The organism is Variovorax sp. Varisp85 (assembly GCF_047304045.1).
In the GTDB taxonomy this organism is placed as follows: Bacteria; Pseudomonadota; Gammaproteobacteria; order Burkholderiales; family Burkholderiaceae_C; genus Variovorax.
The window spans coordinates 1-57671 of the sequence record NZ_JBGLYN010000012.1 but is presented as its reverse complement, the minus strand read 5'-3'; the positions used below and the strand labels follow the sequence as shown (position 1 = coordinate 57671).

Below are 57671 nucleotides of genomic sequence, written 5' to 3'. Positions count from 1 at the left end.
AGCTGGCGTGCCCCGGCGTTCCAGCTCACGATGTTGCCGTCCGGGTCCAGCAGGATGATGGCGTGATCGGTGAGGCCGTCGACCATCTGGCGATAGTCGGCATCGGTCAGGGAGGCGACGGACAACCCGGGCTGTTCGCTGGTTTTCATCGGTTCAGCAGGCATGTCTGGCCCCGGCTCGTGGAGTCTTGCAAGTGTGGTCCATTGCACTTGAACAGCCCGTGGGAAGATTCCTACTCCGGAGCGGAAGCCGAGGCCTCCTCGGCCGCTTCGCGCGGCAGTTCGTACAGGAAGAATGGCGGCACGCCGGGCCGGCTGCGCTGCAGCAGGGGCTTGGCAACGTTGTAGACCGGCACGCCGTTGATGGTGCGCGCCTCGAGCGTGCCCCGGTGCGCGTGGCCGTGGAACACCGCGTCCATCGGGTAGCGCAGCAGCGGCTCCTCCAGCCGGCTGCTGCCCAGGAAGGGAAAGATCTCCACCGGCTCGCCCTGCACCGTGCCGGCGGTGGGCGCGTAGTGCAGCAGCGCGATGCGGCGCCGCGTGCGCAGCTTGGCCAGCGCCGACTCCAGCTTCATCGCCTCGTTCAGCGCCTCCTGCACGAACAGCTTGATCGCCGGCTCGCCCCAGGCGCCCAGCGAGCCGCGCCCGAAGCCACCGGCAAAGCCCTTCACGCCGGCGATGCCCACGCCCTCGATCTCGCAGGCCGAGCCATCGAGCACGCGGACGCCGGCATGCATCAGCGCACCGGTCACCGCCTCGGGCGTGCCGGACTCGTAGTCGTGGTTGCCCAGCACGGCGACGATGGGGATGTGGATCGCACCCAGCTCCTCGACCAGCACTCGGGCCTCCTCGGCCGTGCCGTAGTCGGTGAGATCGCCACACAGCAGCAGCGCATCGGCCTCGTCGGCGGCCTGGGCGAAGAGGCTGCGCAGCGTGCCGGCGGAGTCCTTCTGGACATGAATGTCGCCGACGGCGGCAAACCGGATGTGGGAGGACGATTTGGGATTGGGCATGGCGACGCGGCTCGATGAAGGCGAGCGCCAGAATGTGCCGCGCCGCGGTTCGCCGTCATCGGCCCCATCCCGCAGCGGCTGTAGGCGCATGCCGACGTTCGATGGGGCCCTTTGCTCCGGGCCGCCGCCTGTGGCCAGCCCTAGCTTGCATGCATGTCGCCCTTCACCGCGCTCGCGCCTTCGCTGGAAGAAGAAGTCGACCCCCACGTGGCCGATTTCTATCGGCAGACCTTGCGCGCCTTGAACGGTGCGGGCATTCCCTTCCTGGTGGGCGGAACCTTCTCGCACGCGTGCTACACGGGCATCCGCCGCTCGACCAAGGACCTCGACCTGTTCATCCACCGCGAGGACTACGAACGCATCGCGCAGCTCATGCAGCGGCACGGCTGGCGCACCGAGCTGACCCATCCGCACTGGCTGGCCAAGGTGTACGACGGCCCCGAGTTCATCGACCTGATCTTCAATTCGGGCAACGGCGTGACGCCGGTGGACAAGCGCTGGTTCCGCGGCAACTGCCGCGCCGAGATCCTGGGCGTGCCGGTGCTCATCGCCAACGCGGAGGACAGCCTGCTGTCCAAGGCCTTCATCATGGAGCGCGAGCGCTACGACGGCGGCGACATCGCCCACCTGCTGGAGGCCAATGCGCAGCGGCTTGACTGGGTCAGCCTGCTCGAGCGCTTCGGCCCGCACTGGCGGGTGCTGCTGGCCCACCTCACGCTGTTCGGCTACATCTACCCCGGTCAGCGCCATCACATTCCGGACTGGGTCATGTCCCGGCTGATGGAACGCCTGGCCGATGAAATGCGCGAGCCGCCGGCCACGCACGAGAACGTGTGCGCCGGCACCCTGCTGTCGCGCGAGCAATACATCCACGACGTGGAGCGGCTGGGCTACGTGGACGGACGCCTCACCGGCGCGAGCAGCATGACGGCCGAGGACGTGGCGTTGTGGACCGCAGACATCCACGCCAGGAAGCCGCATTGCACCGCGGGCGGGCCGTAGCCTGCGCAGTTGCGTCGGGGTTCATGCGGTGCGGGCAGCCACCAGCGCCGCCCACGGCATGCGGCGGAAAGCCACGTCGAGGCTCACGGTGCCGCCAGCGGCCGCCGCGGGCTCGCCGGTCAGCACGTTCTTCAGCACGCCCCCGTCGTGGCCTGCGGGAAGCCGCACCGCCGTGCCGCGCCACCTCGCCGCATCGGGCAGGGCCGGGGCATGGTCCATCGCTTCCCGATGCGGAAGCCCGACGAACAGCCGGCTCGCCACGATCACGAGCATGCGGTCGCCATGCAGCCGCCCGAAAGCCACGACGTGCCTCGACAACGGCCCCTCGACCTCCAGCGGTTCGTAGCTGCCCTCCTGGAACAGCAGCGGCTGCTGCCGCCGCAGCGACAGCAGCCGCCAGATGAACCAGAGCTTCGCGCGGCCGTCGTGCGGGGCCGCCGCCAGCGCACCGACCCGCTCGGCAAGAGCGTCGCCCTCGGCCACGGCATGCAGCTCGTCGAGGCGCTGCTGGCGCAGCGCGTAGTCGACCGGGCGCCGGTTGTCCGGATCGACAAGGCTCAGCTCGATGAGTTCGCTGCCCTGGTAGAGATCCGGCACGCCGGGGGAGCCGTACTTGAGCAAGGTCAGGGTCAGGCTGTTCCACGCGCCGAACCACGCCAGCCTGTCCGCCATGCGCTGGATGTCGGACAGGCAGGCGCCTTCGCTCGGGTCGCCCAGGATCTCGCGCACGAAGGTCTCCAGCACCGCCTCGTAGTCGGCATCGGGATGGGACCATCGCGTGCGCAGCTTCGATTCGCGCGCGGCCTTCTGCATGTAGTGCCAGATGCGGTTGCTGTAGCCCGCGACTGCATCTGCGGCCAGCCCGCCCACCGGCAGGGTGCCGAGCAGCGTCTGGTAGAGCAGGTATTCGTCCGCGCGCGAGGGAGCCTCGCCGCCGGGCAGCTTCCTGTGCGCGCCGCGGCACTGCGCGTGCCATCGCGCCAGCGCGTGCATCCATTCATCGGGCATCTCGGACAGCACGTCGATCCGGTTGCGCACGTCCTCCGAGCGCTTGTTGTCGTGCGTCGAGGTGGCCAGCATCGTGTGCGGCCAGCGCAGCGCGCGATCGGCGCTGAGCGCGTGGAATTCCTCGACCTCGATGCCGAAGCGGTCGGGCTCGCCGCCCACTTCGTTGAGCGAGCAGAGCGGAAAGTAGCGGTAGAACGCGGTGTCCTCCACGCCCTTGGCCGCCACCGGCGCGCTGAACTGCTGGAAGCGCCGCGCGAAGTGGCGCGCCCGTTCGCCCAGTGCCGGCGCGGCCTGGACGGCCTCTCCCCGCAGTGCGCTGCGCACGAAGAGGAAGATCGAGCGGTCGGCATCGCCGCTGCTGCGGGCGGCCGCGTCGACGGCTTCGTCGATGACCCGCTCGTCCTGTCCCGAGAGGCCATCGACGATGTAGGTGCGATACACCGGCATGCACGAAGCCACGCCCGCGAGGGCCCGGCGCAGCGCGTTGAGCGTGTAGTCGCGCGTGCTGCGGTCGGCGCGGGCGATGCGCAGCAGCTCGGTGGCCAGCACGTTGAGCTCCGACGCCAGCGCGTTGCGCATCACCTCCCGCCGGCCCGACCGCGCCACTGCGGCAAAGTCCTGCGTGTCGCCGGTGAAGCGCTGCCAGGCGTGGAGAACATCCGACTCGGCTGCCGTATCGACCAGCACGCCGTTGGCAACGTTGGCGAAGCGATAGCCCGTGGTCCCGTGCACGTGCCAGGTCTCGGGCACTTCCTCGTTCGCGCCCGCGATCTTCTCGGCCACCACGTACAGCGGCCGCGCGGGCCGCCCTTGCGCGTCGGCAGCCGGCAGCATGAGGCCGGCACGGCGCGCATAGCCCTCCTGCAGCTTGCGAAAGTAGCCGGCGGGGTCGTAGAGCCCGTCGGGGTGGTCGATGCGCAGGCCGTCCACCGCCCCGGACGCAGCCAGCTCGAGCACGAACGACTGCGTGGCCTCGAACACCTCGTCGCGCTCGATGCGGATGGCGGCCAGGTCGTTGATGTCGAAGAAGCGCCGGTAGTTGATCTCGTCGGCTGCCATCCGCCAGTGCGCGAGCCGGTAGGCCTGCGCCTCGATCAGCCGGTGCAGTGCGTCGCGCGCTTCCGGCAAGGCGAGGTTCAGCTCCGCCACCGACGCCTGGATCGCCTGCGCCACCGCGGGGCGCCGCCGCACGAGCAGCGCAAGCCGCGCCTTGAGCAGCTCCTTGTCGCGCACACGTTCCGCGCGTTCTTCCGGCGACGCCGCATTGCGTCCGGGCAGGTGGCCGAACGCGGTGGCAAGGCTTGCGAGATGCCCGGAGGCGGTCGCATCGCCGAGCCGCGCGAGCGCCCGGTGCAGCACCGCCGGATAGCTCTCCGGCGCGAGCGGAAAGCGGTGATCGAAGTAGCGGATCGCCAGGCTGCCGGCCGCATCCTCGAAGCGAAGGATCAGTTCACCGTTTTCCAGCACCTCGCCATAGTGCCCACCGAGCACGGGCAGCAGCACCCTGCCGGCAAGCTCCACGTTGAGCGGTTGCCAATCGATGTCGAAGTGCTGAGCGAACAGCGAGGCTGGGCCGTTTTCCAGCACGTCCATCCACCATGCGTTGTCGGCGCCGAACACGCCCATGTGGTTGGGCACCATGTCCAGCAGCTGGCCAAGGCCATTGGCCTTCAGTGCGGCAACGAAGCGCGCGAAGCCCTCGGCGCCGCCCAGCTCGGGGTTGATCTCCGCGTGCGCCACCACGTCGTAGCCATGCATGCTGCCGGCGCGCGCCCGCTGGATCGGCGAGCAGTACACGTGGCTCACGCCGAGCCTTGCGAGATACGGCAGCACGCGGATCGCCTCGTCGAAGCCGAAGTCCTTGTGGAGCTGCAGCCGGTAGGTGGCGCGCGGCACGCGGGTCTGCAGGCCCGGCGATGCCGCGTGTTCGACAACGCGCGGCCTCTGGGCACGCAGCAACCGGCCGAGGCCGCGCATGCGTTCGCCGCCGGCCAGCGCCGTGCTCGAGACGGGCAGCTTGCGCCGCCAGTTGGGATGCGTATCGACCGTGCCCGGCATGTTGGCCTGGGCGACCACCTCCGCCACGTCTTCGAGCTGGACCAGCATCAGCGCCGACGGCGAGGCCGCCAGGAATGCATGCGCCGCTTCCACGATGCGGCCGGTCGGCATCGCAAGGCCGGCGGCCTGCGCCATGTCTTCGCGCGACAGCAGGCCGGCCCGCAGCATCGCGTGCATCAGCTGCATGCGCTCGTGCGCCCGGTCCGTCAGCTGTTTGTCGAAGATCGCCGGATCGGGGAACAGGCCAAGCGCGAGGCGCTCCCGAAGGTCTTGCGCCGTCCACCAGCCCGCGAAGGTCGCAAGGTCGTGCGTGCTGACCGCGGCCAGCGCGGCCGGCGGATAGGCGGCGGGCGGCTTGAATCCGCCGCCCTGCGGCTCCTTCTCGAAATACAGCAGGCGATAGGACAACACGTCGGCACGCAAGAGCGCGTCGCGCAACGCGTCGTCGACCGTGCCCAGGTCTTCGCCCACCACCATGCAGCGGTGCCGGTGGCTCTCTATCGCCACCACGGCCAGCATCTCGTCCAGCGCGTAGTGGACGTAGGCGCCCTCCTTCGCATCGCGCCCGGGCGGAATCCAGAACAGGCGCATCAGGCCCATCACGTGGTCGATGCGCAATGCACCCGCGCCACGCATGCCGGCACGCAGCGTGTCGATGAAGTAGCGGTAGCCCTCCGCGCGCAGGCGGTCGGGGCGCAATGGCGGCAGGCCCCAGCCCTGTCCCGCAGGGTTGAACTCGTCAGGCGGCGCACCGATGCTGGCACCTCCGGCAAGGCCCTGCTGCAGGGCCCAGGCATCGGAACCGGCGCGGTCGACCGACACCGCCAAGTCCACGTACAGGCCAACACCCATGCCGAGCGCGCTGCAGCGCGCGGCGGCCGCAGCCAGCTGGCGGGCGGCCAGCCACTGGAGGTACTGGTGGAACTGCACGCGCTGCGCATACACCACCGCGAATGCACTCACCTCGGCGGAATCCGGGTCCTGGTAGGCACTCGGCCACGCGTGCCAGTCCCACGCGCCCCCTTCGTGCGCGAGGAAGTGGGCTTGCAGCGCTTCGAAAAGAGCGTGCCGGCGCAGCGCCTCGCCACGCTCCGCGACGAAGGCCATGAACTCCTGGCCCGTTTCGTCGGGCGGCCCTTCGGACGGCAGATGGCGCTCGCAGAAATGGCTGAACAGCAAGGCGAGCACTTCGAACTTCGCGGCAGCCACGCCGGGGTAGTCCACCAGGGGCGTTGCGCGCAAGGCGGCAAGGCGCGACTGGAAATCGGGCGAATGCACCCGCTCGCGGGCCGGCGCGCAATCGGCGAAATCCGGCACCGCCTCCACGTCGATGTAGAGCGCATTGAGCTGCAGGCGGGACGAAGGGCTGTAGGGACTCGCGTGCTGCGGGGTACTGGCGAACAGGGCGTGCAGCGGGTTGAGGCCGATGATGTCGGCGCCCTGCGCCGCCATCTGCACGGCCAGTTCTTCGAGATCGCTGAAGTCGCCGATGCCCCAGTTGCGCGGCGAGCGCAGGCTGTAGAGCTGTAGCGACACGCCCCACGCGCGGCCGCCGTCGCGCACCACGGGGGGCCGGTAGCAACGGCCCGGCGAGACCAGCACCAGCGTCTCGCCGCGCAGGCCTTCGCCTTCGATGCGCAGCCTGCAGTAGCCTGCTTCGAGGCTCGATGGGAGGTGCAGGACGCGCTCGCACACATGCCCGCCGCTTTCGATGCGGCCGGTTTCGGGCAGCGCCCCGGCATCCGCTTCGCCCTGCCGCGCACGGCCTTGTTCGTCGATGAGCTCCCATCGAAGCCGGCCCGTCGAAGCCGGCAGCCGCAGCGGCACCTGCCACCCGCGGCTCGACGCCTGCACGGCCACGGCCGGCGGCAGCACCTCGGCGCTGCGCGCGCGGTGTGCCGCCTCGAGGGCGTGGGCCGCGTCGGCCGCATCGCCGATGTGCATGCCGAACTCGGCGAGCAGCGCAATCAGGCTCGGCGCGGAAACCTCGCGACGAACGCCGAATGCGTCGACATAGCCGGTGTCAATGCCGAAGTGCTCGCACAGCCGCCCAAGTTCGCCTGTGACGCCGTGGTGGTGCGGTTCATGCGCCATGCAGCTCTTCCAGCGTCACATGCACCGCGCCGCGTGCGCAGCGCAGGCTGCCCTGGCAATCGGCCGTGCCGTCGCTATGGATCACGGCGCCCGGCGGCGGCTCGACGCCATCGGCCGGCTGCGAACCGAAATGAGCGAGCAGGTACAGCCGCGCCCCAGGCTGGCCATGTTGCAAGGGCCCCAGGCTCCACTGCACCCGGAGCAGGCCGTTCTCGCAGCGGTAGCTGCCCGCGCCTGCGGTACCGGCGAGCCACGGCACCACGAAGCGCTGGCGCAGGCGCAGCAGTTGCGTCACCTCGCTGAGCCTCGCGAAATGCGCGCGCGCGCCGCGCTCGCGCCAGTGCAGCTTCGACGCGAGAAAGGTCGATTCGGCGTTGGGGTCCGGAATGCGCGCGCGGGCTGCCTCATCGGCAAACGCCGCGAAACCGCCGAACTCCGAACGCCGCCCGTCGGACACCGCCGCCGCCAGCTCGGGGCCGAAGTCGCAGAAATACTGGAACGGCGTGGAGGCGGCGAACTCGTCGCCCATGAAGAGCATCGGCACATGCGGGCACAGCAGCAGGCAAGCCATCGCCGCGCGCAGCAGCACCGGATCGCCGAGCGCGTGGATGCGCTCTCCGAATGCGCGGTTGCCGACCTGGTCGTGGGTCTGAAGGAAGGAAACGAACGCCTGTGGCGGCAGCCGCGTGCTCGGCTCGCCGCGCCGATCGCCCTGGCGGAAGAGCGAGGGCTGCCCCTGATAGACGAAGCCCTCGGCCAGCGCCTGCGCGAAACGGCAGACCGGGTCGTCGGCATAGTCGGCGTAGTAGCCATCGCGCTCGCCGGTGGCCAGCACGTGCACCGCGTGGTGCAGGTCGTCGTTCCACTGCGCCGTTGCCGCGACCGGCAGGCCGTGGTCGTCGCGTACCAGCATCGAGGCCTGGTTGGCATCGTTCTCCACCACCAGGTGGATGTGGCGCTCGCGGGCGGGGCCGGCGTCCAGCGCCTCGCGGATCTCGCGCACGATGTGCGGCCGCGTTTCGTCGTGGATCGCGTGGACGGCGTCCATGCGCAGGCCGTCGAAGCGGAACTCCTCGATCCAGTAGAGCGCGTTGTGCAGGAAGAAGTCGCGCACGGTGCGCGAGCCCGGTCCGTCGAAATTGATCGCGGCGCCCCACGGCGTCCGGTGCCCGGGGTTGAAGAACTCGGGACAGTAGGCATGCAGGTGGTTGCCCTCCGGGCCGAAGTGGTTGTAGACCACGTCCAGCAGCACCATCAGGCCGAGCGAATGCGCGGCATCGACCAGCGCCTTGAGATCGTCCGGCGTGCCGTAGGCGGCGTCCGGGGCGAACGGCAGCACGCCGTCGTACCCCCAATTGCGCCGGCCCGGAAAGTCGGCCAGCGGCATGAGCTCGATGGCGGTGATGCCGAGTTCGGCCAGCTCGCCGAGCCGTTCCCGCGCCGCATCGAAGGAGCCCTCCTGCGTGAAGGCGCCGACGTGCAGTTCGTAGACCACCGCCTCCTCCCACGGGCGGCCGCGCCAGGCGTCGTCGGTCCACCCGAAGCGGTGTGGGTCCATCACGGCGCTCGGGCCGTGCACGTCGTCGGGATTGAATCGCGAGGCCGGATCCGGCACGCGCGAGCCGTTGGCCAGCAGGTAGCTGTATCGGTCGCCGTGCCCTGCCTGCGGCACCAGCAGCCGATGCCAGCCGCGGTGGTCGCGCTCCATCGGCCTGGAGACCGCGCCGCCCCCGGCGGCGCGGTGTTCGAGCACGACGGACGGCTCCGAAGGCGCCCAGAGGGCGAACTCCACCCCGCCACCCCCCGCCTGCACGGTGGCGCCGAACGGCATGTGGTGCGAACGGGTGCTCATGGGATGCCTCCGGGGTTCATGGCCTCATGCCGGGCCGGTTCAACACCGCGAGCGAGCGGCATTGCAGGGGGTAGGCCGGCTGCGTCCACGCCGGGGCCGGCGTGGCGGCGTCGACGGTGGCGAGCGGCGGCGCGCTGCCGGCGGTGTCGACCAGCAGCCGCCAGGCCCCATGCGGGGTCGCCGGCAGCGTGAAGGGAATCTCGTCGTGGTGGGCGTTGAACAGCACCAGGAAATCGTCGTCGTGCTGCGCCTCGCCGCGCGGCCCGCGGTCGACGATGCCGCCGCCGGGGATGTACATCGCGATGCAGCGCGCGTTCGCGTCGTTCCAGTTCTCGGGCTGCATCTCCGTGCCGTCGGGCTTGAGCCAGTGCACGTCGGTCACGCTCTCGCCTTCCGCCGGCCGGCCCGCGAAGAACGAACGGCGCCGGAACGATGGATGCGCTCGGCGCAGCGAGATCATGCGTTCGACGAAGCTCGTGAGCGCCGAACTCTCCGGCGAGGGCATCCAGTCGAGCCAGCCGATCTCGTTGTCCTGGCAATAGACATTGTTGTTGCCCTGCTGCGTGTGGCCGCGCTCGTCGCCCGCCAGCAGCATCGGCACACCCTGCGAGAGCAGCAGCGTGGCCAGCAGGTTGCGCTTCTGCCGCTCGCGCAGCGCGAGCACTTCGGGGTCGTCGGTGGGGCCCTCGGCGCCGCAGTTCCACGAGACGTTGTGGTTGTTGCCGTCGCGGTTGTCCTCGCCGTTGGGCTCGTTGTGCTTATCGTTGTACGAGACGAGGTCGTGCAGCGTGAAGCCGTCGTGCGCGGTCACGAAGTTGATGCTGGCGGTGGGCTTCTTGCCGGACCAGCCGTACAGGTCCTCGGAGCCGGTGACGCGCCTGGCCATCTCGCCGAGCAGGCCGCCATCGCCCTTCCAGAATCCGCGCATGCCGTCGCGGTACTGGTCGTTCCATTCGGCCCAGCCGAGCGGGAAGTTGCCCACCTGATAGCCGCCGTGGCCCAGGTCCCAGGGCTCGGCGATGAGCTTCACGCGGTTGAGCGTCGGGTCCTGGCGGATCGCGTCGAAGAAGCCGCCGAGGTTCTCGACCTTGCCCGACTCGCGCGCCAGCGCCGAGGCCAGGTCGAAGCGGAAGCCGTCGACGTGCATCTCCTCGGCCCAGTAGCGCAGCGAGTCCATCACCAGCTGCAGCGCGTGCGGGTGCTCCAGGTTCACGGTGTTGCCGCAGCCGGTGAAGTCGTCGTAGTAGCGGCGGTTGTCGGCGTTGGCGATGTAGTAGGAGGCGTTGTCCACGCCGCGCATCGACAGGGTGGGTCCGAGCTGGTTGCCCTCGCAGGTGTGGTTGTAGACCACGTCGAGGATCACCTCGATGCCTGCCGAATGCAGCGTCTTCACCATGGTCTTGAACTCCTTCACCTTGCCCGAGGCGCTGTAGCGCGTCTCGGGCGCGAAGAAGGCCAGCGTGTTGTAGCCCCAGTAGTTCTGCAGGCCGCGCTCGGCAAGGTGCCGGTCGTTGAGGAAACTGTGCACCGGCAGCAGCTCCACCGTGGTCACGCCCAGGCGCTTGAGGTAGTCGACCACCGGCGCGCAGCCCAGGCCGGCGTAGGTACCGCGCAGCGCGGGCGGCACGTCGGGGTGCGTCATGGTGAAGCCGCGCACATGCATCTCGTAGATCACCATGTCCTGCCACGGCACGAGGGGGCGGCGGTCGTCTCCCCAGGTGAAGGCGGTCTCGAGCACGCGGCCCTTGGGCATGAGCGGCGCACTGTCGCGGCGATCGAAGGAAAGGTCCTCGCGCTTGCTGCCCACGGTGTAGCCGTAGAGCGCGTCGCCCCAGCGCAGCTCGCCCGCCAGGTCCTTCGCATACGGGTCGACCAGCAGCTTGTTGGCGTTGAAGCGGTGCCCATCCTCCGGCTTGTAGGGGCCGTGCACGCGGTAGCCGTAGGCCTGGCCGGGGCGCGCCTCGGGCAGGTAGCAATGCCATACGCCGTCGGTGCGTTCGCGCATCGCGATGCGCTGCAGCTCGTGGCGTCCGCGCTCGTCGAACAGGCACAGCTCGACGCCGCTCGAATGCTGCGAGAACAGGGCGAAATTGACGCCCCCTCCGTCCCAGGTGGCGCCGCGCGGATACGGTCGGCCGGGCCAGACGGCCGTGATCGACGGATTGGGTTTTCGTGTCATTCAGTGCGGCAGGCGATCATTGCCGGGACGCGGGGTGGAACTGTCGACAGTGGTCACGTTCGGCGGCGGCGGCTTGCCGCCCCTGATCTGCCTCGGCCACCAGTGTTCGATCTGCGCCTTCGCCCAGTCCTTGCCTGCCAGTCCGAAGGCCAGGGCGAGCGCGAAGACCACGCCGGCGAGGATCACGAGGAAGCTCTCGCGCACGATGTCGCCGCCGACCTTGATCTGGTCGAGCGCGATCAGGATCACGAAAGCCATCACCGCGTACTGCGCCACCTTGCCGAAGAGGGCCGCGTCCTGCATCTGGATGCCGCGGAAGTAGCTCGACACCGCATCGCCCACGAAGCGCGCGAAATAGGAGCCGAAAGCCAGCACCAGCAGCGCCACGAACACGTTCGGCACGAACCAGACGATGCGCCCGAGCAGGTCGGCGATGTAGCTCAGCCCCATGCCGTTGAAGGCGATGAGCAGCGAGGCGAAGATCACCAGCCAGTACGCGAGGATGCCGAACAGGCTGCTGGTGTCCCCCGCGAGCCCGCCCTGGCGCAGGAAGTTGTCGAGCCCCGCGCGCTCGGTCAGCACGTTGAAGTTGACGGCGCGCAGCGCCCTGGTCACCGCGAAGCGCACCGCCTTGGCGACCAGCCAGCCGGCGATGACCACGACCACCGCGATCAGCAGGCGCGGCACGAAGGCGCCGACCTGGTAGAGGATGGCGCGCAGCGGCTCCAGGTGAATGCCGAAGTTTTCCATGGTGTGAGCTCCCTTGGGGTTGCGTCGACAACGTCAGGCGCGGGACGGTTGGATGAGCGCGAGCACGCCTTGCAGCGGCACCTGCGCCCAATCGACACGGTTGTCGAGTTCGTAGCGCAACTCGTAAAGGGCTTTCTCGAGTTCGAACAGCGCGAGCAGTTCGCCGTCGAGCGCCCCGCCGTAGCCCGCCAGGAAAGCTTCGCGTGTCGCCTGCTCCCACGCGACGGCCGGGGCGGCCAGCCGCTCGGCTTCGTCGGGGTTCTGCGCCACCCGGCGCAGCGCCGACCAGCGCGCGTAGTTGAACGAGCGCAGCATGCCGGCCACGTCGCGCAGCGGCGAGCTCTTGGTGCGTCGCTCCTCGAAGCTGCGCGCGGGCTCGCCCTCGAAATCGATGATGACGAAGTCGTTGTCCTTCACCAGCACCTGGCCGAGGTGGTAATCGCCGTGGTAGCGGCTCTTGATGCCGGTGCCTTCCACCGGCCGTCTCGCCTCGATGCCGGCCTGCAGCGTGCCGGACACCGCGAGCAGCGTGCGTGCGTCGGCCTGCACCGTGGGCGGCAGCAGGTCGAGCCGTTCGCGCAGCAGCGCGAGCGTTGCCTCAGCGTCGCTCGCGGCATGGGCCCTGAACCCGGCGAAGTCGGCAGACGCCAGCGGCTCGGGGTCGAATGCGGCGGCGCCCGTGCGCACGGCGAGCGCCTGGTGCAGCTCGGCCGTGCGGCGGCCCAGCGTGGCCATCAGCGCGAGGAAGCCGCCGTGCACCTCCGACACGGCGGGCGCGCCGCCGTCGGTGGTGGCCACGTCGCGCAGGAAGCGCTCGAGGTAGCCGAGCGTGTAGTCCCAGCCGTCGCCCTGGTTGGACACGTAGCTCTGCACCATGGCGAGCGTGATCGTGCGGCCGTCGTTCGCCATGTACTCGAGCGCGCCGAGCACCGGCACGCAGTGCGGGTAGCGCGCCACCTCGGTCAGGAAGCGGCCCATCTCCAGCTCGGGGTTGATGCCTTCGCGCACGTGCCGATAGCCCTTGAGGAACAGGGTCTCGTCCAGCGTGACCACCGTGTTGCTGCTCACGCCGCTCGGGCGGCCCACAGGCAGCGCGTCGATGTCGGCGCCGACTTGCGCGAAGGCCGCCGTCGGCTTGAAGACCAGCCTGCCGTTCGCCGTCGCAAGCTCGGTCCCCTTGCCGATGGCACGCACCAGCTCGCGGCAGAAGGCCTCGTCGTAGAAGGCGTCGCCCATCAGCCCGACCTGCGCCTGCTGCCGCACCTTCGCGATCGCGGCCTGCGCCACGCCGGCCATGCGCTCCTCGTCGCGCTCTTCCCACGCCAGCGCGAGCGGCATGAAGTAGGCGGGGCCGCCGGGCGGGCCGTCGAGGTCCAGCAGCGGCAGCATCCAGCTCAGGCCGCCGACCTCCCACACGGCATGGTCCACCAGCCGCGCGCGCCCGATGGCCGTTCCCTTGGAGGCATACCAGCGCTGGATCTCGATGTGGCGCGGCAGGATCTCCAGCTCGAACTGGTTGCGCATGCGTTCGGCCATGTTGATGCGCCAGGGCATCACGCGGTCGCGGAAGAAGCTGGTCCAGCCGTCGAACAGCACCAGCGTGGGCCACTCCTGCAGCGCCACGCCTTCCTGGTGCCAGCTCGGCGCATCGGCCTCGGCGGCGAGCTTGAACCAGTAGAAGCCGTACGAAGCCAGCGTGAGCAGGTACGGCAGCTCGCCGATGGGCGGGAACGGTGCGCGCCCCAGCATCTCGATGGGCACGAAACCCTTGAACTCCGACAGGTCCAGCTCCACCGGCTGGGCCGCGCGCGACAGGTTGAACACCGTCAGCACCACGTCGCTGTCGTACTCGCTCAGGTAGGCCAGGATCTTGCGGTTGCCGGGCTTCAGGAAGCGGCGCCTGCCGCGCCCGAAGGCGTGGCTGGTCTTGCGCACAGCGAGCATGCGCCGGGTCCAGTTGAGCAGCGAGCTGCTGTCGCGCGCCTGGGCCTCGACGTTGAGCGCCTCGTAGCCGAACATCGCGTCCATGATCGGCTGCAGGTAGAGGCGCTGCGGGTCGGCGCGCGAGAAGCCCGCGTTGCGGTCGGGGCTCCATTGCATCGGGGTGCGCACGCCATTGCGGTCGCCCACGAACACGTTGTCGCCCATGCCGATCTCGTCGCCGTAGTAGATGATGGGCGAGCCCGGCATGGACAGCAGCATGCCGTTCATGAGCTTCACGCGATCGGGGTCGTTCTCCATCAGCGGCGCGAGCCGGCGGCGGATGCCCAGGTTGATGCGCGCGCGCATGTCGGCGGCGTACATGGTGTACATGTAGTCGCGCTCCTTGCTGGTCACCATCTCGAGCGTCAGCTCGTCGTGGTTGCGCAGGAAGATGGCCCACTGGCAGCCCTCGGGGATGTCGGGCGTCTGCGCCATGATCTCGACGATCGGGTGCCGGTCTTCCTGTGCGATGGCCATGTACATGCGCGGCATCAGCGGGAAGTGGTAGGCCATGTGGCACTCGTCGCCGTCGCCGAAGTACTCGCGCACGTCCTCGGGCCACATGTTGGCCTCGGCCAGCAGGAAGCGGTTGCGGTACTGCGCATCGATGGCCGCGCGCAGCCGCTTGATCACCGCATGGGTCTCGGGCAGGTTCTCGTTGCTGGTGCCGTCGCGCTCCACGAGGTAGGGAATGGCGTCGAGCCGGAAGCCGTCCACGCCCATGTCGAGCCAGAAGCGCATGGTCTTGAAGATGGCTTCCATCACCGCCGGGTTGTCGAAGTTCAGGTCGGGCTGGTGGCTGAAGAAGCGGTGCCAGAAGTACTGCTTGGCCACCGGGTCCCAGGTCCAGTTCGACGTCTCGGTGTCGGTGAAGATGATCCGCGTGCCCTGGTAGATCTGGTCGGTGTCGCTCCACACGTAGAAATTGCGCTCGGGCGAGCCGGGCGGTGCGAGCCGCGCGGCCTTGAACCAAGGGTGTTCGCTCGAGGTGTGGTTGATGACCAGCTCGGTGATCACGCGCAGGCCCCGCTTGTGCGCCTCGGCCAGCATCTCGCGGAAGTCGTCGAGCGTGCCGTACTGCGGGTGCACGTCCTCGTACTCGGAGATGTCGTAGCCGTCGTCGCGCAGCGGCGAGGGGTAGAAGGGCATCAGCCAGATGGTGTTGACGCCCAGCTCCTTCACATAGTCGAGCTTGGCGGTCACGCCCTTGAAGTCGCCCATGCCGTCGTTGTTGGAGTCGAAGAAGGCCTTGACGTTGAGCTGGTAGATCACGGCGTCGCGGTACCACAGCGGATCGTCGCTGTTGTCGATCTCGACGGTTTCGAGTGCGATGTGCGAGACGGGTGCATTCATGGGCCGGCGACCTCCTCACAGGAAATAATCGAAGTCGCGCTCGTCGCCATGGCGCCGGCGGACCACGAAGATGTGTGCGGGCACGCTGCGCGGATCGAGCCGCACGTAGTGCCAGTCGCCCTGCCAGGTGAAGCGCTGGCCGCTCAGCAGGTCGTGCATCTGGAAGGCCCGCGAGGAAGGAACGCCGACGCTGCCGGGTTCTAGCCCGAGCCAGCCCGACTGCGGCTCGTGCGGATCGAGGTTGACGACGGTGACGATCACGTTGAGGCCGTCCGGCGATTCCTTGGCATAGGCCAGCAGCCGGTCGTTGTCGATGTGCAGGAAGCGCAGGCTCCGGTCCCGCTGCAGCGCCGGGTTCTCGCGGCGGATGCGGTTCACCCGCGCGATGAAGGGGGCGAGGCTCGCGGGATCGTCGTGGTTCCAGTGGCGCAGCTGGTACTTCTCGGAATCGAGGTATTCCTCGCTGCCGGGTCCGCGCGGCAGGTGCTCGCGCAACTCGTAGGCCGGCCCGTAGATGCCGTAGTTGGCCGCCAGGGTGGCCGCCAGCACGAGCCTGGCCATGAACACCGCGGGCTCGCCGGTCTGCAGCTGCTCGTGCAGGATGTCGGGCGTGTTGGGCCAGGCATTCGGGCGGAAGTAGTCGATGCCGGGGGCGCTCGAAAGCTCGGTGAAGTACTCCTGCAGCTCCTGCTTGGTGTTGCGCCAGGTGAAGTAGGTGTACGACTGCGAGAAGCCCAGCTTCGCGAGCCGGTGCATCACCTTGGGCCGCGTGAAGGCCTCGGCAAGGAAGATGGTGTCGGGGTGTTCGCGCTTCACCTCGCCGATGGCCCACTCCCAGAACGGGAAGGCCTTGGTGTGCGGGTTGTCCACCCGGAAGATGCGCACGCCCTCCCCGATCCAGTGGTCGATCACGCTCTTGAGCTCGGCCCACAGTTCGCGCCATTCCTTGCACTCGAAGTTGAACGGATAGATGTCCTGGTACTTCTTGGGCGGGTTCTCGGCGTATTGCACGCTGCCGTCCGGGCGCCAGCGGAACCAGTCGGGATGCTCCTTCACGTAGGGATGGTCGGGTGCGCACTGGAAGGCGATGTCGAGCGCGATCTCGAGGCCGTGTTCCGCGGCGCGTGCAAGCAGCCGCCGGAAGTCTTCGGGCGTGCCGAGCGCCGGAAGGATCGACTTGTGCCCGCCTTCTGCCGCCCCGATGGCCCATGGGCTCCCCACGTCTTCGGGGCCGCTGGCGAGCGCGTTGTTGGGGCCCTTGCGCTGCACGCGGCCGATCGGGTGGATCGGCGGGAAGTACAGCACGTCGAATCCCATCGCCGCGATGGCCGGCAGGCGTGCTTCGACATCCTTGAAGGTGCCGTGCACGCCCGGCTGGGGACTGGTGGAGCGCGGGAACAACTCATACCAGGTGCTGAAGCGCGCGCGCTCCCTGTCGACGGCCAGCGGCAGCTCGATGGGGTAGCGCGCCTCATGCCGCCTGTCGGGATGGCGGCGCACGAGCGCGGCATATTCCTCGTCGAGCGCCAAGGCCTTGAGCGAACCGATGTCGCAGCCGGGATCGGCCGCCATGGCATCGAGCTCGGTCGCCCAGCGCTGCAACTCGACGCGGTCGGTACCCTCCGCCCGCGCGGCGGCGGCGGCGATTTCGAGCGCACCGATCTGGGCCGCGATGCGCACGTCCGCGGGATCGACGCGCCGCGTGAGTTCGTGGTGCCACGAGTCGAAGGAATCCACCCACGCAACGCAGGTGTAGACGTAGCGACCGAGGGACGGCGGCGAGAACGCGGCCTCCCACACGTCGTTGCCGAGCGGCTTCATCGGTACTTCGCGGAAGTCGGCCTGCTCGTGCGCGCGCCAGCACAGCTGCACCCGCAGCACGTCGTGCCCGTCGGTGAAGCAATGGGCGCGAACCCGGACCCGCTCGCCGACGACGCACTTGACGGGAAACCGCCCGTTGTCCACGCATGGCAGGACGGCATCGATCACGGCGCGCACGGCGCCCTTCTCGATGTCTGCCGCCGCGGGTACGGGACGCGTCGCAAAGATGTTCTTCATGAGGCGCTGTGCTCCAGGATCAGCGTGGACAACGGCGGCAGCGTCAGGCACACCGATTGCCTTCGGCCGTGCGAACGCACGGGGGCCGCTTCGACGCCCCCGAAATTGCCCCAGCCGGAGCCGCCGAATTCGGTGGCGTCGGTGTTGATGAGCTCGCGCCAGTGGCCGCCGAGCGGCACGCCCAGCAGGTAGTTGGTGCGCGGCACCGGGGTCATGTTGCTCACGACGAGCAGCGGCGGACTGCCGTCGCTCGCCTTGCGCAGGAACGCGAACACGCTGGCGTCGGCATCGTCGGCAGCGATCCATTCGAATCCCGGCGACGAAAAATCCAGCTGATGGAGCGCGGGCGCGCCGCGGTAGACGTGGTTGAGCCGGGCCACCAGGCGCTGCAGCCCGCCGTGCCCCTGGAGCTCGCACACCCACCACTCGAGCTCGCCGTCGTGCGTCCATTCACGGCGCTGGCCGAATTCACCGCCCATGAAGAGCAGCTTCTTGCCCGGATGCGCCCACATGAAACCGAACAGCGCGCGCAGGTTGGCGAACTGCTGCCATTCGTCGCCCGGCATCTTGTTGAGCAGCGACCCCTTGCCATGCACCACCTCGTCATGCGAGAGCGGCAGCACGAAGTTCTCGTGAAAGGCGTACACCAGCGAGAAGGTCAGCTTGTGGTGGTGGTACTTGCGATGGACCGGCTCTTCCGTCATGTACGCCAGCGCGTCGTGCATCCAGCCCATGTTCCATTTCTCGCCGAAGCCGAGGCCGTCCATGTCGGTGGGCCGCGATACGCGCGGCCACGCGGTCGATTCCTCCGCCACCGTGATGGCGTCGGGGTGCTCGCGATAGACCGCCCGGTTCAGCGTCTGGATGAAATCGATCGCCTCCAGGTTCTCCCGGCCGCCGTGGCGATTGGGAATCCATTCGCCATGCCCGCGCGCGTAGTCGAGATAAAGCATCGAGGCGACGGCATCCACGCGCAGGCCGTCGACGTGGTACAGGTCGAGCCAGAACAGGCCGGAAGACACCAGGAAGCTGCGCACCTCGGGCCGGCCGTAGTTGAAGATGCTTGAATTCCATTCCGGATGGAAACCCTGGCGCGGATCGGCATGTTCATACAGGTGCGTACCGTCGAAATACGCAAGGCCGTGCTCGTCCGTCGGAAAGTGCGAAGGCACCCAATCGAGCAGCACGCCGATGCCCTGCTGGTGCAGGTGATCGACGAGGTACATGAAGTCCTGCGGCGAGCCGAAGCGCGACGTGGGCGCGAAGTAGCCGGTGGTCTGGTAGCCCCACGAGCCGTAGAACGGATGCTCGGTCACGGGCATGAGCTCCACGTGCGTGAAGCCCATCTCGTTCACATAGGCGGCGAGCTGGCGCGCGAGCTCCCGGTAGTCCAGGAACCGCCCGTCGCGGCGGCGCCATGAGCCAAGATGCACCTCATAGACCGACATCGGGGCGTCGAGCGCATTGCGCGAGCCGCGCGTGGACATCCACTGCGCGTCCGCCCATTCGTACGAAAGCTCGCAGATGCGCGATGCGGTCGCGGGTGGCGGCTCGGCACTGAAGGCGACCGGGTCGGCCTTGTCCACCGAGTAGCCGCCGTAGCGGGATCGAATGCGGTATTTGTAGGCCTGGCCGATGGTGGCATTGGGAGCATGGCCTTGCCATATGCCGGTGCCATCGGCACTGGGCCTCAGCGGATCGGCATCGCCGGACCAGTAGTTCCAGTCTCCCACTACCGACACCGACTCTGCATTCGGCGCCCACACGGCGAAATGGGCGCCGCCCTCTTTGGAGGGATGGCAACCCAGCACGTCATACAGGCGGGAGTGGGTCCCCTCGCGGAAAAGATGGACGTCTTGCTCGTTCTGGAGTGAATGATTCAACGGCACCGGCAACCCTCGGATTGAAGCCGGCGGAACGATGGTCAAGGAACGACGTCGGTTTCCGCAGGGCTTGGTGCCAATCTGCAGCGAGCCAAGGCAGCGCAGGTACGGCCTGCACCGCCTCGTCTTGTCGGAGAGTTGCCTGTTCGCCGGGGTTTCGCTTCGCGCAGCGTGCAGGACATTTGGCATAACGCCTGGTGCCCGGGGCGACGCCGCGCACTGGAAAGGGGCGCTCAGCGCGCAATCGGAATGATGGGCGGAGGCCTAATGACTTACTGCGCAGTCTTGTCCTGCGGCTGGTCGTGCGGCAGCGGCTCGGCATCGAAGCGCTCGAACCCGCAGTAGCAGAGAAAGTGGCGATTGGCGGCTCGGCCGAACAGCGTCATGCCGAGCTTGCCTGCCAGCTCGTGCCCCATCGCGGTGACGCCATTGCGCGAGGCGATGATCGGCACACCCATGTGGGCCGACTTCATCACCATCTCGCTCGTCAGACGCCCTGTCGTGTAGAAGACCTTGTCGCCACCGTCGACGCCATGGACCGCCATCCACCCTGCGATGGTGTCAATGGCGTTGTGCCTTCCGACGTCTTCCACGAACACCAGCATGTCGGTTCCGCGGAACAGCGCACAGCCGTGCACCGACCCTGCGTGCCGATGCACGCTGTTGCGCGATCTCATCAGTTCGAGAATCCGCAGCAGCGTGCCTTGGGCGATGCGTGCCGCTTGCGCCGGCGGCAGGCGGACGGAGGCGAGCTGGGCCATCGCATCGCCGAAAACGGTGCCTTGTCCGCAACCTGTCGTCACGACCCGGCGCGCGGTCTTCTCCCCGAGTCTGGCGACGCCGCGATGCGACTTCACGGCGGCCGCATCCACGCTCCAGTCGACATCGATGCTCTCGATGTCGCTTGCGCGCTGGATCAGGTCCTGATTCAGCAGATAGCCCAACACCAGCAGCTCCGGCGAGGCGCCCAAGGTCATCAGCGTGACGAGCTCGCGCTTGTCCACGAAAACGGTCAACGGCCGCTCCGCCGGAATATCGATGTCGCGCCGTTCTCCGTGCTGGTCGACGATCTCGATCCGGCGCAACAGCGGGCTGCGCGCCTGGTTCAGGCGAGGCGTGCCGGCACGCGTGGAGAGCTGTACCGCATCGAAGGCCAGCGGCGCTTCGTCTTCAGGTGGGGCCATGCAGGAATCCTACGCCACCGGACTGCCGCGACATGCCGGATCCGCGGGCCTCCCGTCGAAGGGGATACTTCTCGCAGGCTTTCGTGCCATCGGCTATCGTTCGTTCGATGCCTTCCTCGGACACTCCTGCCGCCAAGGGCCGCCCGGCGCTCGACGTCGCGGTGGTCATGCGCCGCGAGCGCCTGCACGGCCCCTCGAGCCACTGGCAGCCCTGGCGCTGGACGCTCGACAGCGTGCTGCCCGACGAGCCCGGCTTCGGCACCGAGCCGCGCCTGCTGCGCAATGACGGCGGCGAGCAGCACTGGCTGCATCCCGGCTTCAAGGTCGAGCTGTTCCGCGACGAGGCCGAGGGCTACCACCTCAACGCGATCACGCCAACGCCGTGCTGGTTCGTGCTGTGGCGCATGGACGAGGAGGCAACGCTCGCGTCCGAGCCCATCCCCCGACCGGTCGTGGTGACTCTGAGCTACTACGAGGCCGGGCGCTGGCTCGATGCGCAGGAAACGGTAGAACAGGTTCCGGCACCTGCAGAGGTGGTCGACTGGGTGCGCGCCTTCGTGGACGAGCACTACGTGATCGAACCCAAACGCCGCCGGCGGCCCGAGAGCTTCCGGTCGCTGGTCGACCGTTTCGGCAACGCCGCGAGCGTGACGACCGAGAAGAAGCGCGGGCGGGGCGCTGGCGATGTCTGAGGGTTTTCTCGGACGGTGGTCGCGCCGCAAGCAGGAGGTGCGGGCGGCCGAGACCGCCGTGGAAGAGAAGGCCTCGCCGGCAGCGGCACCTGTTCCGGCGCCAGCGGCGGCACCCGCCCCCGTCGCGGAGGCTGCCGCCCTGCCCCCGGCGGGTGAACAGGAAGCTCCGCCGCCACTGACGCTCGCCGACGTGGACGAGCTGGGCATCGAGTCGGACTACAAGCCCTTCCTGGCCAGGGAAGTCGCGCCCGAGGTCAAGAACGCGGCCTTGCGCAAGCTCTTTTCCGATCCGCATTTCAACGTGATGGACGGCCTCGACACCTACGTCGACGACTATTCCCGATCCACCCCCGTGCCCGAGAGCGTGCTGCGCCAGATGGCGAGCGCCAAGTTCCTCAAGCTCTTCGACGAGGTGCCCGAGGACACTCCCCCGGAAACCCCCGACGACGCCGAGGCAGCGAAAGTGGCACAGTCCAGGGAATGTGAAACGCTTCCCAGCCCGCCGGTTGCCGAAATGCAGCCCGCCAGCCAAGAAACCGATGACCACCACGCTGATTTGCGACTGCAACCGGACGATGCCGCTCGAGCCGAAGACCCTCGGCGCGGCACTGGCTGAGACGCTTCCGCTGCATTCGTCGCTGTGCCGCCGCGAGGCGACTTCCTTCCAGCGCGCCATCCAGTCCGGCGACGAGGTCGTGGTCGCCTGCACCCAGGAAAAGCGGCTGTTCGGCGAACTCGCCACGCAGACGCCCGACGCGACCTCGCCGGTCCGCTTCATCAACATCCGCGAGACGGGCGGCTGGAGCCGCGACGCCAAGAGCGCGATGCCGAAGATCGCCGCGCTGCTGGCCGCCGCCAGCCTGCCCGAGCCGGAGCCCGTCCCAACCGTGAGCTACACCAGCCAGGGCCGCCTGCTGATCATCGGTCCGCTCGACGAAGCCGAGCGCGCAGCGGCACTGGTCGGCGACACGCTCGACGTGACCTTGTTCGCGCAGGGTCCCGGTGCGGGCGGCGGCGCCCAGGCGCGCCGCTGGCCGGTGATTGCCGGGCGCATCGATACGCTCACCGGCTGGCTCGGCGCCTTCACGCTGCACTGGACGCACGACAACGCGATCGACCTCGACCTGTGCACCCGCTGCAACGCCTGCGTCGTCGCCTGCCCCGAGCAGGCCATCGGGCTGGACTACCAGATCGACAACGCGCGCTGCACCTCGCACCGCGATTGCGAGCGCGCCTGCAGCGCGGCGGGCGCCATCGATTTCAGCCGCGAGCCCCAGGCGCTCGATGCGGCGTTCGACCTCGTGCTCGACCTCGGCACCGCGCCGCTCATCGACTGGCACGCGCCGCCGCAGGGCTACTTCCACCTGTCCGGCGGCGTCGCGCACGCCGATGGCCTGCAGACGCTGCTGCGCGTGCGCGAACTGGTCGGGGAATTCGAGAAACCCAAGTTCTTCGACTACAAGCAGAAGCTCTGCGCGCACAGCCGCAACGAGGTGATCGGCTGCAATGCCTGCGTCGACGTGTGCTCGGCCCATGCCGTGAGCAGCGACAAGGAACGCCAGCGCATCGTGGTCAACCCGAACCTGTGCGTGGGCTGCGGCGCCTGCACCACGGTGTGCCCGACGGGCGCGCTGGGCTACACCTACCCGCGCGCGCCCGACCAGGGACTCAAGCTGCGCAAGCTGCTCGCCACCTATGCAGCGGCGGGCGGCCGCGACGCCGCGCTGCTGCTGCACAGCCAGGAAGGCGGCCAGGCGCTGCTCGAGCAACTCGGCCGACAGGCGCAGCTCGGCAAGGCGCAGGGCGTGCCGGCGCAGGTGATCCCCGTGGACCTCTTTCATGCGGCCAGCACCGGCATCGACCTGTGGCTGAGCGCGATCGCCTTCGGCGCCTCGCAGGTGGCGGTGCTTTGCACCGGAGAGGAAGCGCCGCAGTACCTCGCGGCACTCAGGCAGCAGTTGGACATCGCGCAGGCGCTGTTGCTGGGCCTGGGCTACACCGGCACGCACTTCCGCGTGATCGAAGCCGACTCGCCCGCCGTTCTGGATGCCGCGCTGGCCAGCTTGCGCACGACCACGCAGCGCGTGCCGGCCGCCCCCGCCCGCTTCGCCGTCGGTGCCGACAAGCGCGACCGGCTCGAGATGGCGATCGACCACCTGATGGGCACAGCGCCCGCCCTGCAGACGCAGCTCGACGCACCGCTGGCTTTCGGGTTGCCGGCAGGATCGCCCCTGGGCGCCATCGCGGTCGACAAGGACAAGTGCACGCTGTGCCTGGCCTGCGTCGGCGCCTGCCCGTCGGGCGCGCTGCTGGACAGCCAGAGCGCACCGCAGCTGCGCTTCATCGAAAAGAACTGCGTTCAATGCGGCTTGTGCGAGACCACATGCCCCGAAGACGCCGTCTCGCTCTTGCCGCGCCTGCTGGCTGCGCCCGAGCGCAAGCAGCAGGTGCTTCTGAACGAGGCCAGGCCCTGGGTCTGCATCCGCTGCAGCAAGCCCTTCGGTACGCAGAAGGCGATCGAGGCCATGCTCGGCAAGCTGGCCGGGCATGCGATGTTCCAGGGCGAAGCGCTGGAGCGCCTCAAGATGTGCAGCGACTGCCGCGTCATCGACCTCTACAGTGCCACCAACGAAGTGAAGATCGCCCCGCTATGAGCCAGACCTTTCCCGCCTCTTCCGCACTCGACGAGGAGGTGGCCCGGGCGGAGCTCTACGGCCTGCTGGCGCGGCTCTGGTACGCCGCACCCGATGCCGGGCTGCTGGAGGCCTTCCAGGTGGCGCCCACCGAGGCGCCGGCCGCGGGCGCCTTTCTCGAGGAACCGTGGCGCCAGCTGGTCGGCATCGCGCGCGACACGAGCGCGGCCGCCGCGCACGACGAATACGACGCGCTCTTCGGCGGCATCGGCAAGCCCGAGGTCTTCCTCTTCGGCTCGCACTACCTGAGCGGCTTTCTCAACGACAAGCCACTCGTGCAGTTGCGCAACGACCTCGACCGGCTGGGCCTGGCGCGCACCGAGACCACCTGCGAGACCGAGGACCACATCGCCTGCCTGTTCGAGGTCATGCGCTACCTGATCGCCGGCGAAGACGCAGCGGTCGCCAACCTCACGCAGCAGCAGGCCATCTTCTCGAAGCACATCCAGCCCTGGCTGCCGGCCCTGTGCGAGGCCGTGTCGCAGCATCCGAAGGCCCGGTTCTACGCGGCGCTCGCCGTCTTCACGCGCGCGTTCGGCGACGTCGAGGCACAGGCCTTCGACATGCTGGCCTGAGGCAACGGAACGCAAGGGCTATTCAGGTTGCTCACCGGTTGCTGCTGGTCTAGTATTTGTAAGGGCGGACGGGTTTTCTTCTCTCGTCGGGCCCAGCCACTCCAGGGGTCAGCATGCAGGACAGCAAAAATACCGGCCTCGAGCCGGCATCCCGTCGGGGATTCTTCCTCGGTGCCGCAACGGCCGGCGTCGCCGCAGTGGCCGTCACGGCGCTTCCGAAGGTGGTGCAGACGCCCGTCGCCGCCCCCTCCCCCCTGCCACCCGCGCCTGAAAACGGCGGCGGCTATTCCCTGAGCGAGCACGTCAAGCGCTACTACGCGACCGCTTCAGCCTGAGGAGTACCTGTTGTGCTGCTGACCAAAAAATCCCCAGGCACCGCGAGTCAACCTGCCTCCGGCGCGTCCACCCACGCGTCGCCCTTCGTCCACAGCCTTCGGCGCGGCCTCGCGAACGCGCTGCCGACGATGGACCGGCGCGCCTTCCTGCGGCGCTCCGGCCTCGGTGTCGGTGTGGGCCTGGCCGCCAGCCAGCTCACGCTGATCCAGAAAGCCAAGGCCGCTGACGGCAAGCCCGCGGCCATCGGCGCCGGCAAGATCGAGGTGAAGCGCACCGTGTGCTCGCACTGCTCGGTCGGCTGCGCGTCCGACGCCGTGGTCGAGAACGGCGTGTGGGTCCGGCAGGAACCCGTGTTCGACTCGCCCATCAACCTCGGCGCCCACTGCGCCAAGGGCGCCGCGTTGCGCGAACACGGCCATGGCGAATATCGCCTGCGCTACCCGATGAAGCTCGTCAACGGCAAGTACGAGCGCATCAGCTGGGACACAGCGCTCGACGAAATCACGGCCAAGCTCAAGGAGCTCACCAAGGCCAGCGGGCCCGACGCGATCTACTGGATCGGTTCGAGCAAGCACAGCAACGAGCAGTCGTACCTGCTGCGCAAGTTCGTGAGCTTCTTCGGCAGCAACAACTGCGACCACCAGGCGCGCATCTGCCACTCGACCACGGTCGCGGGCGTGGCGAATACATGGGGCTACGGCGCCATGACCAATTCGTACAACGACATGCGCAACGCGAAGGTCGCGATGTACATCGGCTCGAATGCGGCCGAGGCGCACCCCGTGAGCATGCTGCACATGCTGCACGCCAAGGAACACGGCTGCAAGATGATCGTGGTCGACCCACGCTTCACCCGCACCGCGGCCAAGGCCCACGAATACGTGCGCATCCGCTCGGGCTCGGACATCGCGTTCCTGTTCGGCATCCTGCACCACATCTTCAAGAACGGCTGGGAAGACAAGCGCTACATCAACGACCGTGTCTACGGCATGGACGAGGTGCGCGCGGACGTCATGAGCAAGTGGACGCCCGACAAGGTCGAAGAGGCCTGCGGCGTCGGCGAAGCCCAGGTATTGAAGATCGCGACCATGCTGCACGAGAACCGCCCCGGCACCGTGGTCTGGTGCATGGGCCAGACGCAGCACACCATCGGCAACGCCATCGTGCGGGCTTCGTGCATCCTCCAGCTGGCGCTCGGCAACGTCGGCACGTCGGGCGGCGGCACCAACATCTTCCGCGGGCATGACAACGTGCAGGGCGCGACCGACGTCGGCCCGAACCCCGATTCGCTGCCGGGCTACTACGGCCTGGTCGAAGGGTCGTGGAAGCACTTCGCCGCCACCTGGGGCGTGGACTTCGAATGGATCAAGGGCCGCTTCGCATCGCCCGCGATGATGAGCAAGCCCGGCATCACGGTGTCGCGCTGGATCGACGGCGTGCTCGAGAAGAACGAGCTGATCGACCAGGACTCGAACCTGCGCGGCGTCTTCTACTGGGGCCATGCGCCCAACTCGCAGACCCGCGGCCTCGAGATGAAGCGGGCGATGGACAAGCTCGATCTGCTCGTCGTCGTCGACCCCTATCCGTCGGCCACGGCCGCGATGGCCGCGATGCCGGGCAGGCCCGAAGACGCCAATGCGAACCGCGCGGTCTACCTGCTGCCCGCGTGCACGCAGTTCGAAACCAGCGGATCGGTGACGGCGTCGAACCGGTCGGTCCAATGGCGCGAGAAGGTGATCGAGCCGCTGTGGGAAAGCCGCAGCGACCACATGATCATGCAGCAGTTCGCCGACCGGCTGGGCTTCGGCAAGGAGCTCAGCAAGAACTACAAGATGCAGAAGGTCAAGGGCATGGACGAGCCCGTGCCGGACGACATCCTGCGCGAGATCAACAAGTCCTGCTGGGCCGTCGGCTACTCGGGCCAGAGCCCCGAGCGGCTGCAGGCGCACATGCGCAACATGGCCGCCTTCGACGTGCGCACGCTCAAGGCCAAGGGCTCCGTCAAGGACAAGGTCAACGGCTACGACATCTCGGGGGACTACTTCGGACTGCCCTGGCCCTGCTACGGCACGCCCGAGCTGAAGCATCCCGGCTCGCCCAACCTCTACGACACGTCCAAGCACGTGATGGATGGGGGCGGCAACTTCCGCGCGAACTTCGGTGTCGAGCGCAATGGCAAGAACCTTCTGGCCGAAGACGGCTCGTACTCGCTCGGCGCCGACATCACCACGGGCTATCCCGAACTGGACCACGTGTTGCTCAAGAAGCTCGGGTGGTGGGACGAGCTCACCGAGGCCGAGAAGCCCAAGGCGGAAGGCAAGAACTGGAAGACCGACAGCTCGGGCGGCATGATCCGCGTGTTCATGAAGAACCACGGCTGCCACCCCTTCGGCAATGCCAAGGCGCGAGCCGTCGTGTGGAATTTTCCGGATGGCATTCCGCAACACCGCGAGCCGCTCTACGGCACGCGTCCCGACCTGGCCGCGAAGTACCCGACCCACGACGACAAGATGGCCTTCTGGCGCCTGCCCACGCTCTACAAGACCGTCCAGCAGAAGAACATCGCCGACAAGATCGCCGAGAAATTCCCCTACATCATGACCTCGGGCCGGCTCGTGGAATACGAGGGCGGCGGCGAGGAAACACGCTCCAACCCCTGGCTGGCCGAGCTGCAGCAGGAGATGTTCATCGAGATCAATCCGAAGGTGGCGGCCGAGAAGAACATCCGCAACGGCGAGCGTGTCTGGGTGCACACGCCCACCGGCGCCAAGCTCAACGTGCAGGCTCTGGTGACCGAGCGCGTCGGGCCCGACACGGTGTTCATGCCCTTTCACTTCTCGGGCCGCTGGCAGGGCCAGGACCTGCTCGCCTACTACCCGAAGGGCGCGGCGCCCGTCGTGCGCGGCGAGGCCATCAACACCGGCACGACCTACGGCTACGACAGCGTCACCATGATGCAAGAGACCAAGACCACTGTCTGCAACATCGAGAAAGCATGAGGAATCACCATGGCAAGAATGAAATTCGTCTGTGATTCCGAGCGCTGCATCGAGTGCAACGGCTGTGTCACGGCCTGCAAGAACGAGAACGAGGTGCCCTGGGGCGTGAATCGCCGCCGCGTGGTCACGCTCAATGACGGCCTGCCGGGCGAGAAATCGATCTCGGTGGCCTGCATGCATTGCTCCGACGCACCCTGCATGGCGGTGTGCCCCGTGCAATGCTTCTACCGCACCGAGGAAGGCGTGGTGCTGCACGACAAGGACGTGTGCATCGGCTGCGGCTACTGTTCGTACGCCTGCCCCTTCGGCGCGCCGCAATTCCCGTCGCAAGGCACCTTCGGCGCACGCGGCAAGATGGACAAGTGCACCTTCTGCGCCGGCGGCCCCGAAGCCAACGGCTCCGAAGCCGAGTTCGAGAAGTACGGCCGCAACCGCCTGGCCGAAGGCAAGCTGCCGGCCTGTGCCGAGATGTGCTCGACCAAGGCGCTGCTGGCCGGCGACGGCGACGTGGTGGCCGACATCTTCCGCACCCGCGTCGTGCAACGCGGCACGGGCGCCGAAGTCTGGGGCTGGGGCACGGCCTATGGCTCGCAGCAGGCCGGCACGCCGACCACCGGAGGCACCAAGTGAAGCGCGCGGTCGCGACCCTCGTCGTGCTCGCTTCGGGCGCGATGCTGCTTGCGGCCTGCACCGAGAAGCCGCAGACGAACGCGGAGGGCGTCAAGCACGATGCGGTGCCCTGGAGCGGCACCGGCACGCAGGCCAACACCGGCACGGCCTTCACCGCACCCGGCTGGAAGGTGGGCGACAAGACGGCGTGGGAGCAGCAGATCAAGGTTCGCTCCAACGGGCAGAACGAGTACATCCGAGAAAACTGAACCGGAGGCCGCATGAGCGTCACCATTCGCACCAGGCGGGCGTTCCACGCGCTGTTGGCGACCGCGCTCCTGGGCTGTGCGGCGGTGGCGCTGGCCCAGGACGCCAACCCGGCCGCGAGCGGCGCCGTCGCGGCTTCGCCCGCCCCTGCTTCGCCTGCTTCCGCTTCCACCGCCGCTGCCGCACCGAAGGCCGAGGGCGGCATCCGCAGCCAGAACATCTTCGAGGTCAAGCCCGAGGCCAGCGCCGACCCGAACTACCTCAACCAGACCAACGGCGAGCGCAACAAGGTGCAGCCCGGCAACAACGCACCGATGTGGCGCCAGGTGAGCGGCGGCATCACCGGCTACAGCAGCCTGCCCGTGAGCGAGGCGCCCGAGGCCGGCAATCTGATCCAGCGCTTCGTGCAGTACCCGGGCTCGCGCTTCACCAACGCGGGCGAGGCCTGGCGGCAGGTGCGCAACAACTGGATCATTCCGTACGGCGCGGCGCTGCTCTTCGTCACGCTGCTGGAGCTGGCCATCTTCCATTTCACGCGCGGGCCGATCCGGCTGCACGGCGCCGAGACCGGCCGCAAGATCGAGCGCTTCACGCCGTTCGAGCGCGCCACGCACTGGTCGAACGCGCTTGCCTTCGTCACGCTCGCGCTGTCGGGCATCGTGATGGCCTTCGGCAAGTTCTTCCTGTTGCCGGTGCTCGGCAGCGCGCTGTTCGGCTGGCTCACCTACATGCTCAAGACCGTGCACAACTTCGTCGGGCCGCTGTTCGTCGTGACCACGCTGTTCATGATCTTCACCTTCATCCGCAGCAACTGGCCGCGGGCGGAAGACCTCAGCTGGCTGCGGCACGGCGGCGGCCTGTTCGGCGGCAAGGAGCCCGCGTCGCACCGCTTCAACGCCGGAGAGAAGGCCGTGTTCTGGGGCGGCGTGCTCCTTCTGGGCAGCATCGTCATCGGCTCGGGGTTGTTCCTCGACAAGCTGTTGCCCGGCTTCGTCTACACGCGCGGCGAGATGCAGATCGCGCACATGGTGCATGCGGTGGCCACGCTGCTCATGATGGCCATGATCCTGGGCCACATCTATATCGGCACGCTGGGCATGACCGGCGCCTACAAGGCGATGCGCGAAGGCTATGTCGACGAGACCTGGGCGCGCGAGCACCATCGCCTCTGGTATGACGACATCGAGGCCGGCAAGATCCCGGCGCAGCGCTCGGCGCCCCCCGACGCATCGGACCCGGCGCGGCCGGTGACCGCGCAAGGAACCTCCGCATGAAGCACACGCTGACCCTTCTCTTCGCGCTGGCGCTACCGCTGGCTGCATCGTCCGTTTTCGCCAAGCTTCCCGCGCCCACGCCGGAAGCGCAGGCGAAGGCCGCCGAGGCTGCAGCCCGCACCGCATGGAGTACCAAGACCGACGCCTACCTGCTGTGCAAGGCACAGGACCAGGTCGCAGCCAAGTACCGCGCCAGCGCCCAGTCCGCAGGCAAGCCGGTACCGGCCGCGGCGACCACACCGCCCTGCGTGGATCCGGGCCCTTACGCCGCGGCGCCCGCGGGCGAAACCAAGCCCATCGAAGCCTCGGGCGCACATTCCCCGGCCTCCACGGCTGCATCGCCGCCCAGTACGAACCAGCCCTCGGCACAGACCCATCCCGCACCCAAGAATTAAGTCAGCCGCCGCGCGCAAGCGCGGGCGAGACTGAACCTGATGCCCCCACCCGAACGAACTGCCTCGACCGATGTGCGCATGCGCGGCTTCACCCAGCGCGCGGAGGTTCCCGATGCACTCGCCTGGATCGACGCCCACACGCCGCTGCTGCCGGGCGAATCCGTGGCGGTTGAAGAGGCCGCGGGACGGGTACTGCTGCATGAGGTGATCGCACCCATCGCGGTGCCCGAATTCGACCGCTCGGCCATGGACGGCTATGCGCTGCGCGGCGGCGAGACCACAGGGGCCGGCGAATACAACCCGTTGGAGTTTCCGATCGCGGGCCATGCCTGGCCCGGCCGGCCTTTCGATGGCGCCGTGCCCGCGGGCGCAGCCATCCGCATCATGACCGGCGCTCCGGTACCGCTGGAACTGGATGCCGTGATGCCCGCCGAATATGCGAGCGAGCAGGACGGGCGCCTGGCCATCACGCGGGCTGTGGCACCGGGCCAGCATGTGGGCCGCGTCGGCGAGGACATCGCGCGGGGCAGCACGGCGCTGGCCGCGGGACGCCGGCTGCGACCGCAGGACGCGGGGCTGGCGGCTTCGCTGGGCCTGGCGCAGTTGCAGGTGGTGCGCCGGCCCCGCGTACGGCTGCTCGTGACCGGCAATGAAGTGCGGGCACCCGGCACGCCCAAGGGGCCCTTCGACATCTACGACGCCAACTCCGTGACCTTGCGCGGCCTCGTGGCGCGCGACGGCGGCCTGCTCGAGTCGCACCAGCGCCTGGGCGACGACCCGCAGGTCATTGCCCAGGCGCTGGCGGCGCCCGATGCCGACGTGGTGCTCGTCTCCGGCGGCTCCAGCGTGGGCGCCGAGGACCATGCGCCGCGCCTGCTGGCCGAACTCGGCGAACTGGCCATCCACGGCATCGCGATGCGGCCCTCCAGTCCGGCCGGCATGGGCCGCATCGGCGACACGCTGGTCTTCCTGCTGCCGGGCAACCCGGTCTCCTGCCTGTGCGCCTACGACTTCTTCGCCGGGCGTGCGATCCGCCGGCTCGGCGGCCGGTCCGCCGACTGGCCCTACCCCCGCACGCGCGCAACCGTGGCGCGCAAGATCGTCTCCCAGGTCGGACGCGTCGACTACGTGCGCGTGAAGATCGGCGAAGAAGGCGTGGAGCCGCTCGCGCTGTCGGGCGCGTCCATGCTGAGTTCGACTACGCGGGCCGACGGCTTCGTCGTCGCGCCCGCAGAAAGCGAAGGCTTCGGGGCCGGGATCGAAGTCACTGTTCATCTTTACGAGTGCCTGTGAAACCCCAATCGCAATTTCTCGATGTCGTCACGCGCGACGAGGCCGAACGCCGCTTCCGTCAACACCTCAGGCTCACGCCACTGGGTCGCGAGACCGTTCCCCTGCATGAGGCGCTGGGCCGTGTGCTGGCCGAAGACGTGGTCGCCGCGATCGACGTGCCCGGCTTCGACCGCTCCAACGTCGACGGCTTTGCCGTGCAGGCCGCCGACACCTGGGGCGCAATGGAAGAACAGGCCCGCCTGCTGACGCTCGCCGACGAGACGTTGGCGCCCGGCATCGTGCCGCAGCGCGAAGTGACGGGCGGCCATGCGACGGCGATCGCCACGGGCGGCATGCTGCCTCGCGGCGCCGATGCGGTGGTGATGGTGGAGCACACCGATGCCGAGGACGGCCGGGTGCAGATCCGCCGCGCGGCCACCGAAGGCGAGAACGTCAGCTACGCCGGCACCGACATCGCGCGCGGAGAAACGGTGCTGCGTGCCGGCCAGGCGTTGAGCTCGCGGGAGATCGGCGTGATCGCGGCACTCGGCCTCGCCGAGGTCGGCGTGTACCGCAAGCCGCGCGTGGCCATCTTTTCCACCGGCAACGAGATCGTCGCGCCCGGCGCGCCGCTGCCCACGGGTGCGGTGTACGACTCCAACGCCGCCATCATCGGCGCCGCCGTCGAGGAACTGGGCGGCCAGCCCGTGCGGCTGGGCGTGATTCCCGATGACGAGGCCGCACTGTCGGCCGCGCTCGCACAGGGGCTGGCCTGCGATGCCGTGGTCTTCTCGGGCGGCACGTCCAAGGGCGAAGGCGACCTCTCCTACCGTGTGGTCGCCGCGCTCGGCGATCCGGGCGTGGTGGCGCACGGCGTGGCGCTCAAGCCCGGCAAGCCGGTGTGCCTGGCGGTCACGGGCGGCAAGCCGGTCGTGATCCTGCCGGGCTTTCCGACCTCGGCGGTCTTCACCTTCCACGAGTTCCTGGCCCCCGTGATCCGCGCCTTCGCCGGCCGGCCGCCGGAGCGGCGCGAGCATGTGGACGCCAAACTGCCGATGCGCGTGAACTCCGAGCGCGGCCGCACCGAGTACCTGCTCGTGGGCCTGGTGCCCACCGACGAAGGCCTGGCGGCCTACCCGATGGGCAAGGGCTCGGGCTCTGTCACCACGTTCAGCAGCGCGGACGGGTTCATCACCATCGGCCAGCACACCGAGATCGTCGATGCCGGCGCGCCCGTGCAGGTGCAGCTGCTGGGCCATGGGCTGGACGCCGCGGACCTGATCTTCATCGGCAGCCACTGCGTGGGCCTGGACTGGCTGGCCGGGGAGCTGGTGCGCCAGGGCATTCGCATCAAGGCCATGAACGTGGGCAGCACGGGCGGGCTGATGGCCGCACGGCGCGGCGAATGCGACGTGGCGGGCATCCACCTGATGGACCCGGCCACCGGCGTCTACAACCGGCCACTGCTCACGCGGGAGCTGGAACTGATCCCGGGGTATGGCCGCATGCAGGGCATCGTCTATCGCCCGTCGGACGCGCGCTTCGAGGGGCGCGATGCCACCGCGGCCATCGCCGCCGCGATCGCCGGGCCCGGCTGCACCATGGTCAACCGCAACGCCGGCAGCGGCACGCGCATCCTCATCGATCGCCTGCTCGGCAGCGCCAAGCCGCCCGGCTACGGCGTGCAGACCAAGTCGCACAACGCGGTGGCCGTGGCCGTGGCGCAGCAGCGCGCCGACTGGGGCCTGGCCATCGACACGGTTGCACGGCAGTACGGCCTGGGCTTCATCCCGGTGCAGGAAGAGCGCTACGACTTCGTGGTGCCCAGGGCACGCCGCGAGCGCGCGCCCGTGCAGGCATTCATTGCCTTGCTGCAATCGGCCGCGGCCCGCGAGGCGCTGAGCCGGTTGGGCTTTCGCGTCGATCCCGCTGTCTGATCCAGCAGGACGGTACATCCTCAACTTCCAAGGACCCACACGATGACGATGGCCTCGCGCAGACGCCTCAACCTCCTCGCCCTCGCTGCTGCCCTCGTCGGCACGCTGCTCGCGCCGATCGCCCAGGCGCAAGAAAAGTTCATCGTGCTGGCTTCCACCACCTCGACCGAGCAGTCCGGCCTGTTCAAGCACCTGCTGCCGCAGTTCACGAAAGCCTCCGGCACCGAGGTGCGCGTGGTGGCTGTGGGCACAGGCCAGGCGCTGGACATGGCGCGCCGCGGCGATGCCGATGCGCTGTTCGTGCATGACCAACCCGCCGAGGAAAAGTTTGTCGCGGAGGGCTTCGGCCTCCCGCGCCGCGCGGTCATGTACAACGACTTCGTGCTGATCGGACCGAAATCCGACCCGGCCGGCGTGCGCGGCAACGACATCGCGGCCGCGCTCAAGCGGCTGGGCGCCACGGGCGGTGCCTTCGTTTCGCGCGGCGACAAGAGCGGCACCCACGCGGCCGAACTGCGCCAGTGGAAACTGGCGGGCATCGACCTCGCGGCCGCCAAGCCCGCCGGCTACAAGGAGTGCGGCTGCGGCATGGGCCAGGCGCTCAACATCGCCGCTTCCACCAATGCCTATGTGCTGTCCGACCGCGGCACCTGGCTCAACTTCAAGAACCGCGGCGACCTGGGCATCGTGGTCGAGGGCGACCGGCAGCTGTTCAACCAGTACGGCGTGATCGTCGTGAATCCGGCCAGGCATCCGCACGTCAAGAAAGACCTGGCGCAGGCTTTTTCCGACTGGGTGGTGTCGCGCGACGGGCAAGCCGCGATCGCCTCGTACAAGATCGGCGGCGAGCAGCTCTTCTTCCCGAACGCGAGCCAGTGAACGGTGGCCCAGTCGATGGATGGGCCGCGTGATGAGCATGGCCTCGCGCTTGCATTGAAAGCCGTCCTTCGATGAACACCATGACCGAAGGCTGGGCACTGGCCTGGCAGCTCATCACGGACGCCGACCCCGAACTCGTACGCATCACGGCGCTCTCGCTGCAGGTCAGCGCCACGGCCTGCGCAATTGGCGCGCTGTTCGGCCTGCTGCTGGGCGCCTGGCTGGCAGTGGCGCGGTTCCCGGGGCACGCGCTGGCCGTGTGGTTGGTGAACACGCTGCTCGCCCTGCCCGCCGTGGTGGTGGGCCTGCTGGTGTACCTGCTGCTCTCGCGCTCGGGACCGCTGGGCGAACTGGGAATCCTGTTCACGCCTTCAGCGATGGTGGTGGCGCAGAGCGTGCTCGTCACGCCGCTGATCGCCGCCCTGTCACGCCGGCTCGTGATGGCGGCCCTGGCCGATGGCGGCGACCAGTTGCGCTCCCTGGGCGCCGGGCCGCTCACCACCTCGCTGCTGATGCTGGTGCACGACCGGATGGGCGTGGCCACCGTCCTGCTCACGGCCTTCGCGCGGGCCATTGCCGAGGTAGGGGCCGTGATGATCGTCGGCGGCAACATCGCCGGCGTCACGCGCGTGATGACCACCACCATCGCACTGGAGACCAGCAAGGGAGATCTTGCGCTGGCCTTGGCGCTGGGCATCGTGCTGCTGGCGGTGGTCGGCGCGGTCAACGGCGCCATCGGCCTGTTGCATTGGCTTGCCACGCGCCCGCTGCGCGCCGCCTCTCAGGTGCCGCCGCATGCGGCGCCCCGGACGCCCACTCCTCGCGCCCCTCGCACGCCGGCTGCCACCGAGGCGGCGCCGTTGATCCGGGCCGACCGGGTCACGGTGCGCTTCCGCTCGCTGATGGCGCTGAACGACGCATCGCTGACCGTGCGCCGAGGTGACCGGCTCATCCTCATCGGAGCCAACGGCTCTGGCAAGACCACGCTGCTGCGGCTGCTGCATGGACTTTTGCCCTGCGAAGGTCGCTGCGAATCCTTGCCGCTGCAACCCGAAGGCCGCCTTCCGCGAGCGGCCATGCTGTTCCAGCGCCCCTTCCTGCTGAGCCTCTCGGTGTGGCGCAATGTCTGGGTGGGCCTCTGGCTTTCCGGCGTGCCGGCCTCCGAGCGCAGCGAGCGCTGCCGCCAAAGCCTGGCAAACGTGGGCCTGCTCGAACACGCCGCGCGATCTGCCCGTTCGCTTTCGGGTGGACAGCAGCAGCGCCTTGGCCTCGCACGCGCCTGGGCGCTGCAGCCGGACATCCTGTTCCTGGACGAGCCGACCGCCAGCCTGGATCCCGGCGCCAAGAATGAAATCGAGGCCCTCATCGAGGAGGTCGCCAACAGCGGCGTGACGATCGTGATGAGCACCCACAACCTCGGGCAGGCCAAGCGCCTCGCCACGCGCGTGGCCTATCTGCATGCTGGACGGATCGTCGTCGAGCGCCCCGTGGCGTGCTTCTTCGACGCAGAGGATCTGCCCGCCGAGGCCGCCCAGTTCCTCCAGGGCGAACTTGGCTGGCGCCTGCGGCCGTAGGCAGGGCCGGCCTGGGCGCCCTGGGCGAAGCCGCTTGCGCTCCCCTGGTGGGCTCGACGCACCCTGCCTCATCAAGATTCGTATGCAAGACTGGTCGCACTCTCCAGGCGCCACAGCCGCTCGAGAAGCCTGCGCGCCCGCGCGGCACCGATCACCGGCGTGGACAGTTCGAGAAACTTGCTTTCCAGGTCGGCGTCACTCAGTGGCTCCTCGGGATCGCCCTTCCGATTGGGCTGCAGATGGCTGAGCCGGCGCCCATCCGCGGTGTCGATCTCGATGCGTGCGGCACGCTGGCCCGGGAATGCCGCGTCGAGCGCCGGATCCACCGCGACCTCCATGCGCTCCATCAGGGCGCGCGTTGCGGGATCCTCGAGGCGCGCCGGCTCAAACGCCGCCATGCGCACGCTGCCATGCACGAGGGCAGACGCCACCATGTACTTCAAGCTGAAGCGTGCTTCGTTGGCGGAAGCCGGTCGCTCGTAGCAAGCGATATCCAATGCTGGCCGATAGGTGCCTACACGAACGCGAACGATGTCTTCAGTCGCAATACGGTGCTTCGACTGCAGCGCGAGGGCGCCGTCGATCGACGGAAAAGTGTGGCCGCAGCCGATATGGTTCTTGAATGTCAGGCGTGTGATGTGAAAGTCCTGCCCGAGCGTCGCGCCGACCTGCGACCAGTCGGGCCCGTTGCTCATGGCCTGGCCGAGCCCGGCGTCGCCATCGAGGACATCCAGCGAACCCGTCAGGCCGCGCCGCGCCAGTTGGGCAGCGAGGAGGCCCGCCTCGGCTGCACGCCCCGCATGCAGTGGTTTGGACATCGAATCCATCCGGAACGCCTGCTGCAGTCCCGCCGTGAAGGTCGCAGCGGTGGCGAGCGCGTGCGCGAAGGCAACTTCGTCGAGCTCCATCAATCCGCCAGCCGCCGCAGCCGCTCCGAAGCTACCCACGGTGCCCGTGCTGTGCCAGAACTTGTAGTGCGGCCGGCCCATCACGACGCCGATTCGCGTCGAGATCTCGTAGCCAAGCACCACGCCGCGCAGAAACTGAAGCCCTGAGGCACCGATGTCCTGCCCACCGGCCATTGCGGCCGCGATGGTCGCAGCGCCTGGGTGGTACATGGCCTCGCGAAAGCTGTCATCTACCTCTGCGGCATGCGCAGCCGTGCCGTTGATGAGCGCAGCAGCGCGCGCAGTGGCCGGGCGCCCTTGCGCCAGGAAGGCGCCACCGCGATCGAGGTCGTCGCCCAGGGCTTGCTCCAGCATGCGCACCGGTGCCGCATCCAGGCCCGGGAAAAGCGATGCATACCAGTCGATCACTGCGCGCTTGGCATGATGAATGACCTCGGCAGGGAGCGGCTGCCGGTAAAACTCGGCCGCGTATCGCGCAAATACTTCCGTTGCATGCATCCAGGTTCTCCTGATTCAGGGGTTCAATTTCTTCAGGCAAGAACGACCACGCCATCGGCAGCACGCACGCCCTGCCCCTGCGGCAGCACGAACACCGGGTTGATCTCGGCTTCGACCAGACGGTCACCCAGTTGGGCCGCCATGTGAGAGAAAGCGACGATGGCCGCCAGCAGCGCCTCGACATCGGCCTTGGGCCGGCCGCGAAAGCCGTCCAGCAGCGGCCACGTCTTCAGTTCCTGCGCCATGCCCAGTGCCTCGTCGCGGCTCAGGCCACCTTGCGCCGGCAGAAGCCGCATCGCCGTGTCCTTGAACAGCTCTGCGGTGACGCCGCCCATTCCCAGCAGGATGGCCGTGCCCAGCGCATCACGGTGCATGCCGAGGATCAGTTCGGTACCGCCGGCCACCATTTCCTGCACCAGGAATCGCTGCGGCCTCGAGCCGGCGTTGGCCTCGACATCGGACGCCATCTGCAGCAGGCGCGCGCCCACCGTGTCGGGCGTGAGGTTGACCGCCACACCGCCCACGTCGCTCTTGTGCGTGACCTGGGCCGACAGGATCTTCAACACTACGCGGCCACCCAGCTCACGCGCAGCGGCCTCGGCCTGCGCTGGCTCGGTGACGACAAGCTCTCGCGCGCACGGCACGCCGAAACGGCTGAAAAGCTGCTTGGCCTGCGCCTCGTCGAGCGAGCCCGAAGGCAGATCGCCTACCGCAACCGGCTGCATGGCGGCGGTCGGCTCGCCCGGGTCTTTCCACTGGCTGGCCCGCAGCATGGCGCCGAGCGCAGCGGTGCAGCTTTCCGCCGCGGCAAAAGCGGGGACACCGCGCTGTGTCAGCAGCGCGCCGATTTCCGGCGCGTGCGGGCTCACGTAGGCAATGACGGGCTTGTCCGAGGTCGGCAGGCAGTCCTGGATCGCGCCGGCCATCAATTCGGGCATGGCGAGGCTGGATGAGCCGACGATGATGGTCAAGGCGTCGTAGCTGGGACTCTTCAACAGCACGTCAATGGCGCCGCGCAGCAAGTCAGGCCGCAGGCCCGCCAGGGTCACGTCGATCGGGTTCCGATCGAGCACGGCATGGTCGCCGGTCTGCAGCGCGCGCAATGCTTCGGCCGTCGCGGCATCGGGTGCGGGCGTATCGAAGCCGGACAGGCCCAGGTCGTCCGACACCAGCGTCCCGGCGCCGCCGGTGGAGGTCAGGATCGCGACCCGGTTGCCGCGCAGCTTACGGCCGGTGGCCAGTGCGGCGGGGATGTCCAGCAGGTCATTGAATGTCCGGGCGCGGATCACGCCCACCTGCCTGAAGAGCGCGTCGTACATGCGGTCGGCACCGGCCAGCGCGCCGGTGTGCGACACCGCCGCCTTTGCGCCCGCCTCGGAGCGGCCGATCTTGAACACGACCACAGGCTTGCCCGCGCGTGCCGCCTTCAGCGCCGCAGCGCGGAACTTCTCCGGATTGCGCACCGTCTCGACGTACAGCGCGATGACCTTCGTGGCGTCGTCTTCGGCGAGATGATCGATGAAGTCCGCCAGCTCCAGGTCGACCTCGTTGCTGGTCGAGATCAGCTTGGACAGGCCGATACCGCGCACCGCAGCGCGAGACAACAGCGAACCGAGGATGCCGCCACTCTGCGACACCACGCCGACGCCGCCGACGGGAAAGTGCGCCATCTCGAGCGCACCCGTGGCCGACAGCACGATGTTGTCCGTGAGGTTGACCAGGCCGATGGTGTTGGGCCCCAGGATGCGCATGGACCCGGCCGCGTCCATCAGCTGCCGCTGGCGGCGCGCGCCCTCTTCACCGGTCTCGGTGTAGCCGCTGGCCAGCACGATGGCTGCCGCGGTGCCGCGGGCGGCCAGGTCGCGCACCGCCAGATGGGCGCGCTCGGCCCCGAGCAGCACGATGCCCACGTCAGGCACCGCCGGCAGCGAAGCCACGTCCGCATAGCAGGCCAGCTCGCCGATGCGATCGGCCTTCGGATTCACCGGATAGATTTCGCCCGAGAAGCCGTGCTTCACGAGGTACGAGATGGGCCTGCCAGCGGTCTTGGTGGCGTCGCCCGACGCTCCGATGACGGCGACGCTGCGTGGCTTGAGGAGTCGGGAGATGGCATTCATGGCGCTCACTCCTTGCCGGCCGGGGTGGAGGTCTTGGCCAGGAACGCCATCACCGATTCGCGATGCTCGGTGCTGGTGTAGCAAATGCCTTGCGCCTGGCTGCCTTGGGCGAACACCTGATGGGCCGACAACTCGAAGCTCTGGTTGAGGATGGTCTTGCCCAGGGCCAGCGCCGTGGCGGAGCCCTTGCTCATTTCGGCGGCCCAGCGCTGTGCCTGCGCAATCAGGCTGTCCGCATCGGCCTTGCGATCGGCGATGCCGAGACGAAGCGCCTCTTCGGCCTCGACCTTGCGGCCGCTGAAGATCAGCTCCTTGGCCTTGGCCAGGCCGACGCGGCGAGGCAGAAAGTACATGCCGCCGCCGTCGGGAATGATGCCGCGGTTGATATAGGACCAGGTGAAGCTCGCCGCATCCGACGCAATGATGAAGTCGCAGGCGAGCGCCGTATCGGCACCCAGGCCCGACGCGGCGCCGTTGACTGCGGCGATGGTCGGCTTGGGCATGGTGTGCAGCAGCGACTGCGCGTGGTGCACGCGTTGCTGGCGGCTCCAACCGTTGAAGCCGACCTCGCCCGCGGGCGCTTGCATCCGGCGCTCCATGCCGGCGATGTCGCCGCCGGCGCAGAAGCCATTTCCCTTGCCCGTCAGCACCAGGGCGCGAATCGCCTTGTCGTTCGCCACGCGCTCGAGCGCGGCGATGAATTCGGTGCGCATGTCGTCGCTCATGGCATTGCGCTTTTCCGGGCGGTTCAACCACAGCGTGGCGACGCCGTCGACGACTTCGAGTTGGATCAGGTTTTCGGTCATTTTTTTGCCCTTGGGCCTCAGTCAGTGGTGATGTGGTTCTCTTTGACCACCTTTCGCCAGCGGGCCTCTTCACCCTTGGCATAGCGGTCGAACGCCTCCGGCGAACCCGCGTCGATCACGAGGCCTTCGCTTTCCACGCGCTTGCGGAAGGCCTCGGTCTGGACGGCTTTCCTTGCGGCGGCGTTCAGTTTCATGATCACGTCCCGTGGCGTTCCGGCCGGCGCATAGAGGCCATACCAGCTGTCCGCCACGTAACCGGGCACGCCGCTCTCCGCGACGGTGGGCACCCTGGCCAGCGAGGGCGCCGTGGAGCGCGAGGCGGTGGTCACGGCCAGCGCCCGCAGCTTGCCGCTTTCGATGAACGTGCCGACCGCGGCTGCCGTGGCGAACATCACATCGACCTGGCCGCCCAGCAGATCCGTGATGGCCGGGCCGGCGCCGCGGTAGGGGATGTGCGTGATGTCGGTCTTGGTGAGATTCTTGAAGAGTTCGCCTGCGAGATGAGCCGATGTGCCGGCGCCCTGCGATGCGAACGAGAGCTTTCCGGGATGGGCCTTGGCCGCGGCGATGATGTCGCCCACGGACTTGTAAGGACTTTCGGCCCGGACGACGAGCACGTTCGGCGAAATTCCCACCAGCATGACCGGCGCAAATGCCTTCTCGTAGTTGTAGGGAAGCTTTGGCAGGAGGCTCGGATTCACCACGTGCGCGACGGTCGCCATGACAAGCGTGTAGCCGTCGGGCTGGCTCTTCGCGACGGCGTCGGTTCCGATGATGGTGCCTGCACCGGGCTTGTTGTCGATGATCACCGGTTGACCCAGCTCCTGGCCCATGGTGATGCCCATGGTGCGCGCCACGAGATCGGTGCCTCCGCCCGGCGCGAATGGCACCACGATCTTCACGGGCTTGTCCGGAAACGCCGCGAAAGCGGGGAAGGCTGTCAGGCTTGCTGCAACGGTGGCGCAAGAGAAAAGGACGGCTCGTTTGGCACGCGCCAGGGTCAGCGTGATCTGCATGGATTTGTCTCCGGTTTGACAAGGGAAGTACGGGAAGCCCCATCGACGGCCACGTTGGGCTGCGGTTCTCATCGAATGGGTGAAGCTTAGGTTTGCCAAGCGGTTCGCGCACCCCCCTATTTCCAACAGATGGAAATCGGTGATACGCTGCCCGGCGCCTCTCCCCACGTTTTCAGCGCCACACGCCACTCGCGGAACATGTCGAACACACCCTCTGAAAAAGCGCGCCGGCCACACCACGAAGACCCGATGCTCAACCGGTCGCTCGTGCGCGGTGTCGAAGTGCTCAGAGCGTTCAGGCCAGGCGCCGATCTGCTTGGCAACGGCGAGCTCGCGGAACGCACGGGACTGTCTCGTGCCACCGTGAGCCGCCTGACGCAGACGCTGGTGGAAACCGGCCTGCTGGAGCACGATCGCGCCCGCCGGGCCTACCGCCTCGCCGCACATGTCTTGAGCCTGGCCCATGCGATGCGCGCGGGCTCGCCGGTGCTGAACACGGTCGCCCCGCTGATGCGCGCGCTGGCCGAAAAGATGCGCATCAACGTCGGCCTGGCGGTGCCCGATCGCGACGAAATGGTCTATCTCGAATCCGTTCGCTACAACCGCCGCGTTGCGCTACGCCATGTGGTGGCAGGTCAACGGGTGCCGATGGAACTCACTTCGTTGGGCCGCGCCTATCTGGCGGTCGCTCCGGAATCCACGAGGCGAGCGCTGCTGGCACTGTTCCGCAGCAGACGCTCCACCGGATGGGGGCAGTTGCGAGACGAGATCAAGTCCGCGAAACTCAGCATCGAGCAGCGCGGCTACTGCAGCGCCGCATGGCAACCGGAAGTGATCGCCCTGTCAGCACCGATCGTGCTGGCGGATCGCCCGATCTATGTGCTCAACGTCAGTGTCGCCACCGCCGCCAACATGGACGACGTGGAGCAGGAACTCAGCGGCCCATTGCTTTCCCTGCGGGAGAAAGCGACAGCCGCTCTTCTGGCATCCGCCTGAGCAGGCCTTCGGCCGCAAACCTGCATTCACCGCTCAGACAGCGAGGTACACCTTTCGCGCGAAGGACGCGATCGCGTCGCTCATCGCGCGCGGTTGCTCTGGAGCCATTGCATGCCCCGCGTCGCGAACGATCTCGACGGTGACACGATCGCCCAGCATCGGCTTCATGATGTCGGGGACGACCACGGCGTCATGCTCGGCCTGAAGGTCGAGGATGGGTACGCGGTCGCCCGCGGAGAAGTAGTCATCCACGGGGGTGATCTCCCGGGCGCGACCTTGGGCATCGTGGGCCGCAGGAAACCAGCCGCCAAGCCACACGCTGGGATCGTGCCCCGGCGCAAAGAAAGCCTTGCGAAGGCACTCGAGCCTTCGAGGCTCCGACAGGGAGAGATCGCCCGCACCGTCGATCTCATCGCGCAGGCGGCTGTAGGGCTTCTCGGTCGACCCGGGAGGAAGCTTGCCGGCGGAAGCCGCCGCCATGACGACACCGCGTACGAGATCCGGCCGGTCTGCCGCCAGTGTGCGGGCGGGTTGACTGCCCCACGCATGGCCGACGATCACGATCGGACCGACTGCCTCGCTGTCGAGGACCGCGGCGACATCGCTCGCGAAGTCGTGCAGATCGAGCTCTTCCATCGGCCCCTTGCTGCGACCGATGCCGCGCGGTTCAGGTCGAAGGACGCGAAAGCCTGATGCTGCGAGATGGGCTGCAACGACGTCATAGTCTCGCCCCGATCGAGCCAGCGACGGCAGGATGCAGACAACGGGCCCCGTGCCCTGGTCAGTGAATTCGATCTGGACATCCGCACTCGCGCGTGCCGGGCGGTATGAGATCAGCTTGCTCCGTGAAAGAGCCCCGCCTGCGGGAGTTGACTGGTTTTCGATGGACATGGTGCCGGAGTCTCCGTGGCGATACCAGCATTCGTAAGCTGGTCGCTCCTATATCAGCTATGTCTGCCAGCTATGCCTGTGCTCGCATTCGAGATCGCGAGCGACTTGTACCTACGGCCGCAAGTCCGACCCGGCTAGCGCTGCCGGAAATCCAGTTCCTGCAAGAGCTGTGCGGTTCCCCGTGTCAGGCGCGTTGCGGGACGCGCCACCGGCGTCGCCAGCATCAACGCATTCCAGATCGTCGGCGGACCGATGGGCGCGCGCTGCAGCTTCTCGTTGCCGCTCGCCCGGAGTGCGCTTTCCGGAAGGATCGTGCATCCAACACCCGTAGCGACCAATGCGAGCACGGTCTGGACGGCACCGACTTCCGCAAGAACCTGCAACTGGATTCGACGCGGATTCAACACGGAGTCAAGCAAATGGCGAATCGCATTCGGAGCGCTCGGCAGCACCATCGGGTAGTTCGCCAATGCGGCCAGGCCTACTTTGGCCGGCAATCTGCTGGCGGGCGGTGCGACCAGCAGCAGCTTCTCTCGCATCAGCGGCTGGAACGTCAACTGGGGTGAGGCCGCGGGGTCGAACAGAAGCGCAAGATCCAGCCTTCCCGCAATCAACGACTCGCGCAGTGCCACGCTCAGTCCTTCGAGCACCGTGATCACTGCGCGCGGGAACCTCTCTCTGAATCGCTGGACAAGCGGCGTACTCAGCCCCAACGCCACGCGGGGCGGCATGCCGACGATGATCCGGCCGGCAGGGCTTTCATCCATGTCGCGCAACTCGTCACGGGCTTGCCGGGAAATGTCGAGCATCGCGCGGGCATGAATGAGCAAGGCCTCCCCCGCCTCGGTCGGCACCACGCCACGCCCCGTTCGCACGAGCAGCCGTTGTCCGAGGTCGGCCTCGAGAAGTGCGATCTGTCTGCTCAGACTGGGCTGGGCGAGATCGAGTACCACAGCACCTCGGCTGAGACTCCCGGCGTCGACCACCGTGACTAAGTAGAGAAGCTGCCGCAGTTCCATAGCGAATGAGCATAGCTGATATAGACACGCATACCTATCACCGATATCCGCGGGTTGCAACACTCGCGGCATGACATTGACTCTTCCATCCTGGGCATGCAATGCACATTGCCATGTCTTCGGCCCTCGATCACGCTTTCCATATGCACCCGGGGCCACCTTCGTTCCCCAGGAAGATGCGCCCAAGGAAGCCCTATACGCGCTGAACGACAGCCTGGGCCTGACGCGCTGCGTGGTGGTCCAGTCGAGCTGTCACGGCTTCGACAACAGTGCGACAGAAGACGCCGTCACATCACGTCCTAGCGACTATCGTGGCATTGCCCTGCTGCCAACGGACGTCCACGATGCCGAACTTCAACGCCTCCACGCAGCCGGTTTCCGGGGCGTTCGCTTCAACTTCATGGGACATCTGGGACGGCATACGCCGATCGAAGACGTCCTTGCACTGGCCGCGCGCATCGCGCCGCTGGGCTGGCACCTGCAGATACATGGTGACCCTGCCCTGCTGACCGATCTGGCGCCGGCGCTGCGACGCTCCCCGACACCCGTGGTGATCGACCATATCGGCCGGATTGACGCGGCCCTCGGCCTGAACCAGCCGGACTTCCAGGCGCTGCTGATGCTGATGGCCGACGAGCGCTTCTGGGTGAAGGTCAGCGGCATGGACCGCATCACGCGCCTGGGGCCTCCTTACGCAGACGCTCAAGCCTTCGCCAGGACATTGGTCGCGGAATTCGGCAACCGCGTGCTGTGGGGCAACGACTGGCCCCACCCCAACCACGGAGGGCCCATTCCGGACGAGCGGCAACTGGTCGATCTCATCGCCGAGATCGCACCGAGCCAAGCCGCGCGCGAAGCGTTGCTCATGCACAACCCCCAACGACTTTATCAATTTGGAGACAACCAATGAGCTTGCGATTTGCGAACAAGGTGGCCATCGTGACCGGCGCCGGATGTGTCGGTGCCGGCTGGGGAAACGGCCGCGCCATTGCAGTGCGGCTGGCGGAAGAAGGCGCCAGGGTGCTGGCGGTCGACCGCGATCGTGCGCGGCTTGACGAAACCCTGGAGCTCGCCGGCGCTGCACGCGCCTCGATCACGCCCTGGGTCTGCGACGTGACCAGCAGCGACAGCGTCGCTGCCATGGCGGCGGCTTGCCTGCAGACCTACGGAACGATCGACATCCTGGTCAACAACGTCGGTGGCTCCGCCGCCGGAGGGCCGGTGGAACTTGCCGAAGACGCATGGGATTCGCAGATCGACATCAACCTCAAGAGCGTGTTCCTGACCTGCAAGCACGTGCTTCCCACACTCCTGGCCAAGGGCGCGGGCTCCATCGTCAACATCTCGTCGACCTCGGGCATGCGCTGGACCGGCAGCGCGCAAGTGGCCTATGCGGCGACCAAGGCGGGCGTCATTCAAATGTCGCGCGTCATTGCCGTTCAACACGCCGCGAAGGGCGTGCGGGTCAACAGCGTGGTGCCGGGGCAGTTGCACACACCGATGGTCGAGACGCGGCTGGCCAGGCAGCGCGCAGGCGGCGACGTCGAGGCGCTGCTCGCCCAACGCCAGAAACGCATCCCGCTCGGCTTCATGGGCGACGGCCGCGACACCGCGAGCGCCGTGCTGTTCCTGGCCAGCGACGAGGCACGCTTCATTACCGGCACGGAGCTGGTCGTGGATGGCGGCATGACAGCACGTTGCGATTGAACGCATTCCAACAATTCCCCTGACGGAGAAAAAACTCGTGATCAAGCAATTTCTTCTCGCCGCCGCGCTCGGCCTTTCCATCGCAACCAACGCAGTTGCTCAACCGCAAGTCATGCGCATCGTCGTCACCTTCGCGCCGGGAGGCCCGGTCGAACTGGTCGCACGAATCATGGCGGAACGGCTGGGCAAGGAACTGGGGCGCACGGTCATCGTCGAAAACAAGCCGGGCGCGAACGGAGCGATCGGCGCTGTGAGCGTGGTGCGCTCCCCGCCGGACGGCAACACGGTCTGGCTGACCAGCGTGGGCGCCGCCGCCATCAACCCTGCGCTCTACAAGAGCTTGCCCTATGACATGCAACGCGATTTCGCGCCTGTTGCCGTGGTCGTCAACAACGTCGAACTGCTGGTCGCGAATCAGGACGAATCTTCGAAGGATGCCGCCGAGTTCGTGGCGGCCACGAAAAGCCGCCCCAACCCCACCGCCATCGCGTCGTCCGGCATCGGAAGCATTCCGCACCTGGCCATCGAGCAGTTGAAGGACGCCACTGGTGCCAAGCTCCTGCACGTTCCCTACAAAGGCGGAGCCCTCGCCATCACCGACCTGATGGGCGGGCAGGTGCGCGGCTTCTTCGGTGATGTGCCGGGGCTGCTCAACTACGTGCAGGGCGGACGTCTCAAGGCACTTGGCGTGGCGTCGCCCAAGCGCCTGCCGTCGTTGCCGGACGTCAAGACCCTGGAGGAGCAAGGCATCAAGGGCGTGGACACGAACAACTGGTACGCCATGTTCGCGCCTGCCAAAACGCCTGCGGCCGTTGTCGACGCACTCAACAAGGCCGTGCGCAACACGCTGGCCGATCCGCAGGTGCGGGAGAAGCTGCTCAAGGCGGGCACCGAGCCCGCGCCATCGACGCCCCAGGCGCTGGCCGCGCTGCTGAAGCACGACACCGACAAATGGGCCAAGCTGATCCAAGACAAGAACATCAGGATCGATCAATGACCATCTCCCACATCCGCGTGCCTTTGGTGCAACCCGGCACGGTGCCCGAACTGGCCGAGGTCGAGTCCCGCATCATGGCGGAGCGCGGTCGCGTCTCCCTGCTCTACCAGGTGCTGCTCAACAGCGGCCCGATCGCTTCGGGCTGGGAGCGCCTGCTCACGGCCGTGCGCAACCAGACCGGCGTGCCGGCGGATCTGCGCGAACTGATCATTCTTCGCGTCGCCGTACTCAACGGCGCGAGCTTCGAGTTCGACGCGCATGTGCCCCACGCACAGAAGGCCGGCGTCGGCAGCGAGAAGATCGCGGCCGTTCGCGACGAGGCATTGCCGGACGTCTTCACGCCGATGGAACGCCTGGTGCTGGAACTCACCGACACCATGACCCGGCAGATCGTCGTGCCGCAGGCCCTCATGACGCAGGTGCAGCAGCACTTCGATGCCAGGGGCGTCGTGGAGCTCGTGGCGACGGTGGCGGCCTACAACATGGTGTCACGGCTGCTCGTGGCACTGAACGTCGCGCACTGAAACGAAACGAGCGATGCAAGACCTTTGGCTGCTCAAGCTGGACGCACCTGCTGCATCCAACGAATTGCTCATGGCCGAACTTCATCGGCTCCATCCGGAAGCCCGGCCCTGGCAGGCCGTGGACGACGGCGCGATCTACCTCTACCTGCCGGGCGACGCATTGCCGATCGACGCACTCCCGCGCGGCGGCTCCGGGTGGCATCGCCTTGTCTGCACACAGGAGATAGCGGGCGCTTCGCAAGGCCGGGCCGCCCCGTTCCACTACGTTGTGGAGACAGACGTACTTCCGGAATTCGAGGAAGAACTCAACGCCTGGTATGCGCAGGAGCATCTGCCCGGGCTGGCCGCGGTCAAGGGAACGGTGCGGGCCTCGCGCTACGTCGTTGCTTTCGGCTCTCCCCGGTACTACGCCTGCTACGACCTCGAAAGCCCGGACGCACTCGACAGCCCGGCATGGCTGGCGGTGCGCGCAACGGCATGGAGCTCACGCGTTCGACCGGCATTTCGCAATGCGCGAAGGACAATGTTCTTCAAGCGCTGAACACCATCGGCACATGTTCGATCACTAGGCGGCATGGAGTGTTCGTGCCGCTGCGGCATGGGCCTCGCGCAGTTTCGATCTTCTATTTTCGATGGTTTCCGCGAGGAACGCCGCATCACCGGCTACGCCCGAGAAGCGCCCCGACCCCCAAGTGTGCAGCCACGGCAGGCCCAGGAAGTACAGGCCCGGTTCGTTCGTCACCCCGCGCAGGTGCACCGGCGCACCGCGCCCGTTGAACACCGGCGCATCGACCCACGCGAAGTCCGGCGAGAAGCCGATGCACCATATGACGCTGCCGATGCCCGCCGCCGCAAGGTCGAGCCGCGTGCGTTCTTGCGTCGGCACCCACACGGGCGTGTAGACCGAAGGCGGTGGCGCCTCGATGCCCTTCGCCGCAATGTGTTTGTCGATCGACGCGTTGATGCGGTTGTAGGTGTCGTCCGCCGCATCGAGGTTGTCGCGCAGGTTGGGCTGCAGCTCGAAGTTTCCGCTGTCGAAGCCGCTCAGCACCCCATACAGCTCCATGCCTTCGAGCGCAAAGCGCCGCAGGTCGATGTCGCGCCCGCCGTCGCGGCCGGTCACGTAGTGGTTGGTGTTGTCGCGCACGCCTTCGCGCAGCGGATGCTCGGTGACGGGCATCTCGTAGTACTTCATGTCGGCGAGCCAGTCGACCACCTCGCGGCCGCGGTAGAAGCGCGCGCAGCGCGGCGCGTGGCCTGTGGCCAGGTGAACCTTGCGGCCGGCCAGGTGCAGGTCTTCGGCAATCTGCGCGCCCGACTGGCCGCAGCCCACCACCAGCACCGCGCCCTCGGGCAGCTGCGCCGGGTTGCGGTACTGCGCCGAGTGGAACTGCGCCACACCCGCAGGCAGCTTCTCGGCGAGGCGCGGCACGATGGGGCGGTGGTAGCCGCCCGAGGCCACGACCACCTGGTCGGCGGTGTAGAGGCCGGCGTCGGTCTGCACGTTGAAGCGCTCGCGTTCTCCATCGCGCGAGACGCGCTCGACCGTCACGCCCTCGATGGCCGGTGCCTTCACATGATCGACGAAGCCTGCGAGCCATTCGTTGATCTGGTCCTTGACCATGAAGCCGTGCGGATCGCTGCCGAGGTAGCTCCATCCCGGCAGCTGGCACTGCCAGTTGGGCGTGACGAGGCAGAACGAGTCCCAGCGCTGCGTGCGCCAGGTGTGCACCAGGCTGCGCTTCTCGATCACGAGGTGGTCGATGCCGCGCTGCTGCAGGCAGTGGCTCAGCGACAGGCCGGCCTGGCCGCCGCCGACGATGACGACGCTGTAGTGGCTGCGTCCGCCGTAGGGGTGTGACATGGGGTTCTTCTTTCTCTCTGGGGATGGAGTCGTCAGTCGAAGGCGACGACGGTGACCTGCGCGCCGGCGGTTTCCGCGAAGCGCGCAGCGATGTGTTCGATCTCCGCGAGCTGGTCCATCGCCTGCGAGCACGCGAAGCCGTACTTCGCGCGCACGCGCTCCCTGGCGAGGCCCAATGCCTCGCGCGCGTGCTGCATGAACTCACCGAGGGCATAGGGCTCGCCGGGCACGAGGTGTTCGCGCACCACGCTGGAGGGCGAGTAGCAGCGGGTCTCGCTGGCGTCGGGCCAGCGCACGCGGAAGTGCGTCACCGGCATGCGGCGGCCTCCAGTCGAATGGCGGGTGGCTGGATGAAGGCGTCGCTGCCGAAGTCCCACAGCAGGGCTTCTTCTCCACCGGCACGCAGGTGCACCTGACGCGTGGCGTCGACCTCGCCGATCACGCCGCAGGCGATGTCGCGCGCGGCGAAGCGCGCCAGTACCGGGCCCGCCTGCGCAGGCGCGACGCTCAGCACGAAGCCGTAGCTCGGAAACGAGGACAACCAGCGCATCAGCGGCACGCCCGCGGGCCTGGGCAGTGCGTCGAGCTCGATGCGCGCGCCCACGCCCGAGCACTCCAGCAGCATCATGGCCGTGCCCACCGCGCCCGCCATGCTGATGTCCTTGGCTGCACGGCACAGGCCTTCTTCGGCCAGCGCGGGCAGCACTTCGAGGTCGGCGCGCAGGCGCGCGGCGGGCGCGGCGGTCGATGCGTTCCAGTAGGGAAAGGGCTCCTCGTAGGCGCCGCGCAGGTCGGCCGCCATCACGAGCAGGTCGCCGGGCTTCGCATCGAAGCTGCTGAGCAGACTGCGCGCATGGCCGAGGATCGCGACCGCGAGCTGCGGCCGCTCGCTGCGGTTGTTGCTGTGGCCGCCGACGATGGGCACGCCGTAGCGCACAGCCGCCTCGGCCAGCCCGCACAGAACATCGTCCGCAGGGCTCATGCCGGTGCTCCACAGTGCATCGACCACGGCGGTCGGCCGACCGCCCATGGCGTAGATGTCGCTCACGTTGACCATCACACCGCAGTAGCCCGCGAACCACGGCATGCGCACGATGAAGTCCTCGACCAGCCCCTCGATGGCGAACAGCAGGTAGCCGCCGTGACCGTCGGGAATGGCGGCGCAGTCGTCGCCGATGGGCACGGCCTGCGCGAGCGCCGCGTGGCCGCCCGGAAGCGCCCGACCGAGGGCGGAGACCACATCGCTGATGTCGCGCTTGTGGGCGAAGCCGCGCGTGGCGCGAAGGGCTTCGGCGATTTCGTGGACGTTGTTGGTCATGGCAGCACCTTGGAGCGCGTGACGAAACCGCTCACGGGGTCGTGGCAGGGCGGGTACCAGCCGAGCTCGGCCTGCATGCGTGCATGCGGGCGGCCGTGCACGCCGGTTTCTTCGAGCAGTTGCCAGCCCAGCTTGCGAAAGAGCGGCACGTTCTGCATCTGCACCTGCGCGAAGAAGCGCTTGCAGCCGAGCGCGTTGGCGCGCGAAACCGCCAGGCGGATCAACGTCACGCCCAGGTGGCCCTGGCTGCGGAACGCGGGATGCACGGCAAGGCGTGAGCCCCACCATTCGCCATCTGCCTCCCCGCGGTGGATGCGCACCGTGCCCACCACCTGCTCCGGCATGCCCGCCGCGCAGGACATCGCCACCAGCAGTTGCGCGTGGTCGTCGATGGCATCGCGGTCGTCGCGCACGAAGATGCCCTGCTCGATGCAGAACACCGCCCGGCGCAGCCCCATCGCTTCGTCGCGCTCCCACTGCTGCGCCGCCTCGCGCACCAGGTACTCGACCGGCGCGTAGTGCAGGTCGAGTTCGCTCAGGTCGTCGATGCACAGCATGGTCAGCTTTCGTAGACGGACAGCGACGAGCACGCGCCGCACTTGCCGCAGCCGGCCTTGATGTCGGCCGAGCGCAGGCCCGCCGCCACCACGCGCTCGCCCAGCGGCGCGAGCAGCGACTTCATGAACTCGGGCGTGGGCGCCGGATGGTCTTCGAGCGGCGTGCCGCTGATCGGCACGAAGGGCACGACGAAGGGGTACACGCCGCGCGCGAGCAACTGGTCGCAGGTGTCGAGGATGGCTTCGCGCGTATCGCCCAACCCCGCCAGGATGTAGGTGCTGACCTGCCCGCGTCCGAACACGCCCACGGCCGCCTCGAAGGCGCTCATGTAGCGCGAGACGGGCACGCTCGCCTTGCCCGGCATGAGGCGTTCGCGAACCTCGGGCGTCACCACTTCCAGGTGCATGCCCAGCGTGTCGATGCCGGCCGCCTTCATGCGGTGGAACCACTGGTCGTCGTCGGGCGGCTCGCACTGGCCCTGGATGGGAATATCCACCGCGGCCCTGATGGCGAAGGCGCTCTCGCAGAGGATGGCGGCGCCGCGGTCGGTGGCGTTGGGCGTGCCGGTGGTCATCACCATGTGCTTCACGCCGTCGAGCAGCACGGCGGCGCGCGCCACCTCGGCGAGTTGCTCGGGCGTCTTGCGCGCTACCGTGCGGCCGGCCGCGAGCGACTGGCCGATCGCGCAGAACTTGCAGCTCTTTTTCCGGCTCTCGTAGCGGATGCAGGTCTGCAACACCGTGGTGGCGAGCACGTCGCTGCCGTGCAGCGTGGCGATGTGCGAATAGGGCACGCCGTCGAAGGTCTGCATCGCGTAGAAGCGCGGCTGCTTCGGAAAGCTGATGCTGGCAATGGGAATGCTGCCGCGCATCACGCGGCTCATGCCCTGCGCGTCGGGCGCCTCGGCGGTGAAGGGCGAGTGCCAGGCCGTGGAGGTATGGACCGGCACCATGATCGTGTGGCCGTCCACCGTCACGGCCTTGTGGTCCGAGGGGCCCGCGCCGCCGCGGCGGCTCGCAACGCCCGCCGAAGGATCAACCAGCCGCAACCCGAAGGACTGGAGCTCGGTCATCAGTTGCCGGCTGTCTTGCTGTGTCGTCGTGGTGGTCATGGTCGGAGCTCCGTTGAACAAAGGGTTGCGTGAGATGCATCGGCACGGTGGTTTGCGCCGGCCGGTCGTTGATGGCGAGCGACAGCAGTTCGGGCCGCGCATAGTGGCCGACCGAATCCATCATTCGCTTGCGCTTGGCGATGAGCGCCATGTCGAGGTCGGCCACCACCATGCCCTCTCCCTCGGTGAGCGGCGGCGCGAGGTGCTTGCCCTCGGGCGAGACGATGGCGGTGTGGCAGCCGCCGCGCAACGCCTTCTGCAGGTTGGCGTCGGGCGTGACCGAGCGGATCTGCTCGTCGCTGAGCCAGCCGGTGGCGTTGACCACGAAGCAGCCCGACTCCAGCGCGTGGTGGCGGATGGTCACTTCCATCTGCTCCGCGAAGATCGGGCCGACCAGCGAGCCGGGGAACTGCGCGCAGTGAATCTCCTCGTGCTGCGCCATCAGCGCGTAGCGCGCGAGCGGGTTGTAGTGCTCCCAGCAGGCCAGCGCGCCGACGCGACCCACTGCGGTGTCGACCACCTTCAGCCCCGCGCCGTCTCCCATGCCCCAGACCATGCGCTCGTGGTACGTGGGCGTGATCTTGCGGCGCTTGAGCGCGAGCGTGCCGTCGGCATCGAACACCAGCTGCGTGTTGTAGAGGCTGCCGTGGTCGCGCTCGTTCACGCCGAGCACCACGACCATGCCGTGATGGCGCGCGCGCTCGGCCACGGCCTGCGTGACCGGGCCCGGCACGACCACCGCGCGTTCAGCCAGCCGCAGGTGCGGCGCACCCTGCAGCACCGGCGGCAGCACGAAGCTGAAGTAGGGGTAGTAGGGCACGAAGGTCTCTGGAAAGACCGCGAGCTGCGCGCCCTTGGATGCGGCCTCGTCGATGGCGCTGCACACCCGGTCGAGCGTGCCGTCGGGCCGGTCGAGGTCGGGCGCGATCTGGATCGCCGCGGCACGCACGATGCGGGATGTGGAAGCCATCGCCGGTGCCCTGCCCTACAGCGTCCAGGTGTCGAGGATGACCGCGCCGGCCTTCTTGTGCAGCAGCACCAGGTCCAGCACGTCCAGCGGGTTGATCGGCGTGATGCCTTCGATCAGCGCCCCTTCGCCGTGGCCGTACAGCGCCTGCAGCGCGAAGCGGCAGGCGTAGACCTTGCCGCCTTCTTCCATGAACTTGCTGATCTGCTTGTTGAAGTTCTGGTGGCCCGGGAAGGCCTCGTCGCCCAGCGTGGGAAAGCCGCGCTGCACGCCCAGCGTCACGCCGGGGCCGTACAGCAGCACCGAGGTTTCGTAGCCCTTGCGGCGCAGGCGCGTGGCCTGCAGCAGGTTCACGAAGCCGATGGAACCTTCGAAGGCGACCGTGTGGAAGGTGACGAGCGCCTTCTCGCCGGGGTCGGCCTTGACGTCTTCGAACACCTTCTCTTCGTAGTCGACGAGGTACTCGCCTTTCTCGTTGCGGGGGCGGGTGACTTTGGGCATGGGGTACTCCGGTTGAGGGGTTGAACGCAGGTCTTGCGTGCCTTTCTCTTTGCAGGCGATGTGCCAGCGTGCGGCCGGGTGCGTGCGATCAACTCGCGATCAATGCGCAGCGGTGCGCCTTGCGTGCGGATAAAAAAATTCGAAAGGCCGCAAAGGCGGGCACGCACAGAGGCTGCCGGCCGGTTTCCGCACCGCGACGACGCATCCGCCATGCGATCAATGCACCCGATCAATGAGGTTGATCGCACCCGATCGAAGCATTCGGCGCCTCCGGGGCGGGCGCGATTCCTGCGTGCTTGATCGGTGGCCCGATGCAATCAATGGATGCAATCAACTTCGACGATCCACCCCATGCCCACGATCACCACCCACTGGCGCAAGCAGCTGCGCAACAGCGACCGGCCGGCCTACCTGCTGCTGGCCGATCTGATCGCCGACGACATCAAGACAGGCCGCCTTGGCGTGCGCGACCGCCTGCCTACGTTGCGCGAGCTCGCGGCCGACCTGGATCTCAACTACACGACGGTGGCGCGCGGCTATGCCGAGGCGCGCAAGCGCGGCCTGATCGACTCGCGCGCCGGCACCGGCACCTTCATCCGCTCCGGCAGCCCCAGCCTGCGGCTGCGTGGCGGCAGCGGCGCCGAGATGACGATGAACATGCCGCCAGAGCCCGACGACGCGCACCTGATGGCGCGGCTGCACGAGAGCGCGAGCCGTGCCTTCGCCGAGATCGACTTCCACGACCTGCTGCGCTACCAGGACTTCGGCGGCACCGCGCACGACCGCGAAGTGGCCTTGCAATGGCTGCGACCCTTCGTGCCGCATGCGAGCGTGGACCGCATCCTGGTGTGCCCCGGCATCCACGGCGTGCTCACGGCGCTGTTCTCGCAGCTCGCGCGGCCGGGCGAGCTGATCTGCGTGGAGTCGCTCACCTACCCGGGCGTGAAGGCCATCGCGGCGCAACTGGGCGTGCAGCTGCATGCGCTGCAGCTGGACGACGACGGCCCCATCGCCGATGCCTTCGAGCATGCCTGCAAGACGCTCAAGCCCAAGGCGCTGTATTGCAACCCGACGCTGCTGAATCCGACCGCCGGCACCGTGTCGCGCGCACGGCGGGAAGCGCTGGCCGACGTGGCGCTGCGCTATGCCATTCCGATCATCGAGGACGACGCCTACGGCATGCTGCCGCGCCAGACGCCGGGCACCATCGCCACGCTTGCCCCCGCGCTCACTTACTACGTGAGCGGGTTCTCCAAATGTTTCGGCGCGGGGCTGCGCAGCGCGTATGTGTGTTCACCGACGGTGGTGCAGTCGCAGCGCCTCGCGGGCGCGATGCGCGCCACCACCGTGATGGCCTCGCCGATCACCAATGCGCTGACCACGCTGTGGGTGGAAGACGGAACGACCGAGGCGATGCTGCAGGCGGTGCGCGCCGAATCGGGGGCGCGGCAACTGCTCGCGACGCGCCATCTGGGCGACAGCGGGTTGCAGGCACACCCTGAGGGCTTTCAAGCATGGCTGCCGCTCACACCGGGCTGGAGCCCGGTGGAGTTCGCGTCCTACCTGCGCACCCAGAACGTGGGCGTGGTGGCGAGCGCAGCATTTTCGACGGATGGCGATCCGCCAGATGCGGTGCGCATTTGCCTGGGCGGGCCGATGTCGCGGGAGCAGTGCGATCAGGCGCTGAGGCTCATCGCCGACACGCTGGCGCATCCGCTGCATCCGCACTCGACATTGCAGAAGCGCGGTTAGCCGATCACACGGAGAGCGAGGTCGAGGCGTCGGCAGAACGGATGGCGTGATGGCACGATCTGCTGTAGCGACTCGCACAACCGCAGTCTGCTTTGTGCAAGACCCCCATTGCAGCACCGGCGCGAGGGGCACGCGGCCTAGACTTTTGGACATCCACAAGTCCGACCTCAGCCCCTTTTCCAAAGGACCAACTCCGTGAACTCCTCCATCGTCGAACGCCTCCGGAGCACTGGCCGTCTGGACCGCATGTTCATCGACGGCGAGTGGGTGCTGCCCCAGGGGCAGGCTCGCGCCTCTGTCATCGACCCGTCGACCGAGGAACCCGTTGCGGAGATCGCGCTGGGAACTGCGCAGGACGTCGATGCGGCGGTGGCTGCGGCGCGGCGCGCCTTCGTCGCCTGGTCCGTGAGCTCCGTCCGGAGCAGGGTCTTGCTTCTCGACCGTGTCCACGCCCTGATCCTCGAACGAGCAGAGTCGTTCGCCCAGGTGATCTCGCAGGAGATGGGCGCTGCCATCGGCTTTGCGCGCAGCACACAGGTGCCGGTTGCGGCGCAGCACATCCGCGTGGCCCGGGACAATCTGGCCAGCTATCCGTTTCTCACCCATCGGGGGGACGTGGCCATCATGCGCGAGGCCATCGGCGTGTGCGGCCTGATCACTCCCTGGAACTGGCCGCTCTACCAGATCACCGCCAAGGTCGGGCCGGCCTTGGCGGCGGGATGCACGCTGGTCCTGAAGCCCAGCGAACTGTCGCCGCTGAGCGCCCTGCTTTTTGCGCAGGTGATGCAAGACGCCGGCATCCCGCCGGGCGTTTTCAACCTGGTGAGCGGCACTGGGCCGGAGGTCGGCGCCGCGCTGTCGGCGCATCCGGACGTGGACATGATCTCGATCACCGGCTCGACCAGGGCCGGCGTCCTGGTGGCCCAGGCGGCCGCCCCGACGGTGAAGCGCGTGGCTCAGGAACTCGGCGGGAAATCGCCCAACGTGATCCTGCCGGACGCGGACCTGGCGCGAGCCGTGCCAGCAGGTGTGGCGGCCGCCTTGCGCAACGTCGGCCAGTCGTGCAGCGCGCCGACGCGCATGATCGTGCCGCGTGAGCACCTCCAGGAGGTCGAACGCATCGCGCACGAAGCGGCGTCCAGCTTCGTCGTGGGCGATCCGCGCGCCGAGCAGACCACGCACGGCCCTGTGGCGAATCGCGCCCAGTTCAATCGGGTGCAGGAAATGATCGGCATCGGAATCGCCGAAGGCGCGCGGCTCCTTTGCGGCGGCCTCGGCCGGCCCGAGGCCTTGAGCCGCGGTTTCTACTGCCGCCCGACCATCTTCTCCGCGGTGCATCCGCGGATGCAGATCGCGCAAGAGGAGATCTTCGGGCCGGTACTCGCGATCATTCCGTACGACAGCGTCGACGAGGCCGTGGAGATTGCCAACGGCACCGTCTACGGCCTGGGCGCTCACATCCAGGGGCAGGACCTTGCAGCGGCACGCGCCGTCGCGGCGCGCATCCGCTCCGGGCAGGTGCACATCAACTATCCGGCCTGGAGCCCCCATGCACCCTTCGGCGGATACAAGCGCTCGGGGAACGGCCGCGAATACGGCATCGAAGGTCTCGAGGAATACCTGGAAACCAAAGCCATTCTTGGCTTCGAGGAAAGCAGCGAAAGCGTCCAGGCTTGAATCGACGAGCGAGATTCATCATGTCCCCTCCGCTGCACCATCTCAACACTTCCTCCAAGCCGCCGGCCTCCGCTGACGTCGTCGTGATCGGCGGCGGCATCATCGGCGTCTTTACCGCCTACTACCTGGCCAAGCGCGGTGTATCGGTCGCCCTGGTCGAAAAGGGAAGGATCGGCGCCGAGCAATCGAGCCGCAACTGGGGCTGGTGCCGGCAGCAGAACCGGGACGCTCGCGAACTGCCGATGGCGAGCAAGAGCCTTGATCTCTGGGAACGGTTTGCCGCCGAAAGCGGGGAAGACACGGGCTTCCATCGCTGCGGGCTCCTGTATCTCAGCAACGACGAGGCCGAGCTGTCCCGTTGGTCCAACTGGCGCGATTTTGCGAAGACCGCCGGAGTGGCGACCTACGTGCTCGGCAGCCGCGAGGCCGCCGAGCGCCGCCGCGCGACCCGCCGCGCCGGGGAATGCGGCGTGTTGTCGCCCACCGCCCGCACCGCGGATCCAGGCAAGGCTGCGCCCCCCCTGGG

General features: G+C 68.0%; 47 protein-coding genes (1 of these 47 running past the window's edge). 24 read left to right on the top strand and 23 right to left on the bottom strand.

Annotated elements, in window-relative coordinates:
- Positions 1–149, bottom strand: the beginning of a protein-coding gene (locus tag ACCC97_RS07270) for a PAS domain S-box protein (protein ID WP_413331978.1). Its footprint begins 1765 nt before the window's first position; only the first 149 of its 1914 coding nucleotides appear in the window; its start codon is at positions 147–149; its stop codon lies off the left edge, out of view.
- An 83-nt stretch (positions 150–232) separates the two neighbouring features.
- On the bottom strand, positions 233–1012 hold the full coding sequence (locus ACCC97_RS07265) for a metallophosphoesterase family protein (RefSeq protein WP_413331976.1): 780 nt from the start codon (positions 1010–1012) through the stop codon (positions 233–235).
- 153 nt (positions 1013–1165) lie between these two features.
- Between ACCC97_RS07265 and ACCC97_RS07260 the strand changes: the two genes are divergently transcribed.
- Entirely contained in the window at positions 1166–2014 is an 849-nt protein-coding gene (locus tag ACCC97_RS07260; RefSeq protein ID WP_413331975.1) for a nucleotidyltransferase, read from the top strand.
- A 21-nt stretch (positions 2015–2035) separates the two neighbouring features.
- Here ACCC97_RS07260 and ACCC97_RS07255 read toward each other — a convergent pair whose 3' ends face one another.
- The 8 genes from ACCC97_RS07255 to ACCC97_RS07220 all read right to left on the bottom strand — a co-directional run bounded on the left by ACCC97_RS07255 (position 2036) and on the right by ACCC97_RS07220 (position 20416).
- Positions 2036–7174, bottom strand: coding sequence for a malto-oligosyltrehalose synthase (locus tag ACCC97_RS07255; RefSeq protein WP_413331974.1), 5139 nt, complete (start codon positions 7172–7174; stop codon positions 2036–2038).
- On the bottom strand, positions 7164–9026 hold the full coding sequence (gene treZ / locus ACCC97_RS07250) for a malto-oligosyltrehalose trehalohydrolase (protein ID WP_413331973.1): 1863 nt from the start codon (positions 9024–9026) through the stop codon (positions 7164–7166). The genes ACCC97_RS07255 and treZ overlap by 11 nt, the downstream gene beginning before the upstream one ends.
- A 16-nt stretch (positions 9027–9042) precedes the next feature.
- The gene (glgX, locus tag ACCC97_RS07245) at positions 9043–11205 is read right to left on the bottom strand and encodes a glycogen debranching protein GlgX (RefSeq protein ID WP_413331972.1); all 2163 of its coding nucleotides are present in this window, start codon (positions 11203–11205) and stop codon (positions 9043–9045) included.
- Positions 11206–11955: a mechanosensitive ion channel family protein gene (locus ACCC97_RS07240; protein ID WP_413331971.1), complete on the bottom strand. Its 750-nt coding sequence runs from the start codon at positions 11953–11955 to the stop codon at positions 11206–11208. It lies immediately after the preceding gene.
- A gap of 33 nt (positions 11956–11988) precedes the next feature.
- A complete protein-coding gene (gene treS / locus ACCC97_RS07235) occupies positions 11989–15291 on the bottom strand; it encodes a maltose alpha-D-glucosyltransferase (protein ID WP_413331970.1) in 3303 nt (1100 codons plus the stop codon).
- A gap of 15 nt (positions 15292–15306) precedes the next feature.
- Positions 15307–17349, bottom strand: coding sequence for an alpha-1,4-glucan--maltose-1-phosphate maltosyltransferase (locus ACCC97_RS07230; protein ID WP_413331969.1), 2043 nt, complete (start codon positions 17347–17349; stop codon positions 15307–15309).
- On the bottom strand, positions 17346–19238 hold the full coding sequence (gene glgB / locus ACCC97_RS07225; protein WP_413331968.1) for a 1,4-alpha-glucan branching protein GlgB: 1893 nt from the start codon (positions 19236–19238) through the stop codon (positions 17346–17348). The genes ACCC97_RS07230 and glgB overlap by 4 nt, the downstream gene beginning before the upstream one ends.
- A 266-nt stretch (positions 19239–19504) precedes the next feature.
- Positions 19505–20416, bottom strand: coding sequence for a formate dehydrogenase accessory sulfurtransferase FdhD (locus ACCC97_RS07220; protein WP_413331967.1), 912 nt, complete (start codon positions 20414–20416; stop codon positions 19505–19507).
- A 107-nt stretch (positions 20417–20523) separates the two neighbouring features.
- Here ACCC97_RS07220 and ACCC97_RS07215 point away from each other — a divergent pair, with 107 nt between their 5' ends.
- The 14 genes from ACCC97_RS07215 (at position 20524) to ACCC97_RS07150 (ending at position 35918) form a co-directional block, all read left to right on the top strand.
- Entirely contained in the window at positions 20524–21108 is a 585-nt protein-coding gene (locus ACCC97_RS07215) for a DUF3305 domain-containing protein (protein WP_007832902.1), read from the top strand.
- Positions 21101–21724 (top strand): DUF3306 domain-containing protein, encoded by a 624-nt coding sequence (locus ACCC97_RS07210; protein ID WP_413331966.1) that lies wholly within the window; start codon positions 21101–21103, stop codon positions 21722–21724. The genes ACCC97_RS07215 and ACCC97_RS07210 overlap by 8 nt, the downstream gene beginning before the upstream one ends.
- Positions 21684–23762 (top strand): 4Fe-4S dicluster domain-containing protein, encoded by a 2079-nt coding sequence (locus ACCC97_RS07205; RefSeq protein ID WP_413332022.1) that lies wholly within the window; start codon positions 21684–21686, stop codon positions 23760–23762. The genes ACCC97_RS07210 and ACCC97_RS07205 overlap by 41 nt, the downstream gene beginning before the upstream one ends.
- Positions 23759–24376: a molecular chaperone gene (locus tag ACCC97_RS07200; protein WP_007832890.1), complete on the top strand. Its 618-nt coding sequence runs from the start codon at positions 23759–23761 to the stop codon at positions 24374–24376. The genes ACCC97_RS07205 and ACCC97_RS07200 overlap by 4 nt, the downstream gene beginning before the upstream one ends.
- A 113-nt stretch (positions 24377–24489) precedes the next feature.
- A complete protein-coding gene (locus tag ACCC97_RS07195; RefSeq protein ID WP_007832888.1) occupies positions 24490–24711 on the top strand; it encodes a hypothetical protein in 222 nt (73 codons plus the stop codon).
- 12 nt (positions 24712–24723) lie between these two features.
- Positions 24724–27711: a formate dehydrogenase subunit alpha gene (locus ACCC97_RS07190; RefSeq protein WP_413331965.1), complete on the top strand. Its 2988-nt coding sequence runs from the start codon at positions 24724–24726 to the stop codon at positions 27709–27711.
- 9 nt (positions 27712–27720) lie between these two features.
- Entirely contained in the window at positions 27721–28341 is a 621-nt protein-coding gene (fdh3B, locus tag ACCC97_RS07185) for a formate dehydrogenase FDH3 subunit beta (protein ID WP_007832884.1), read from the top strand.
- Entirely contained in the window at positions 28338–28589 is a 252-nt protein-coding gene (locus tag ACCC97_RS07180; RefSeq protein WP_007832882.1) for a hypothetical protein, read from the top strand. Before fdh3B ends, ACCC97_RS07180 begins: the two co-directional genes overlap by 4 nt.
- Positions 28590–28601: 12 nt before the next feature.
- Positions 28602–29861 (top strand): formate dehydrogenase subunit gamma, encoded by a 1260-nt coding sequence (locus ACCC97_RS07175; protein ID WP_413331964.1) that lies wholly within the window; start codon positions 28602–28604, stop codon positions 29859–29861.
- A complete protein-coding gene (locus ACCC97_RS07170) occupies positions 29858–30256 on the top strand; it encodes a hypothetical protein (RefSeq protein WP_007832880.1) in 399 nt (132 codons plus the stop codon). Before ACCC97_RS07175 ends, ACCC97_RS07170 begins: the two co-directional genes overlap by 4 nt.
- A gap of 39 nt (positions 30257–30295) precedes the next feature.
- A complete protein-coding gene (gene glp / locus ACCC97_RS07165) occupies positions 30296–31549 on the top strand; it encodes a gephyrin-like molybdotransferase Glp (RefSeq protein ID WP_413331963.1) in 1254 nt (417 codons plus the stop codon).
- Positions 31546–33465, top strand: coding sequence for a molybdopterin biosynthesis protein (locus ACCC97_RS07160; RefSeq protein WP_413331962.1), 1920 nt, complete (start codon positions 31546–31548; stop codon positions 33463–33465). Before glp ends, ACCC97_RS07160 begins: the two co-directional genes overlap by 4 nt.
- 48 nt (positions 33466–33513) lie before the next feature.
- The gene (locus tag ACCC97_RS07155) at positions 33514–34344 is read left to right on the top strand and encodes a substrate-binding domain-containing protein (protein ID WP_042673340.1); all 831 of its coding nucleotides are present in this window, start codon (positions 33514–33516) and stop codon (positions 34342–34344) included.
- A 71-nt stretch (positions 34345–34415) separates the two neighbouring features.
- The gene (locus ACCC97_RS07150) at positions 34416–35918 is read left to right on the top strand and encodes an ABC transporter permease (protein ID WP_413331961.1); all 1503 of its coding nucleotides are present in this window, start codon (positions 34416–34418) and stop codon (positions 35916–35918) included.
- Positions 35919–35989: 71 nt separating this feature from the next.
- Here the strand turns inward: ACCC97_RS07150 and ACCC97_RS07145 are convergent, their stop codons facing one another.
- From ACCC97_RS07145 to ACCC97_RS07130, 4 genes are read right to left on the bottom strand one after another with little or no spacing between them, the layout of a single operon-like run.
- Positions 35990–37324 (bottom strand): MmgE/PrpD family protein, encoded by a 1335-nt coding sequence (locus ACCC97_RS07145; protein ID WP_413331960.1) that lies wholly within the window; start codon positions 37322–37324, stop codon positions 35990–35992.
- 32 nt (positions 37325–37356) lie between these two features.
- Complete coding sequence (locus ACCC97_RS07140) at positions 37357–39441, bottom strand: acetate--CoA ligase family protein (protein WP_413331959.1); 2085 nt, start codon at positions 39439–39441, stop codon at positions 37357–37359.
- Positions 39442–39446: 5 nt separating this feature from the next.
- Positions 39447–40247, bottom strand: coding sequence for an enoyl-CoA hydratase/isomerase family protein (locus tag ACCC97_RS07135; RefSeq protein ID WP_413312636.1), 801 nt, complete (start codon positions 40245–40247; stop codon positions 39447–39449).
- Positions 40248–40264: 17 nt separating this feature from the next.
- Positions 40265–41263, bottom strand: a complete 999-nt coding sequence (locus ACCC97_RS07130; protein WP_413331958.1) for a Bug family tripartite tricarboxylate transporter substrate binding protein — start codon at positions 41261–41263, stop codon at positions 40265–40267.
- Positions 41264–41461: 198 nt separating this feature from the next.
- Between ACCC97_RS07130 and ACCC97_RS07125 the strand changes: the two genes are divergently transcribed.
- On the top strand, positions 41462–42259 hold the full coding sequence (locus tag ACCC97_RS07125; protein ID WP_413312634.1) for an IclR family transcriptional regulator: 798 nt from the start codon (positions 41462–41464) through the stop codon (positions 42257–42259).
- Between the two features lie 33 nt (positions 42260–42292).
- On the opposite strand, the gene ACCC97_RS07120 is transcribed toward ACCC97_RS07125, so the two are convergent.
- Positions 42293–43150 carry an alpha/beta fold hydrolase gene (locus tag ACCC97_RS07120; RefSeq protein ID WP_081502650.1) on the bottom strand — a complete coding sequence of 286 codons (858 nt, stop codon included), beginning with the start codon at positions 43148–43150 and terminating at the stop codon, positions 42293–42295.
- Positions 43151–43284: 134 nt separating this feature from the next.
- Entirely contained in the window at positions 43285–44169 is an 885-nt protein-coding gene (locus ACCC97_RS07115) for a LysR substrate-binding domain-containing protein (protein WP_413331957.1), read from the bottom strand.
- A gap of 70 nt (positions 44170–44239) precedes the next feature.
- Between ACCC97_RS07115 and ACCC97_RS07110 the strand changes: the two genes are divergently transcribed.
- From ACCC97_RS07110 to ACCC97_RS07090, 5 genes are read left to right on the top strand one after another with little or no spacing between them, the layout of a single operon-like run.
- The gene (locus tag ACCC97_RS07110) at positions 44240–45079 is read left to right on the top strand and encodes an amidohydrolase family protein (RefSeq protein ID WP_413331956.1); all 840 of its coding nucleotides are present in this window, start codon (positions 44240–44242) and stop codon (positions 45077–45079) included.
- Positions 45076–45876, top strand: a complete 801-nt coding sequence (locus ACCC97_RS07105) for an SDR family NAD(P)-dependent oxidoreductase (RefSeq protein WP_007832850.1) — start codon at positions 45076–45078, stop codon at positions 45874–45876. Before ACCC97_RS07110 ends, ACCC97_RS07105 begins: the two co-directional genes overlap by 4 nt.
- Before the next feature lie 37 nt (positions 45877–45913).
- On the top strand, positions 45914–46873 hold the full coding sequence (locus tag ACCC97_RS07100; protein ID WP_413331955.1) for a Bug family tripartite tricarboxylate transporter substrate binding protein: 960 nt from the start codon (positions 45914–45916) through the stop codon (positions 46871–46873).
- Positions 46870–47397: a carboxymuconolactone decarboxylase family protein gene (locus ACCC97_RS07095; protein ID WP_007832847.1), complete on the top strand. Its 528-nt coding sequence runs from the start codon at positions 46870–46872 to the stop codon at positions 47395–47397. Before ACCC97_RS07100 ends, ACCC97_RS07095 begins: the two co-directional genes overlap by 4 nt.
- A 13-nt stretch (positions 47398–47410) precedes the next feature.
- Positions 47411–47938: a DUF4286 family protein gene (locus ACCC97_RS07090; protein ID WP_007832845.1), complete on the top strand. Its 528-nt coding sequence runs from the start codon at positions 47411–47413 to the stop codon at positions 47936–47938.
- A gap of 24 nt (positions 47939–47962) precedes the next feature.
- On the opposite strand, the gene ACCC97_RS07085 is transcribed toward ACCC97_RS07090, so the two are convergent.
- Genes ACCC97_RS07085 through ACCC97_RS07055 form a run of 7 tightly spaced genes read right to left on the bottom strand, consistent with a single transcriptional unit; the run spans position 47963 to position 53716 of the window.
- Positions 47963–49261, bottom strand: coding sequence for an MSMEG_0569 family flavin-dependent oxidoreductase (locus tag ACCC97_RS07085; RefSeq protein WP_413331953.1), 1299 nt, complete (start codon positions 49259–49261; stop codon positions 47963–47965).
- A gap of 32 nt (positions 49262–49293) precedes the next feature.
- Positions 49294–49578, bottom strand: coding sequence for an MSMEG_0570 family nitrogen starvation response protein (locus ACCC97_RS07080; protein ID WP_413331952.1), 285 nt, complete (start codon positions 49576–49578; stop codon positions 49294–49296).
- Positions 49569–50579: a sll0787 family AIR synthase-like protein gene (locus ACCC97_RS07075; RefSeq protein ID WP_413331951.1), complete on the bottom strand. Its 1011-nt coding sequence runs from the start codon at positions 50577–50579 to the stop codon at positions 49569–49571. The genes ACCC97_RS07080 and ACCC97_RS07075 overlap by 10 nt, the downstream gene beginning before the upstream one ends.
- Positions 50576–51136, bottom strand: a complete 561-nt coding sequence (locus tag ACCC97_RS07070; RefSeq protein ID WP_007832837.1) for an MSMEG_0567/Sll0786 family nitrogen starvation N-acetyltransferase — start codon at positions 51134–51136, stop codon at positions 50576–50578. Before ACCC97_RS07070 ends, ACCC97_RS07075 begins: the two co-directional genes overlap by 4 nt.
- A gap of 2 nt (positions 51137–51138) precedes the next feature.
- A complete protein-coding gene (locus tag ACCC97_RS07065) occupies positions 51139–52209 on the bottom strand; it encodes an MSMEG_0568 family radical SAM protein (RefSeq protein WP_007832836.1) in 1071 nt (356 codons plus the stop codon).
- Positions 52172–53218, bottom strand: a complete 1047-nt coding sequence (locus ACCC97_RS07060; RefSeq protein WP_007832835.1) for a Nit6803 family nitrilase — start codon at positions 53216–53218, stop codon at positions 52172–52174. Before ACCC97_RS07060 ends, ACCC97_RS07065 begins: the two co-directional genes overlap by 38 nt.
- A 15-nt stretch (positions 53219–53233) precedes the next feature.
- Positions 53234–53716: an MSMEG_0572/Sll0783 family nitrogen starvation response protein gene (locus ACCC97_RS07055; RefSeq protein ID WP_007832834.1), complete on the bottom strand. Its 483-nt coding sequence runs from the start codon at positions 53714–53716 to the stop codon at positions 53234–53236.
- Positions 53717–54067: 351 nt separating this feature from the next.
- On the opposite strand from ACCC97_RS07055, the gene ACCC97_RS07050 reads away from it, so the two are divergent.
- The 3 genes from ACCC97_RS07050 to ACCC97_RS07040 all read left to right on the top strand — a co-directional run.
- Complete coding sequence (locus ACCC97_RS07050; protein ID WP_413331950.1) at positions 54068–55468, top strand: PLP-dependent aminotransferase family protein; 1401 nt, start codon at positions 54068–54070, stop codon at positions 55466–55468.
- A 246-nt stretch (positions 55469–55714) separates the two neighbouring features.
- Positions 55715–57145, top strand: coding sequence for an aldehyde dehydrogenase family protein (locus ACCC97_RS07045; protein ID WP_413332020.1), 1431 nt, complete (start codon positions 55715–55717; stop codon positions 57143–57145).
- A gap of 20 nt (positions 57146–57165) precedes the next feature.
- A partial coding sequence (locus ACCC97_RS07040; protein WP_413331949.1) for an NAD(P)/FAD-dependent oxidoreductase occupies positions 57166–57671 on the top strand: 506 nt, incomplete at its 3' end.

Coding starts and splice junctions, on each gene's coding strand:
- ACCC97_RS07210 (WP_413331966.1), top strand. CDS start 21,101: ATGTCTGAGGGTTTTCTCGGACGGTGGTCGCGCCGCAAGCAGGAGGTG.
- ACCC97_RS07115 (WP_413331957.1), bottom strand. CDS start 44,169: ATGGAACTGCGGCAGCTTCTCTACTTAGTCACGGTGGTCGACGCCGGG.
- ACCC97_RS07080 (WP_413331952.1), bottom strand. CDS start 49,578: ATGCCGGTGACGCACTTCCGCGTGCGCTGGCCCGACGCCAGCGAGACC.
- ACCC97_RS07150 (WP_413331961.1), top strand. CDS start 34,416: ATGAACACCATGACCGAAGGCTGGGCACTGGCCTGGCAGCTCATCACG.
- ACCC97_RS07120 (WP_081502650.1), bottom strand. CDS start 43,150: ATGTCCATCGAAAACCAGTCAACTCCCGCAGGCGGGGCTCTTTCACGG.
- ACCC97_RS07195 (WP_007832888.1), top strand. CDS start 24,490: ATGCAGGACAGCAAAAATACCGGCCTCGAGCCGGCATCCCGTCGGGGA.
- ACCC97_RS07230 (WP_413331969.1), bottom strand. CDS start 17,349: ATGAAGAACATCTTTGCGACGCGTCCCGTACCCGCGGCGGCAGACATC.
- ACCC97_RS07085 (WP_413331953.1), bottom strand. CDS start 49,261: ATGTCACACCCCTACGGCGGACGCAGCCACTACAGCGTCGTCATCGTC.
- ACCC97_RS07055 (WP_007832834.1), bottom strand. CDS start 53,716: ATGCCCAAAGTCACCCGCCCCCGCAACGAGAAAGGCGAGTACCTCGTC.
- ACCC97_RS07110 (WP_413331956.1), top strand. CDS start 44,240: ATGACATTGACTCTTCCATCCTGGGCATGCAATGCACATTGCCATGTC.
- ACCC97_RS07125 (WP_413312634.1), top strand. CDS start 41,462: ATGTCGAACACACCCTCTGAAAAAGCGCGCCGGCCACACCACGAAGAC.
- glp (WP_413331963.1), top strand. CDS start 30,296: ATGCCCCCACCCGAACGAACTGCCTCGACCGATGTGCGCATGCGCGGC.
- ACCC97_RS07175 (WP_413331964.1), top strand. CDS start 28,602: ATGAGCGTCACCATTCGCACCAGGCGGGCGTTCCACGCGCTGTTGGCG.
- ACCC97_RS07090 (WP_007832845.1), top strand. CDS start 47,411: ATGCAAGACCTTTGGCTGCTCAAGCTGGACGCACCTGCTGCATCCAAC.
- ACCC97_RS07070 (WP_007832837.1), bottom strand. CDS start 51,136: ATGCTGTGCATCGACGACCTGAGCGAACTCGACCTGCACTACGCGCCG.
- ACCC97_RS07200 (WP_007832890.1), top strand. CDS start 23,759: ATGAGCCAGACCTTTCCCGCCTCTTCCGCACTCGACGAGGAGGTGGCC.
- ACCC97_RS07060 (WP_007832835.1), bottom strand. CDS start 53,218: ATGGCTTCCACATCCCGCATCGTGCGTGCCGCGGCGATCCAGATCGCG.
- ACCC97_RS07220 (WP_413331967.1), bottom strand. CDS start 20,416: ATGGCCCCACCTGAAGACGAAGCGCCGCTGGCCTTCGATGCGGTACAG.
- ACCC97_RS07145 (WP_413331960.1), bottom strand. CDS start 37,324: ATGCATGCAACGGAAGTATTTGCGCGATACGCGGCCGAGTTTTACCGG.
- ACCC97_RS07215 (WP_007832902.1), top strand. CDS start 20,524: ATGCCTTCCTCGGACACTCCTGCCGCCAAGGGCCGCCCGGCGCTCGAC.
- fdh3B (WP_007832884.1), top strand. CDS start 27,721: ATGGCAAGAATGAAATTCGTCTGTGATTCCGAGCGCTGCATCGAGTGC.
- ACCC97_RS07205 (WP_413332022.1), top strand. CDS start 21,684: ATGCCGCTCGAGCCGAAGACCCTCGGCGCGGCACTGGCTGAGACGCTT.
- ACCC97_RS07065 (WP_007832836.1), bottom strand. CDS start 52,209: ATGACCGAGCTCCAGTCCTTCGGGTTGCGGCTGGTTGATCCTTCGGCG.
- ACCC97_RS07095 (WP_007832847.1), top strand. CDS start 46,870: ATGACCATCTCCCACATCCGCGTGCCTTTGGTGCAACCCGGCACGGTG.
- ACCC97_RS07130 (WP_413331958.1), bottom strand. CDS start 41,263: ATGCAGATCACGCTGACCCTGGCGCGTGCCAAACGAGCCGTCCTTTTC.
- ACCC97_RS07240 (WP_413331971.1), bottom strand. CDS start 11,955: ATGGAAAACTTCGGCATTCACCTGGAGCCGCTGCGCGCCATCCTCTAC.
- glgX (WP_413331972.1), bottom strand. CDS start 11,205: ATGACACGAAAACCCAATCCGTCGATCACGGCCGTCTGGCCCGGCCGA.
- ACCC97_RS07170 (WP_007832880.1), top strand. CDS start 29,858: ATGAAGCACACGCTGACCCTTCTCTTCGCGCTGGCGCTACCGCTGGCT.
- ACCC97_RS07260 (WP_413331975.1), top strand. CDS start 1,166: ATGTCGCCCTTCACCGCGCTCGCGCCTTCGCTGGAAGAAGAAGTCGAC.
- ACCC97_RS07105 (WP_007832850.1), top strand. CDS start 45,076: ATGAGCTTGCGATTTGCGAACAAGGTGGCCATCGTGACCGGCGCCGGA.
- treZ (WP_413331973.1), bottom strand. CDS start 9,026: ATGAGCACCCGTTCGCACCACATGCCGTTCGGCGCCACCGTGCAGGCG.
- ACCC97_RS07050 (WP_413331950.1), top strand. CDS start 54,068: ATGCCCACGATCACCACCCACTGGCGCAAGCAGCTGCGCAACAGCGAC.
- ACCC97_RS07075 (WP_413331951.1), bottom strand. CDS start 50,579: ATGACCAACAACGTCCACGAAATCGCCGAAGCCCTTCGCGCCACGCGC.
- ACCC97_RS07265 (WP_413331976.1), bottom strand. CDS start 1,012: ATGCCCAATCCCAAATCGTCCTCCCACATCCGGTTTGCCGCCGTCGGC.
- ACCC97_RS07045 (WP_413332020.1), top strand. CDS start 55,715: ATGTTCATCGACGGCGAGTGGGTGCTGCCCCAGGGGCAGGCTCGCGCC.
- treS (WP_413331970.1), bottom strand. CDS start 15,291: ATGAATGCACCCGTCTCGCACATCGCACTCGAAACCGTCGAGATCGAC.
- ACCC97_RS07155 (WP_042673340.1), top strand. CDS start 33,514: ATGGCCTCGCGCAGACGCCTCAACCTCCTCGCCCTCGCTGCTGCCCTC.
- ACCC97_RS07135 (WP_413312636.1), bottom strand. CDS start 40,247: ATGACCGAAAACCTGATCCAACTCGAAGTCGTCGACGGCGTCGCCACG.
- ACCC97_RS07140 (WP_413331959.1), bottom strand. CDS start 39,441: ATGAATGCCATCTCCCGACTCCTCAAGCCACGCAGCGTCGCCGTCATC.
- ACCC97_RS07255 (WP_413331974.1), bottom strand. CDS start 7,174: ATGGCGCATGAACCGCACCACCACGGCGTCACAGGCGAACTTGGGCGG.